General features: G+C 45.6%; 45 protein-coding genes (2 of these 45 running past the window's edge). 25 read left to right on the forward strand and 20 right to left on the reverse strand.

The window, feature by feature from the left end:
- From D9A03_RS10590 to D9A03_RS10605, 3 genes are all read left to right on the forward strand, one after another.
- A protein-coding gene (locus D9A03_RS10590) for an iron ABC transporter permease (RefSeq protein ID WP_120497149.1) crosses the window boundary here: on the forward strand, positions 1 to 795 show its 3' portion. It extends 315 nt beyond the left edge of the window; only the last 795 of its 1,110 coding nucleotides appear in the window; its start codon lies off the left edge, out of view; it ends in the stop codon at positions 793 to 795.
- The gene (locus tag D9A03_RS10595) at positions 792 to 1,565 is read left to right on the forward strand and encodes an ABC transporter ATP-binding protein (protein ID WP_120497150.1); all 774 of its coding nucleotides are present in this window, start codon (positions 792 to 794) and stop codon (positions 1,563 to 1,565) included. The genes D9A03_RS10590 and D9A03_RS10595 overlap by 4 nt, the downstream gene beginning before the upstream one ends.
- 635 nt (positions 1,566 to 2,200) lie before the next feature.
- On the forward strand, positions 2,201 to 3,706 hold the full coding sequence (locus tag D9A03_RS10605; RefSeq protein ID WP_120497152.1) for an aldehyde dehydrogenase family protein: 1,506 nt from the start codon (positions 2,201 to 2,203) through the stop codon (positions 3,704 to 3,706).
- A gap of 81 nt (positions 3,707 to 3,787) precedes the next feature.
- Here D9A03_RS10605 and D9A03_RS10610 read toward each other — a convergent pair whose 3' ends face one another.
- Positions 3,788 to 4,537: a TetR/AcrR family transcriptional regulator gene (locus D9A03_RS10610; RefSeq protein WP_162938083.1), complete on the reverse strand. Its 750-nt coding sequence runs from the start codon at positions 4,535 to 4,537 to the stop codon at positions 3,788 to 3,790.
- Positions 4,538 to 4,801: 264 nt separating this feature from the next.
- Here D9A03_RS10610 and D9A03_RS10615 point away from each other — a divergent pair, with 264 nt between their 5' ends.
- From D9A03_RS10615 to D9A03_RS10625, 3 genes are read left to right on the forward strand one after another with little or no spacing between them, the layout of a single operon-like run.
- Positions 4,802 to 7,144: an RND family transporter gene (locus D9A03_RS10615; protein ID WP_120497154.1), complete on the forward strand. Its 2,343-nt coding sequence runs from the start codon at positions 4,802 to 4,804 to the stop codon at positions 7,142 to 7,144.
- A gap of 20 nt (positions 7,145 to 7,164) precedes the next feature.
- Positions 7,165 to 7,986, forward strand: coding sequence for an outer membrane lipoprotein-sorting protein (locus D9A03_RS10620; protein WP_120497155.1), 822 nt, complete (start codon positions 7,165 to 7,167; stop codon positions 7,984 to 7,986).
- 12 nt (positions 7,987 to 7,998) lie between these two features.
- Positions 7,999 to 9,303, forward strand: a complete 1,305-nt coding sequence (locus tag D9A03_RS10625; RefSeq protein ID WP_120497156.1) for a hypothetical protein — start codon at positions 7,999 to 8,001, stop codon at positions 9,301 to 9,303.
- A gap of 181 nt (positions 9,304 to 9,484) precedes the next feature.
- On the opposite strand, the gene D9A03_RS10630 is transcribed toward D9A03_RS10625, so the two are convergent.
- Both D9A03_RS10630 and D9A03_RS10635 read right to left on the reverse strand, forming a co-directional pair.
- Complete coding sequence (locus tag D9A03_RS10630; RefSeq protein ID WP_174233647.1) at positions 9,485 to 9,916, reverse strand: VOC family protein; 432 nt, start codon at positions 9,914 to 9,916, stop codon at positions 9,485 to 9,487.
- Positions 9,917 to 9,986: 70 nt separating this feature from the next.
- Complete coding sequence (locus tag D9A03_RS10635; protein ID WP_162938084.1) at positions 9,987 to 10,913, reverse strand: class I SAM-dependent methyltransferase; 927 nt, start codon at positions 10,911 to 10,913, stop codon at positions 9,987 to 9,989.
- 163 nt (positions 10,914 to 11,076) lie between these two features.
- Here D9A03_RS10635 and D9A03_RS10640 point away from each other — a divergent pair, with 163 nt between their 5' ends.
- From D9A03_RS10640 to D9A03_RS10650, 3 genes are all read left to right on the forward strand, one after another.
- On the forward strand, positions 11,077 to 12,057 hold the full coding sequence (locus D9A03_RS10640; protein WP_120497158.1) for an ArgK/MeaB family GTPase: 981 nt from the start codon (positions 11,077 to 11,079) through the stop codon (positions 12,055 to 12,057).
- On the forward strand, positions 12,054 to 13,280 hold the full coding sequence (locus D9A03_RS10645; protein ID WP_120497159.1) for a Card1-like endonuclease domain-containing protein: 1,227 nt from the start codon (positions 12,054 to 12,056) through the stop codon (positions 13,278 to 13,280). The genes D9A03_RS10640 and D9A03_RS10645 overlap by 4 nt, the downstream gene beginning before the upstream one ends.
- A 77-nt stretch (positions 13,281 to 13,357) precedes the next feature.
- Positions 13,358 to 13,690 carry a multidrug efflux SMR transporter gene (locus D9A03_RS10650; RefSeq protein ID WP_120497160.1) on the forward strand — a complete coding sequence of 111 codons (333 nt, stop codon included), beginning with the start codon at positions 13,358 to 13,360 and terminating at the stop codon, positions 13,688 to 13,690.
- On the opposite strand, the gene D9A03_RS10655 is transcribed toward D9A03_RS10650, so the two are convergent.
- Both D9A03_RS10655 and D9A03_RS10660 read right to left on the reverse strand, forming a co-directional pair.
- Positions 13,679 to 14,221 (reverse strand): GNAT family N-acetyltransferase, encoded by a 543-nt coding sequence (locus tag D9A03_RS10655; RefSeq protein WP_120497161.1) that lies wholly within the window; start codon positions 14,219 to 14,221, stop codon positions 13,679 to 13,681. The genes D9A03_RS10650 and D9A03_RS10655 overlap by 12 nt on opposite strands.
- Positions 14,218 to 15,111 carry a folate-binding protein YgfZ gene (locus D9A03_RS10660; RefSeq protein WP_120497162.1) on the reverse strand — a complete coding sequence of 298 codons (894 nt, stop codon included), beginning with the start codon at positions 15,109 to 15,111 and terminating at the stop codon, positions 14,218 to 14,220. The genes D9A03_RS10655 and D9A03_RS10660 overlap by 4 nt, the downstream gene beginning before the upstream one ends.
- A 193-nt stretch (positions 15,112 to 15,304) precedes the next feature.
- On the opposite strand from D9A03_RS10660, the gene D9A03_RS10665 reads away from it, so the two are divergent.
- Together D9A03_RS10665 and D9A03_RS10670 are read left to right on the forward strand one after the other, a co-directional pair.
- A complete protein-coding gene (locus D9A03_RS10665; protein ID WP_120497163.1) occupies positions 15,305 to 16,270 on the forward strand; it encodes a glycosyltransferase family 9 protein in 966 nt (321 codons plus the stop codon).
- Between the two features lie 32 nt (positions 16,271 to 16,302).
- Complete coding sequence (locus tag D9A03_RS10670; protein ID WP_254055024.1) at positions 16,303 to 17,103, forward strand: glycosyltransferase family 2 protein; 801 nt, start codon at positions 16,303 to 16,305, stop codon at positions 17,101 to 17,103.
- Between the two features lie 22 nt (positions 17,104 to 17,125).
- On the opposite strand, the gene D9A03_RS10675 is transcribed toward D9A03_RS10670, so the two are convergent.
- Positions 17,126 to 18,154 (reverse strand): glycosyltransferase family 9 protein, encoded by a 1,029-nt coding sequence (locus tag D9A03_RS10675; RefSeq protein ID WP_120497164.1) that lies wholly within the window; start codon positions 18,152 to 18,154, stop codon positions 17,126 to 17,128.
- 458 nt (positions 18,155 to 18,612) lie between these two features.
- Between D9A03_RS10675 and D9A03_RS10680 the strand changes: the two genes are divergently transcribed.
- The 3 genes from D9A03_RS10680 to D9A03_RS10690 all read left to right on the forward strand — a co-directional run bounded on the left by D9A03_RS10680 (position 18,613) and on the right by D9A03_RS10690 (position 21,855).
- Positions 18,613 to 19,659 carry a glycosyltransferase gene (locus tag D9A03_RS10680; RefSeq protein ID WP_120497165.1) on the forward strand — a complete coding sequence of 349 codons (1,047 nt, stop codon included), beginning with the start codon at positions 18,613 to 18,615 and terminating at the stop codon, positions 19,657 to 19,659.
- Positions 19,656 to 21,002, forward strand: coding sequence for a dihydroorotase (locus D9A03_RS10685; protein WP_120497166.1), 1,347 nt, complete (start codon positions 19,656 to 19,658; stop codon positions 21,000 to 21,002). Before D9A03_RS10680 ends, D9A03_RS10685 begins: the two co-directional genes overlap by 4 nt.
- Positions 21,003 to 21,156: 154 nt before the next feature.
- The gene (locus D9A03_RS10690; protein WP_120497167.1) at positions 21,157 to 21,855 is read left to right on the forward strand and encodes an MOSC domain-containing protein; all 699 of its coding nucleotides are present in this window, start codon (positions 21,157 to 21,159) and stop codon (positions 21,853 to 21,855) included.
- A gap of 35 nt (positions 21,856 to 21,890) precedes the next feature.
- On the opposite strand, the gene D9A03_RS10695 is transcribed toward D9A03_RS10690, so the two are convergent.
- Positions 21,891 to 22,505, reverse strand: coding sequence for a 2-hydroxychromene-2-carboxylate isomerase (locus D9A03_RS10695; RefSeq protein ID WP_120497168.1), 615 nt, complete (start codon positions 22,503 to 22,505; stop codon positions 21,891 to 21,893).
- 367 nt (positions 22,506 to 22,872) lie between these two features.
- Between D9A03_RS10695 and D9A03_RS10700 the strand changes: the two genes are divergently transcribed.
- The gene (locus tag D9A03_RS10700) at positions 22,873 to 31,737 is read left to right on the forward strand and encodes a DUF5801 repeats-in-toxin domain-containing protein (protein WP_120497169.1); all 8,865 of its coding nucleotides are present in this window, start codon (positions 22,873 to 22,875) and stop codon (positions 31,735 to 31,737) included.
- Positions 31,738 to 32,017: 280 nt separating this feature from the next.
- Here the strand turns inward: D9A03_RS10700 and D9A03_RS10705 are convergent, their stop codons facing one another.
- The 7 genes from D9A03_RS10705 to D9A03_RS10735 all read right to left on the reverse strand — a co-directional run bounded on the left by D9A03_RS10705 (position 32,018) and on the right by D9A03_RS10735 (position 38,976).
- Positions 32,018 to 32,497, reverse strand: a complete 480-nt coding sequence (locus D9A03_RS10705; RefSeq protein WP_120497170.1) for an L-2-amino-thiazoline-4-carboxylic acid hydrolase — start codon at positions 32,495 to 32,497, stop codon at positions 32,018 to 32,020.
- Between the two features lie 59 nt (positions 32,498 to 32,556).
- The gene (locus D9A03_RS10710; RefSeq protein WP_120497171.1) at positions 32,557 to 34,026 is read right to left on the reverse strand and encodes a hypothetical protein; all 1,470 of its coding nucleotides are present in this window, start codon (positions 34,024 to 34,026) and stop codon (positions 32,557 to 32,559) included.
- Positions 34,027 to 34,149: 123 nt separating this feature from the next.
- Positions 34,150 to 35,787 carry a GMC oxidoreductase gene (locus D9A03_RS10715; protein WP_120497172.1) on the reverse strand — a complete coding sequence of 546 codons (1,638 nt, stop codon included), beginning with the start codon at positions 35,785 to 35,787 and terminating at the stop codon, positions 34,150 to 34,152.
- A complete protein-coding gene (locus D9A03_RS10720; protein ID WP_120497173.1) occupies positions 35,787 to 36,263 on the reverse strand; it encodes a hypothetical protein in 477 nt (158 codons plus the stop codon). The genes D9A03_RS10715 and D9A03_RS10720 overlap by 1 nt, the downstream gene beginning before the upstream one ends.
- A 69-nt stretch (positions 36,264 to 36,332) precedes the next feature.
- Positions 36,333 to 37,082, reverse strand: a complete 750-nt coding sequence (locus D9A03_RS10725; RefSeq protein WP_120497174.1) for a phytochelatin synthase family protein — start codon at positions 37,080 to 37,082, stop codon at positions 36,333 to 36,335.
- Positions 37,079 to 37,411, reverse strand: coding sequence for a c-type cytochrome (locus tag D9A03_RS10730; RefSeq protein WP_120497175.1), 333 nt, complete (start codon positions 37,409 to 37,411; stop codon positions 37,079 to 37,081). Before D9A03_RS10730 ends, D9A03_RS10725 begins: the two co-directional genes overlap by 4 nt.
- Positions 37,412 to 37,440: 29 nt before the next feature.
- Complete coding sequence (locus D9A03_RS10735; protein ID WP_120497176.1) at positions 37,441 to 38,976, reverse strand: multicopper oxidase family protein; 1,536 nt, start codon at positions 38,974 to 38,976, stop codon at positions 37,441 to 37,443.
- A 326-nt stretch (positions 38,977 to 39,302) separates the two neighbouring features.
- On the opposite strand from D9A03_RS10735, the gene D9A03_RS10740 reads away from it, so the two are divergent.
- From D9A03_RS10740 to D9A03_RS10780, 8 genes are all read left to right on the forward strand, one after another.
- A complete protein-coding gene (locus D9A03_RS10740; RefSeq protein ID WP_120497177.1) occupies positions 39,303 to 39,875 on the forward strand; it encodes a 2OG-Fe(II) oxygenase in 573 nt (190 codons plus the stop codon).
- Between the two features lie 592 nt (positions 39,876 to 40,467).
- On the forward strand, positions 40,468 to 41,523 hold the full coding sequence (locus tag D9A03_RS10750) for a TIGR04552 family protein (protein WP_120497179.1): 1,056 nt from the start codon (positions 40,468 to 40,470) through the stop codon (positions 41,521 to 41,523).
- A 212-nt stretch (positions 41,524 to 41,735) separates the two neighbouring features.
- Entirely contained in the window at positions 41,736 to 42,155 is a 420-nt protein-coding gene (locus D9A03_RS10755; protein WP_120497180.1) for an antitoxin Xre/MbcA/ParS toxin-binding domain-containing protein, read from the forward strand.
- A 1-nt stretch (position 42,156) separates the two neighbouring features.
- A complete protein-coding gene (locus D9A03_RS10760; RefSeq protein ID WP_120497181.1) occupies positions 42,157 to 42,618 on the forward strand; it encodes an RES family NAD+ phosphorylase in 462 nt (153 codons plus the stop codon).
- 180 nt (positions 42,619 to 42,798) lie between these two features.
- Positions 42,799 to 44,850: a methyl-accepting chemotaxis protein gene (locus D9A03_RS10765; RefSeq protein ID WP_120497182.1), complete on the forward strand. Its 2,052-nt coding sequence runs from the start codon at positions 42,799 to 42,801 to the stop codon at positions 44,848 to 44,850.
- 54 nt (positions 44,851 to 44,904) lie between these two features.
- Entirely contained in the window at positions 44,905 to 45,207 is a 303-nt protein-coding gene (locus D9A03_RS10770) for an STAS domain-containing protein (RefSeq protein ID WP_162938085.1), read from the forward strand.
- Between the two features lie 212 nt (positions 45,208 to 45,419).
- Positions 45,420 to 46,649 (forward strand): PP2C family protein-serine/threonine phosphatase, encoded by a 1,230-nt coding sequence (locus tag D9A03_RS10775; protein WP_120497184.1) that lies wholly within the window; start codon positions 45,420 to 45,422, stop codon positions 46,647 to 46,649.
- A 205-nt stretch (positions 46,650 to 46,854) separates the two neighbouring features.
- Positions 46,855 to 48,222: a tryptophanase gene (locus D9A03_RS10780; protein WP_120497185.1), complete on the forward strand. Its 1,368-nt coding sequence runs from the start codon at positions 46,855 to 46,857 to the stop codon at positions 48,220 to 48,222.
- A gap of 147 nt (positions 48,223 to 48,369) precedes the next feature.
- Here the strand turns inward: D9A03_RS10780 and D9A03_RS10785 are convergent, their stop codons facing one another.
- The 5 genes from D9A03_RS10785 to D9A03_RS10805 form a co-directional block, all read right to left on the reverse strand.
- Positions 48,370 to 49,743: a hypothetical protein gene (locus D9A03_RS10785; protein ID WP_162938086.1), complete on the reverse strand. Its 1,374-nt coding sequence runs from the start codon at positions 49,741 to 49,743 to the stop codon at positions 48,370 to 48,372.
- A gap of 133 nt (positions 49,744 to 49,876) precedes the next feature.
- Positions 49,877 to 51,865 carry a nitric oxide reductase activation protein NorD gene (locus D9A03_RS10790; RefSeq protein WP_120497187.1) on the reverse strand — a complete coding sequence of 663 codons (1,989 nt, stop codon included), beginning with the start codon at positions 51,863 to 51,865 and terminating at the stop codon, positions 49,877 to 49,879.
- A gap of 71 nt (positions 51,866 to 51,936) precedes the next feature.
- Complete coding sequence (locus tag D9A03_RS10795) at positions 51,937 to 52,719, reverse strand: CbbQ/NirQ/NorQ/GpvN family protein (protein WP_120497188.1); 783 nt, start codon at positions 52,717 to 52,719, stop codon at positions 51,937 to 51,939.
- 106 nt (positions 52,720 to 52,825) lie between these two features.
- Positions 52,826 to 54,172, reverse strand: a complete 1,347-nt coding sequence (locus D9A03_RS10800) for a cbb3-type cytochrome c oxidase subunit I (protein ID WP_120497189.1) — start codon at positions 54,170 to 54,172, stop codon at positions 52,826 to 52,828.
- A gap of 17 nt (positions 54,173 to 54,189) precedes the next feature.
- Complete coding sequence (locus tag D9A03_RS10805; protein WP_120497190.1) at positions 54,190 to 54,645, reverse strand: cytochrome c; 456 nt, start codon at positions 54,643 to 54,645, stop codon at positions 54,190 to 54,192.
- 464 nt (positions 54,646 to 55,109) lie between these two features.
- Between D9A03_RS10805 and nirK the strand changes: the two genes are divergently transcribed.
- Positions 55,110 to 56,315, forward strand: a complete 1,206-nt coding sequence (nirK, locus tag D9A03_RS10810; RefSeq protein WP_216825445.1) for a copper-containing nitrite reductase — start codon at positions 55,110 to 55,112, stop codon at positions 56,313 to 56,315.
- Between the two features lie 70 nt (positions 56,316 to 56,385).
- Complete coding sequence (locus tag D9A03_RS10815; protein WP_162938087.1) at positions 56,386 to 57,174, forward strand: SUMF1/EgtB/PvdO family nonheme iron enzyme; 789 nt, start codon at positions 56,386 to 56,388, stop codon at positions 57,172 to 57,174.
- Positions 57,175 to 57,195: 21 nt separating this feature from the next.
- On the opposite strand, the gene D9A03_RS10820 is transcribed toward D9A03_RS10815, so the two are convergent.
- A protein-coding gene (locus D9A03_RS10820) for a hypothetical protein (RefSeq protein WP_120497192.1) crosses the window boundary here: on the reverse strand, positions 57,196 to 57,671 show its 3' portion. Its footprint extends 94 nt past the window's final position; the window shows 476 of its 570 coding nt (coding positions 95-570); its start codon lies off the right edge, out of view — the gene reads right to left on this strand; it ends in the stop codon at positions 57,196 to 57,198.

Raw genomic sequence — 57,671 nt, forward strand, 5'->3', positions numbered from 1 at the left:
CTTGCCGGGGCACAGATGCAAACAGTGCTGAATAATCCCTTGGCCGAACCTTTCACATTAGGGGTGTCTTCTGCAGCTTCATTTGGTGCGGCTCTTGCCATTGTTGTTGGCTGGAGCATTGTACCCAATCTTGGGCCATTGTTGGTGACCTTTAATGCCTTCGTCTTTGCGTTGATGACGTGCGTTTTCATTTTGGTTGCAACCCGTATCAAAGGGGTTGGTACCGAGACGATGATCCTGTTCGGGATAGCTGTCTTCTTTGCTTTTAACGCGGCGCTTGCCATGATGCAGTATATGGCTTCCGAAGATGAATTGGCTCGTATCGTTTTTTGGATGATGGGATCTCTTTCCCGTGCAAGCTGGGAGAAGATATCTTTGGGGGCAATCCTCTTAAGTTTGGCACTTCCCTATAGCTTTTATCGAACCTGGCAGTTGACAGCCTTGCGAATGGGGGATGACACAGCGATCAGTCTGGGCATTGATGTCGCCCGGTTGCGGGTTGAGATGCTGATTGTCATTTCTTTGCTCGCTGCAACTGCGGTCGCCTTTGTCGGCACAGTCGGTTTTGTCGGTTTGGTCGGCCCTCATATTGCCCGGTTAATTGTCGGAGAGGATCAACGCTTCTTTGTTCCGCTTTCTGCTCTGGTCGGTGCACTGACTCTCTCGCTTACATCCATCATAAGTAAAATGATAACCCCGGGAATCATTTATCCGATTGGTATTATTACTGCCTTGATCGGTGTTCCTGTTTTCATTTCGCTTATCCTCAGTACCCGAAAGGAGCGGTTGTCATGACGTTTGAAATTTCCAAACTTTGTTCTGGCTATGGGAAAAAGCAAATCCTAAAAGGTGTTTCTGTTGCAAAAGTATCGGGGGGTGAATTTGTAGGGCTTATTGGCCCGAATGCATCAGGTAAATCAACTTTGTTCAAATCAATCGCCGGAGCTGTCAGGCCAACTGATGGGGTAATTACTCTTGATGGACAGGATCTTAGACGTGCAAGTCGCGGGCAACGATCCCGAGTTGTAGCCTATATGCCCCAATCTTATGGATGTAATGCGGTTTTGACTGTTTTCGAATGCGTGTTGCTAGCTTTAAAACAGATGACGGGATGGCGGGTAAAGCAAGATGATCTTCAACGCGTTTCTAATGTTCTGAATGCTTTGGGGTTATCGCATCTGGCTGATCGCGGTATTTCAAAGTTGAGTGGTGGTCAGGCGCAAATGGTCGCTGTGGCTCAAACGCTAGTGAGGGAACCCCGGCTGGTTTTACTGGATGAGCCGACTTCTGCGCTGGACTTGCATCATCAACTCTCAATTCTTTCGACGATCCGTGCCTTTATGCGGAACAAGAACATGATTGTGATAGCAGCACTTCACGATCTTAATCTTGCTGCTCAGTTTTGTGATCGTCTTGTGCTGATCAAGGAAGGGGAAATCCTTGCAGATGGGAAGCCCGAGAAGGTTTTGGCACTCAAGGAAATTGACGAAACTTATAGAGTCATGACTAATCTGGAAAGAACCAGCCGTGATACGCTCTACGTGGATGCTCGTCTGTCAGCTTGAACAAGATCTATTTTGATTGCTTGGGCCAATCTAGTCCCTCTTTTCCTGTTTTGAAAATTTGAAAAGCATGTTCGGGTATCAGGATTCTGCACTGCTTTAACAAGCAAGCTATATGCTATGGTCGGGAAATAAAGACTGTACATTTTTCGGGGTATAGCCTTCAAAGAGCAAATCCCATGTGCAAGCAAATCCCATGTGCAACGGGGGCCTTTTTGAAAGTATTGGGACTTTTTCCTGAGTTGTCCAAAATTGGATTTGTAATTCTTACGCAATACTATAGTGAGAAGTGCTATCAACGGGTGAGAATTTTACTGAAAGCGCAAGAGGGGGAGCTAACCGATAATAAGCTGAGTTTGCGCTCTATCCTGTCATGGTCCAGTGAAAAAATTAATTAAAAATGCTATTTATATTTTAGGAGAACTTCTGATAAGTCGGTCTGATAAGTAATATCATGCTAATCTGCTTTGTGTTCCTTTAATCACTTCCTGTGTGGTTAACTTCATGAGTTTATATTATGGGGTTGCAATAATTCCTTTATTGTGAATTTTTAGGATCTGATTAATTTAATATTTTAGAAAGTATACAATCAGCGCGTCAAGTTCGCCTTTTTGACAATTTTTATTGAGAGAACCGAAATGAGTTATACTGATATCCTTCAGCGCCTGGAATTGACAAAAGAAGAAACCTTGGGCGGTTCCCTTTGTGTTATATCACCTGTTGATGGTTCGGAGATCGCTAAAGTCCATGAGATTTCTGCTGACAAAGTTACTGATGTTATCCTTGCTTCGAAAAATGCATTTAAAGTATGGCAAAAGGTCCCGGCGCCTAGACGGGGGGAATTGGTCAGGCTTCTTGGCGAAGAACTGCGTGCATCCAAAGAAGACCTCGGCCGTCTTGTCACACTGGAATGCGGGAAAATTTATGAAGAGGGTCTGGGCGAAGTACAGGAAATGATTGATATCTGTGACTTTGCTGTCGGGCTTTCGCGTCAACTTTATGGATTGACAATTGCTTCTGAAAGACCTGGTCATCACATGCGGGAAACCTGGCATCCACAAGGTGTCTGTGGCGTTATTTCGGCCTTTAACTTCCCGGTTGCTGTCTGGTCCTGGAATACAGCGCTTGCCCTTGTTTGCGGGAATTCAGTTATCTGGAAACCGTCGGAAAAAGCACCGTTAACAGCCCTGGCTTGCCAAAAAATATTCAAACGGGCTGTTGCCCGCTTTGGTGATGATGCACCGGAAGATTTACATCAGGTAATTGTTGGTGGTCGCAATGTTGGTGATGTTTTGGTCAGTAGTGACGATGTTCCAATTGTTTCTGCTACAGGGAGTACTGCGATGGGACGCCTAGTCGGGCCGAAAGTCGCTGAACGTTTTGGTCGATCTATTCTGGAGTTGGGGGGCAACAATGCGATGATTGTCTCGCCGAGTGCGGATCTTGACATGGCTGTTCGTGCTATTCTGTTTTCAGCTGTCGGAACTGCGGGGCAACGTTGCACAACCTTGCGTCGGTTGATTGTACACAAAGATATCTATGATCAGCTAATGCCGCGTGTGATTTCTGCCTACCAGTCTGTCAAGGTTGGTGATCCCTTGGTTCAGGGGACACTTGTTGGACCGCTGATAGATCGAGGATCTTTTGATGCTATGCAAAGTGCGCTAGCTGCCGCCAGGAAATCAGGTGGTGTTGTTCACGGTGGGGACCGTGAGCTGGAAGATACCTTCCCGGGTGGATTTTATGTCCGTCCGGCTGTTGTTGAGATGCAGGAACAGAATGATGTCGTGAAGACAGAAACCTTTGCTCCCATACTCTATGCCATGAAGTATGATGATTTCGAGACGGCAATAGAAATACAGAACGATGTCCCGCAGGGGCTTTCGTCATGCATCTTCACCACGGATGTGCGCGAGGCCGAACAGTTCCTTTCCGATGTCGGGTCAGACTGCGGCATTGCAAATGTGAACATCGGTCCAAGCGGCGCAGAAATCGGTGGTGCCTTTGGCGGTGAAAAGGAAACAGGTGGTGGTCGAGAAAGTGGCTCTGATGCGTGGAAAGCCTATATGCGTCGTCAGACAAACACTGTGAACTATTCCCGAGAATTGCCGCTGGCTCAGGGTATTACCTTTGATATTGATTAGGGTGATATTGATTAAGTTAGACTGATACTATCCGGATAGACACAAACAACAAGTCGTTTTCGAGTGGCTTGTTGTTTTCGTTTATTTCTTTGTTTTAACTTTCAACCCATAAATAAAGCGTTCGACTGTGCTGTCCACAATCGCGTCAATCTCTTCGGGGGAGGGTGGTGGTGCACCTGTGACGAGGCAGTCGAGATATCGGGCACCGAAGAGCATGGAATAAAAACTTTGACCGGTTTCGATTGGGTCTGCGATGTCAATTTCACCGTCGGCCATCTTTTCTTCCAGATAGGCTGCAAGAATTTCGCGGGAAATTTTAGGCCCTTGTTTCATAAATTCGATGCCGTGAGATGGGTCAGTTTCTGCCTGTGAAATCAGGATGCGAAAAAGCGAAACGCTGCCGTGATAATGCAACATATGAAGAAACTTTGTGCCCAATTCTACAAGGCACTCTTTCAACGGCAGGTTATGGTTTGGTTTGACATCAAGCTCTTCACGCTTGAGATCGCAAAAATTGGTAATCGTGTGTGCAAAAAGTTCTTCTTTAGAACCAAAGTGACTGTAAACGGTACGCTTTGACACGCCGGCAAGTGCTGCAATTTTATCCATACTTGCAGCTTCGAAGCCCTGTGTAATAAAAATTTCACTGGCAGCGTTTCGAATGTCGTTTCTTTTTTGTTCCGAACGACTTAATTTTTGACCAAGTGATGCAAAAAGACACCTGTCCTGGTCCCAGCTTGATGGATTTTGAACCGAGTCTTGATCAGCATTTATTTCTTTTTTTGAGGCCCTATGCCCCAGTGTACCTAGGATACAATTATCTTTTGTCAAATTCGACTCCAAATAAACTACACCGTGTAGTTTACATTGAATTAGAAATAAGTAAACTACACCGACTAGTTTACTTCATTAGTGATCATGTTTCAAGTTAAGGTAATACCGGAAAACGTTTGATTTCCAAAACAAAAGCGATCTTTGGTGCGTATAAAACTGAATTTGTTTTAGTCTTGTCGTGCTTCAGAGGTCATAGTTTCGGTAAAAGCTAAAGAATTATGATTGCTTGGAAGAAAGCGATATCTATTCGGAGCTTGGCAAATGAGCAATTTTATGGACCGCCTGTCAGTCAGTTATGCAAAAGGCATAATTCGCTGGCGCTGGCTCGTCCTCCTGGTCACAATTTTGGCGACGCTTGGTGTCGCATCAGGCGGACGTTTTCTTTCCTTTACAAGTGATTATCGTGTCTTTTTTGGCGACGACAATCCGCAATTGAATGCATTCGAAAGTTTGCAGGATATCTATACTAAAACTGATAATATTCTGTTTGTCCTCAAGCCAAATAATGGCAAGGTCTTCACGACACAGTGGTTGGAAGTTGTAAAGGATCTTACAGAAGAGTCCTGGCAAATCCCCTATTCTATTCGTGTGGATTCCATTACCAATTTTCAGCATACGGAAGCTATTGAAGACGATTTGACTGTTGCTGATCTGGTCGAAGAAACCGGCGGTTTAAGTCAGACCGGATTGGACCGGATAGAGCAAATTGCGTTGAGTGAGCCTGCGCTGGCAAAGCGGATTATTTCCGAAGACAGTACCACAACAGGGGTACAGATTACCCTTCAACTGCCGCCAGATGATGCGGTTGCTCTTGATCAGGCTGTAAAGTATGCGGAAAACATGGCTGCAGTCATTGAGGCTGCTAACCCGGAACTTGAAGTGGCGATCACAGGCCTTGCGCCATTAAGTAATGCCTTCCCGGCTGCTTCCATGGCAGATATGGGCACACTGACACCTTTGATGTTCCTTGTGATCATCATCTTTCTCGTGGCTTTCCTGCGTTCCTTTACCGGGACTTTGGGCACGTTGCTGGTGACCATCTTTTCGACGATGGTGGCAATGGGGGCTGCGGGTTTTGCGGGTATCAAAATGACACCACCATCCGCAATGGCCCCAACAATTATCCTGACAATTGCTATTGCTGACTGTGTGCATATTCTGGTGACAATGTTCCATGAAATGCGTCACGGTACTGCAAAGCGGGATGCTATTGTGGAAAGTTTACGCGTTAATATGCAGCCAGTATTTCTGACATCATTAACAACTGTTATTGGTTTCCTTAGCCTGAATTTCTCCGAAGCGCCACCGTTCCACGACCTTGGCAATATTGCGGCTGTTGGGGTTATTGCAGCCTGGATTATTTCTATTGCTTTCTTGCCTGCCTTTATTGCAGTGATGCCTGTTCGGGTTAAGCCTGTTGTGACGGGGAAATCATCTGTCATGGAGCGTCTTGGCGAGTTTGTAATTGGCCACAGAACAAAGCTTTTGCTGGGCATGGGGCTGATCGTTGTTGGGACATCGTCTTTCATCTCAAAAATTGAGCTTGATGACCGTTTTATAGAATACTTCGATACCACTGTTCCTTTCCGTGTTGATAGCGACTTTACACGGGATAACCTGACCGGGGTTTATCAGGTTGAATTTTCGATCAATGCTGAAGAATCAGGTGGTGTTTCCAGCCCAGTATATCTGGCACATCTGGAAAATTTTGCGAACTGGTTGCGTGACAAGCCAGAGGTTGTTCATGTGAATTCGATCACTGACATTCTCAAACGCCTGAACAAATCAATGCATGGGGATGACGAAAGCTGGTACAGATTGCCAGAGGAACGTGATCTCGCAGCACAGTATCTGCTGTTGTATGAAATGTCTTTGCCTTATGGTCTTGATCTTAACAGTCAGATTAATATCGATAAATCAGCATCCCGGATGACGGTCACACTGGATAATGTTTCTTCCAACGATATGCGGGAAATTGCGTTGGAATCAACACAGTGGCTGCAGGATAATGTCCCCGGGTATATGGTGGCTGATGGTTCCGGCGCCGCAGTAATGTTTGCACACCTTGCTGATCGTAACATCAAATCCATGTTGAGTGGTACAGCGTTGGCCTTTGTCTTGATTTCCCTTTCATTGGTATTTGCCTTGCGCAGCCTCAAGCTTGGTCTCATTAGTCTGATCCCGAACATGGTTCCTGCGATTATGGCCTTTGGCGTCTGGGGATTATTTGTTGGTCAGGTTGGTCTTGCGGTTTCCGTGATCGCGGCGACGTCACTTGGCTTGATCGTGGATGCAACAGTTCACTTCCTGAGCAAGTATAACCGTGCCCGGAAAGAGCGCGGTGAGTCATCTGCGGATGCTGTCCGCTATGGTTTCAGGACTGTGGGTAGTGCGCTGTGGATTACAACGGCTGTATTGGTTGCCGGTTTTGCGATCCTGTCCCTGTCAACCTTTGCAGTGAATGCAGATATGGGGTTGTTGACGGCTATAACAATTGCCATCGCCCTGTTCATTGATTTTCTGTTACTGCCGCCACTGTTGATGTTGTTCGATAGAGAAAAGGCAACAGCCACTAGCACAGCGCCAGCTGCGCCAGCTGAATAAAGAAGTTGGAGTTTTTAAAAATGAGTAAAAAACTATTATCGACCGTTTTCTCTCTCTCCCTTGTGGCATTCACTTCCGGTACGGCGCTTTCTAGCGCCGCACTGGCTGATGAAGCTGCGGATATTGCAAAGGGAACTCAGATTGCCGAGGAGTGGGATCGCCGTGATTGGGGATTTGGTGATACTGAATCCTATATGGAAATGCAGTTGGAAAACCGTCATGGTGATAAATCTGTTCGTGAGATGCGTCAAAAGACTCTGGAAGTTCCAGGCCATGACGTAGGTGATAAAAGTCTCACGATTTTTGACAAGCCAAGGGATGTCAAAGGAACTGCTTTCTTGAGCTTTGCAAAGATCTTTGATCCTGATGATCAATGGATGTATTTGCCAGCTGTGAAACGTGTAAAGCGTATTTCATCCAAGAATAAATCCGGGCCATTTTTAGGGTCAGAGTTTGCGTATGAGGATCTGTCTGCGCAGGAGTTGAAAAAATATACCTACAAATGGTTACGAGACGAACCCTGTGGTGAATTGCAGTGTGCGGTTGTCGAGCAAACGCCGACCTATGAAAATTCTGGCTATACCAAGATGATCACTTGGTATGATCTGGCTGAATATCGTCAGCAGAAAATCGACTATTATGACCGTAAGGGCAAGTTGCTGAAAACACTGACATCTTCAGACTTTAAGCAACACCTCGATAAATACTGGCGTCCGTATAACATGTACATGGAAAATCACCAGACAGGTAAGAAAACACGACTGGTCTTTTCCAAAATTGAGTTCCAGAAGGGCTTGAAGGATAGCGAGCTTACCAAAAATACGCTCAAGCGTGTGAGATAAGAGAGTGAGTAGATGAGATCGCGTTTCATCCTTTTTAGAAAAATGAAGCTGATCAAGTTGGCCGCCCTGATTATTGTAACCGGGGCCGTCTCATTGGGGGCGTCTATTCTTTCTGCTGTATCTGCGAGTCAGGCGTATGCTCAAGAACAGGCAGATGAAGTCGAAAGCGATATTTATTGGGAATACTCTGGTTCTGCGAGTTTTGACTTACGAGTTTTTCCTGATTCAGCCCTGCACAGCGGACAACGGGATCAACACTTGAATCCATCAATCGTTCTTGAACCGGAATTTCTGATGGAATGGAATGCTGGCGATGACCGTATTGATTTTAAGCCCTTCCTCAGACTGGATGCGCAGGATGATGAACGGCGTCATGGAGATATCCGTGAACTGAAATACCAACATATTGATGATGGTTGGGATTTGAAAGTCGGGGCTGATAAGGTCTTTTGGGGGGTCACAGAATCTCGACACCTTGTCGACATTATCAATCAGACTGATGGTGTTGAAGATGTCGATGGTGAAGATAAGCTTGGTCAACCCATGGTCAACCTGGGTATTCAGAATAGCTGGGGTGATATTAACATCTTCGCCATGCCCTATTTCCGCGAACGTACTTTTCCGGGACGGAAGGGGCGCTTGAGGTCTGCATTACCGGTGGATACGGATAGTGCAGAATATGAGTCGGATCTGGAAGAGTTCCATCCTGATTTTGCTCTGCGCTATTCAACGGTTCTCGGAGATTGGGATCTGGGACTTGCTCATTTCTATGGGACAAGTAGAGAGCCACGGTTTGTCGTCAAGCCAGATGGTAATGGTCAACCAAGACTGATTCCCTTCTATGATATTATTAATCAAAGCTCCATTGATGTTCAGGCCACTTTTGATGAGTGGCTCTGGAAAGGGGAAGGTATATATCGCCGGGGGCAGGGGGATGATTTCATCGCCTTTTCGGGCGGCGTTGAATATACTTTTTTTGGCATTATTGGTGATTCTGGTGACCTGGGGTTACTGGCAGAATATCATTATGATGGTCGTGATCAGGATGAAGCGCCGGGCGCAGTGCTGGATGATGATATCTTTGTTGGGGCACGCATCACGCTGAACGATGTTGAAGATACAGATTTTCTCGCAGGTGTTATTGTTGATCGTTTAAGCCATGCCCGGAGTTTTTCTATCGAGGCAGATCGACGCCTGAATGACAGGTGGACAATCGAGGCCGAGTTACGGATTACAGATGGTCTAACAGCAAAAGAGCTCCAATACGATGTTCGCCGGGATGATCATCTTCAGGTTCGCCTCAGCTACTATTTCTAATGAGTGATACTAATTCTTCTTTTGGGGCGTAAAACCAATTCTGGGCTTTCGGGTTTTCTATTCCCCGATAGATTCCATCCGAAAGCAAAGAAGAGAAAGGGTCGCATTTTGCGGCCCTTTTTGGTGTTCATTTCCAACACTTACAAGTCGGGAGATGCAAAATTTTCCAAATATTTACCACTCAGGTTGCGAAAAGCTCTTTTTCAATATCTTTGAAGCCTTTGAATTCCAGTGCGTTTCCAGAGGGATCAGTGAAAAACATGGTACCCTGTTCTCCTGCTTCTCCTTCAAAGCGAATGTAAGGTTCTATAATAAAGTCATCAATAATATTGCGCATGCGTTCAGCGAGGTTTTGCCAATCTTTCATTTGCAAGACAACTCCGCAATGGGGAACGGGTACACCATGCCCATCAACGGCATTTCGAATTTGTCCAACACTACCATCTTTCCCCAATGTTTCATCCAGGTGAACCACGAATTGATGCCCGAACATATTATAGTCAATCCATTTATCGCTGCTTCGACCTTCGGAGAACCCCATTTTTGTGCCATAAAACTCTCTGGCTTCATTAATATCCCGAACCGGGACCGCGATATGGAAAGGTGTTAGCATTGTGATGGCTTTCTCTTGAATGTTACTTGCGAAAGAGGAAATATTTTCTTGGCGGAATATCGCCGAGCACCTAACATTTTCTGAAAACACCCTGAATGACGGATGTTTTGTTTAATGCCAGATTTTTTTTCAAATTTTTGGCGCGTTCGGGGAAGTCTTTGCCGATGAAAAGTGCTGGATTAAGCTCTTTTGATAGTTTGTGGTCATCATTATCCGTTGCACTGTAGTTGTGAAACCACAGATGTGTTTCTGCTGTTACATCAGTCCAGATTTCCCTATGAAATCCAAGGTCTTTCAATATATCTCGAGTGGCTTCCCCAGTGATCAGGTGATTGTGTTCCGGTTGGCTTGCCCAGGGAACGGGGAGCTGGATTTGTCGTTCTTCGCTTGTTTTAAGGGTGTCGTTGGAAAATATATCGTGAAATAAAAAGGTACCACCGGGTTTGAGAACTCGTTTGATTTCTGAATAAAAAGTTTTTTTATCAGCTATATTCATGGATGTATGCTGGGTCCAGACGATATCAAAATGACCATCGTCATAGGGCATGTCACAGGCATTACCATGTGTAATGTCAATACGTTTATCCAGCCCACAAAGGCGGTTTAATAGAATGGCTGTTTCACAAAAATCTTTAGTCAGATCAATGCCATAAACCTTGCAGACAAACCTTTCAGCGATAAAACGGGCTGGCCCACCAATGCCACAGCCAATATCCAGAAGTTTGGATCCGGGATGTGCGGAAAGATATTCACTGAGTTCCTGTGTAGAGGCGCGTCCTCTGGAATGGAGGTGGTCAAAAACGGAAAAATCCTTTGCACTGAAGAGGGGCTTCTGCGGACTGTTTTTATCATTCTGATCGTTTGCATGATTATTCAGGTTTGCAATATCTACCTCCAACAAGCTTGCAACTCTCTTAGCAAGATTGCCATCGCCACCATATTTAATACTTGATTTTTCCATAGCTCGTTCTTCTTTCGCCCCCTGTTCTCTTCTCATACCAAATTTTCTTCTGGGCTTAGGCCGTTTTTTATGTGGATGCATTTTTTATTATTATCCAAGGAATTTATAATGAAATAAAGCGATAGTTATTTAATGCTGAAACAGATTGCTTTTGTTAGCATTGTGTTATGCAGAGTTTGATTAAAGGGCATAGTGGAATATGGTTGAATGTGTAACACCGGGTTTGGCATCGCTTCGGCAAGGCCGGAAACTGGATTTTTCACGTGCACTTTCCGGGTTGGAGCAATCCTATGAAAAAATGCTACCTCTTTTGAGTGAATGTTATGCGCAACCTTGTGCGCAGGTCATTGGTATTACGGGGCCGCCTGGCGTTGGCAAATCGACTTTGCTATCCGAAATGATTTCAATCTATCGCGAGCAAGGACGAACGGTTGGTGTCATTGCAATTGACCCTTCATCAAAACAATCTGGTGGGGCCTTTCTAGGGGATCGTGTTCGTTTCTCTACGGAGCCGGAAGACCAAGGTGTTTTTGTTCGATCAATGGCAGCGCGACAGCGATTGGGCGGGTTGGCTGATCATACAACAGCTGCAATGGTTTTAATGCGTGCCGTATTTGATATTGTCTTAATTGAAACAGTTGGCGTAGGGCAGTCAGAAACAGATGTGTCCAGTGTTGCGGATAGCATTGTGTTTTGTGTTCAACCGGGATCGGGTGATTCTTTGCAGTTTATGAAGGCCGGGATTGCTGAAATTCCTGATATCGCCTTGGTAACCAAGGCTGATTTGGGGGAAGCGGCGGAACGCGCAAAAGCAGATTTACGGGGGGCATTGTCCCTGGCTTCCACGCATTCGGATGAATGGGGTGTCAAAGTTTTATCTGTTTCAGCCAGCAGTCAGGCAACAAACAATCAAACCAATAATAATCAGGATAGCGTGCAAGATTTTATTTCTACTCTTGGTGAACACTATCAGTGGATGCAGGGAAAGGGGGTGCTTGCTGACAAGCGTCAAAAACAGGCTCAACATTGGTTGTTTGAGGGATTGAAAGACAATTTTGGCCGTAAAGGCCTTGATTTTATCCAGCAGAGAAAGCTTTTGCCGGATAATTTGGATTTATGTTCTCCCTTTGAAGTGTTAGGGACGATAAATAGCCAACTTGGGTTTTCGACAACGGGATGACAGAGACTAGATCCGGTCCTGTCCATATTTGTCTGGTGTCTGATACCAGCTTGCCAAATCTTAACCCGGCACTGGCGACGATAGCGGAAAGTCGTTTTTTTCCTCCTAAACGAGTGTTGCTCCTTTGTGATAATCGTCATTTGGAACAGGCCCGTTATCTCAAAGAAGCGCTTGTCGATCATAAGATTATCGTTGATATCCACACCATAGATGAAGGACTTGACCCCGTGGAGATTTCTTCCCTGATTGGTCAAATTTCTGCTGTGTTCGAAACTCTTTCTCCTGATGAAAAACAGTTGGCTGTTCTTAATGCTTCTGGTGGAGGTAAAGCACTTAGCCTGGCAGCTGTATCAGTTTTTATGCGCAATCACCTGCCTGTATTCTTGGTTGATTCAAAAAATGATCGGATTGTGTGGCTAAGTGGTGCGGCAAAATCAGCCTTTGATATCCCTGATAACGCGTCTCTCGAAGATGTTTTGTCGGGAAACGGATTTAAAATTATTCCACCGAACCCCGTTCGCCACATGCTCAGCGAAAAGCAGGTGCGACTTGGGGAAAACATGGCCAAAAATGCGAAGAAGTTTTCGCAGGTTATTGGTGCTTTCAACGGGTATATGAGCAGAGCAAAAGAAATGAAGGGCTATTACCAAGCAGGCCCTGTTTCACATAAATTGCGTAAAAATAATAGCTTTATGCATATGGTCGATTGTTTTTGTGAAACTGGATTTCTTGAATGGAAAAAGCAACATTTGGTTTTCAGAGGGCAGGAGACAGCCAGGTTTTTGAGAGGTGGCTGGTTTGAGCTTTATGGCTATGGGGTTATTAATCAGCTTAAACGTCAATGGGCAGAACAAAATTATCCGGTGCAGATTGGGGATATTGTCAGCGGTGTTAATATTGAGGCACCAACAGGATCGCGGAACGAAATTGATATTGCGTTCCTTTGTAATAATCGTCTCTATCTTATTGAGTGCAAGACCGGATATTTTAGCCCCAATTCTCATCCCTCGGGGCCGTCGAGTACAATGCTCTACAAACTGGATTGGCTAAAAGATTTAGGCGCACCAGCGAGTAAAACGGCTATATTCAGCTATCGTTCCTTACCTGATCATGATCGGGAACGCGCTCGACAGATGCATATTGAAGTAGTGGCCGGGTGGCCGGATATTTCTGGTTTAAAAACTTTCCTTGAAAACTGGATTGAAGTGCCGCAAACAAACTAGCTCTGTAGATCTCTTTATGATCTAAATAGAGGATGAGTTCATATTCTGACCTATCTTTCACCTAAAGGCTAAAATCCATGTCCGTTTATTTTATTTTGGCAATTGCAATCGTGAGCGAAGTCGTTGCCACGCTTTCGTTAAAAGCAGCGGACGGCTTTACAAAACCTTTGCCGACGACGGTCTCGATTGTTGGTTATTTGATAGCGGTTTATCTGTTGTCTATCGTGACAAGGCAGTTGTCCATCGGTGTGACCTATGCTGTATGGTCAGGTGCCGGCATCGTCCTGACCGCCGGATTTGGCATTATCATTTACGGTGAGAAAATGGATCTGGCCGGTATTATCGGGATCGGGATGATTATAGGTGGTGTTTTGATCCTTAATCTGATTTCCAATGCGTCAGGTCATTGAGACTTTCGTCGATTTTATATGTAAACAATAACAGAACTCTTCTGAATTGCTCTTATCTGATAATTTCCGTGTTTTATTCTGCTTGATGAAACCTAGCTTTTTGTAGAGTTGATGTGCTTTGGTAAAGCGTGAATCCGTCCAAAGAAATAGTTCCGCAATATTTCTATGGCGGGCTTCTTTTATGACTTCATTCACCAGATATTGTGCAAGGCCATGTCCCCGGTAATCGTGTGAAACATAGAGCTTTTTAAACTCCATTTTCCTAGTGCCCGATAAGCGAGGTTCTGATTGTGTAAAACCACAAACTGCGACTAAGCTTTCTGGATCGAATGATGACCGGATACCTAATAACTTGCCATTGTGAGCAGCAAAATGAGATGCAGGTTTCAGAAGTTCTGTTTCTTCCTGTATATCGAAGATAACACCTTGATTTTTATACTCCTCATAGCAAAATTTTATCAACTTGATTAATGAGGAGGCATCGGTGTCGGTTACCGGGTTTTGCTTGAATTTTTGATCAAGCTTTTTCATGAAGTGATTTCTATCCAGTCAGGAAGTTGGGGGGTTACAATTGCTTCATTGCAAAGCAATTGATCAGAACCGAGTGCGTCAATTTTTAATGTCGCTAGTCCCTGATTTCCATAAAGTGATCTTAAGACACCGACATTTTTCCCCGCATTTGTAATGTCTGAGCCTATTAGAGGTAATGGGCCTGTTAAGGTTACAGGCACAAGACGTTTTTTGATGAGAGCACGATATTTGGTGCGGGCTGTAAGTTCCTGACCGATATAACAGCCTTTGTCCCAATCAATCGCCCCGAGTTCATTGAAACCATTTTCAAGCAATATTGACTTTTCAACCTCAAGATCACGGCTGCCATCGGGAATACCAAGTGCAACCCTTGTTTGATCATAGCCCGCAAGAGTACCTTCTGTAAGATCGTACTCTTTCATGAATACAGCAAGGTTCTCTGTGGGAATAATAGCTCTTGCGCCGATGGCCTGATGACGAGGGTCTATATAAACACAACCGCCAAAAGTTTCTTTGCTCGAACCTTTCTTGAGCGAAAGTTCAAATTTTTTATCTAAATCATGACCTTGTAATGCAAGGACCGTGTAGTGATTGTCTGTTAGTTCTAATGTTGCTTTAGAGCGCATTTTATAGAGCTTAAGACGTCGTAAAAGATCTGGAGCTCGCTCTTTTTCACAATCGAGGAAAAGACCACCATTGAGGGATGATGTCACAAAAAAATCGTGAAGAAATTTACCTTGCGGCGTTAACAAGGCAGACCAGACAGACTTGGTGGGCGTTACCTGACTGATATCCTGCGTAACGACAGCTTGCAAAAAGGGAATGAGTTCGTCGCCAGCCAGCTTTAGGACAGTTCGATGTTCAAGTTTTATTGCAACAATATCATTCATTTTCTTTTCAATCTCTATGGTCGATTATTTTTTGAACACAATAAATGGTATTTTTAGGGAATTGTTATGGGTGAATAACTATCCGATCTGAAATATTTAGTGTGATATATAAGCTGTTAGAAGTGTTGATGAAAGAGTAAGCTTACTATAAATCATCTGAAACTTATTTAGGTACATTGCTGGAATAGCTGCATTGAGAATACTTTTTATTACCTCTAACAGAATTGGTGATGCTGTTTTATCAAATGGCGTCTTGCACTCTATGTTAGATCAATACCCTGGTGCAAAAGTCACTGTCGCAACCGGGAATGTTGTAGCTTCTTTGTACGAGGCGGTACCCGGTCTGGAAGAAATCATTCCTGTCTCAAAGTTAAAATACCATGCTCATTGGTTTAAATTGTGGGGGCGGTGTGTCAAAAAACGTTGGGATGTTGTTGTTGATATGCGCGGGACAGGTATCAGTTATTTTCTTGCAGCAAAACGTCGATTGATTCACTCATCGAAAGATGGACAAGTTCATCGTGTTGTTGAGCTGTCAAGAGTACTCAATAGTGTGGAACCTCCTTCTCCGGTTATTTGGACTGATGATAGTCACGAAAAAAAAGCTGTGGAATTTATCCCTGATGGCGCTAAAGTTTTGGCCGTAGGACCTGCTGCAAATTGGAGCGGTAAACAATGGCCAGTAGAGAACTTTTCCCAATTAATACAAACTTTGATCCGGCCCGATGGTCTTCTTCCTGACGCGCGTCTTGTGATACTTGCTGCGCCACATGAAAGAGAGCAAATTGCATCCTTGTTAACTTCTTTGCCGGAAAGTCGTGTGGTTGATCTTATCGGGCATGATTTGGTTACAGCAGCAGCTTGTTTGAAGCGTTGTGATCTTTTTGTGGGCAATGATTCTGGTTTGATGCATCTTGCTGCCGCTGCTGGAGTAAAAACGCTGGGATTATTCGGCCCCAGCCCTGAATGGCGTTATCATCCTTGGGGGGGGGACTGTGCTTGTGTGCGTACACCAGAAAGCTATCGAGAAATTATTAATCATCCAGATTATGACTATAGGCATGGTGCCGAGAGTTATATGAAATCCCTTTCCGTGGATACAGTTGTTACTGCGGCAGAGGAGCTCTATAACCGTGGGCATAACATTGCCCCCGTTTGATAAAAGCTTCCGCCTGTATATAGGACATATATATGTTGATTGAAAATGATATGCCTCTAGATGATATTCAACTATCAGCACTGCTTGTTATTCATAACGAGGAAGCGCGTATTCGTGACTGTCTTGAGCGTGTTAAATTCTGTGATGAGATTGTTGTTGTTCTCGATCGTTGCACGGACGGATCAAAAGATATTGTATTGGAATACACAGATCGTGTTGTTGAAGGTGGCTGGCCGATAGAGGGCGATCGGCGCAATACGGGCAATAATATGTGTCGTGGGCAATGGGTTCTGGAAATTGACGCTGATGAACATATTACCCCTGAATTGGCTCAAGAAATCAGGTCAACTATTCAACGGGATGATGCTGATTACTATTTAATTCCTGTTGATAATTATATCGGCGGTAATCTGGTTCGATATGGATGGGGTGCCCAGTTTGGAAAAGCGTCTGCTTCTTGTTTGTGCAGAAAAGGTGTTAAGCGTTGGGGGAATGACCGGGTACACCCTAAGCTGCACTGGAAAGAAGGAACGCGTAGAGGCGTGAAACTGGAAAACAGACTCGTCCATTATGTGGATAACAATATTTCCGATATGATCAGGCGTTTTGACTCTTATACGACAGCCAGAGCAAAAGATTTGATTGATAGTGGCGAGATTGGAACCATGCCGCATAATGCCCGGCGTATTTTAAGCCGTTTTTGGCGTTGCTTTGTTCGCCGGAAAGGATACCGGGAAGGGGGATATGGTTTTCTCATCGCAACTTTTGCAGCACTTTATCCTATGGTTTCTCATATAAAGGCGCGTTACGAAGCAGAGCAGTTGAAGTCCTGACCACTTGTTTTGTTCTTCGATGTTATGTGCGTGATGTTTCCATTGGCAAGGCCGTGGTGACTCTTGCGAGTTCAAGATTCTGTAAATCGTCAACCTGGATTATTTCTACATCAGGGCCAATAGGTGAGATTTTATTTGGGTCTGAGGCATTCGAGAAAAGAGTAACAACGGGGCAACCTGCGGCTGAAATCAGATGCATCGGTCCGGTATCATTTCCCACAGAGAATTGGGCTTTTCTCGCGATAACGGCGATTTGCTCCAGACTGGTTTTCCCGCAGAGATTAACAGCGGCAGAGCATGAATTTTTGATCCGCTCACATTCTGTGCGCTCTGCTTTTGTGCCTATAATAACCGGCGTAATTCCCAAGTGGGTCATATGATCAGCGAGTTCGGAATAACGGGCAACAGGCCAACGTTTTTCAGGGCGATGAGGAGCCCCACCCGGTACAAGAAGTGCGTAGGATCTTGGTAGAGCCAGATCCTCGACATCTGCTTTGATAAACGACAAATCCGGAAGTTTTATATTTGTAATCCCGGCGATCGCAAGTTGCGCTTTTTCTCTGACAGAAATGTGGAAAATGCCTTCGGTTGGCTTTTCATAATAATGTGAGCATCCTCGAACATTTCCAACCCATTCCGGTTTTGTTGCTGGAAATAGTTTGTAGTAAAAACCTGTGCGTTCATTGCGTTGTAGATCGTACACTCGATCGAATTTGTGCGAACGCAGCGTTTTCCGAAGCTTTAAGATAGATGGTATTTCATAGATCTTTGGCTTCTTGTCTGTAAGGACAGAGTTGAAACAGCCGCTGGCTTTGGCGAGTGCCACATAGGGTTTAGTGGTCAATAAAGTGATATCTGCGTTTGGGTGATACGCCCGAATGGCTTGAAATGACCGTATGGAGAGAATGAAATCGCCAAAGGCTGACAGTTTGATAACTAAAACACGTTTGGGGTTCCCTGGTGTTGGCTCAGAGTTTCCAACATTTGCCGCATTTTCAAAGGCGACAAGGTCAGGGTCTTCGGTTGTTATGTCAGGGCGCTCAACTGTCATGCTTTTGCCATGTTAGTTTGTATGTTCGAACACACTGTTAGTTTTTGACCAGATTAACTGGGTGCACAGATATCTATGAAAGCAGTGAGCTTTCTAAAAATCGCAAAACGGCCAGCATTCTAAACAGCAAGAATAGCACACTTTCGGGGTGAATCGTGTTGCTAAGGATGTAATCTGAAAATAGCCTTGTGAAAACCTTATAGTGTAATAGTTTAGCGGAAATATTTTTTTAAGAATATGTTTTTGTGCTCTGGTCGCAATTTGGTCACAAGGATCATTTTTTATATTAAACCATATTATTTTTTTACCATTTCCATTTAATTATCGGGTCGCAGTTTGTTTTTATAAATATTTCCGGTAAAGAGGATACTTTAATTCCGGGGCTTTTATCCTGGATTTGAGCTCATGAGTGATTTGGTGAATTATATGGCTGGGTTTAACCGGGGAGAACCAACAAGGTGAAGGTCCTATTGGTATTGGGAGCAGGGGGAGAAGGTGGAGCTGAAACCTTCTATACACATATAACGCTCGCTCTCCATCGTGCTGGTATTGAAACCCAGGCCGCTCTTCGGCAAAATGACAACCGTGTGAATTTGTTCAAGTCTGCAGGTATTGAAACACTGGTTCTTCCTTTTGGTAAGCTTTTTGATTTTAAAACCAAAAAAAGGTTAAAGCAGAAAATCAAAGAGTTCAAACCTGATGTGGTTATGACCTTTATGAACAGAGCCACGTCCCTGTGCCCCAAAGGTGATTTCTTGCACATTGCCCGTTTAGGTGGGTATTACAAGCTCAAGAACTATAAAAATTGCGATCATCTTATTGGAAATACCAAAGATATTGTGGATTATTTGACATCTGTTGGATGGCCAGCGGAAAAATCACACCATGTTCCGAATTTTGCTTCTGTTGAGGCGGATGCTCTTCCTGTTTCCAGATTTGATCTGAACACACCCGATGATGCGACTGTCCTGCTGTCTTTGGGACGACTACACGAAAATAAAGCCTTTGATACCTTGTTGCGTGCGGTGGAAATAGAAACCCGACCTTATGTCTGGATTGCGGGTGAGGGACCTTTACGGGAAGAACTGGAGACCTTGGCAAAAGATCTGGGTGTGCTGGATCGCGTTCGGTTTTTAGGCTGGCGCAATGATCGTGGTGCTTTATTGGCGGCGGCGGATATTTGCGTTTTCCCCTCGCGGTTTGAACCCTTTGGCTCGGTTATGATTGAGGCGTGGGCGACAAAAACGCCGTTGGTGACAACGCGGACAGCGGGACCGGAAGAGATGGCCACTGACAATCATGATGCACTTATGGTACCTGTTGATGATCATAAGAGGATGGCTGTGGCAATTTCCCGGGTTATGGACGAGAAGGACTTGGTTGAACGCCTGACGGCAGCTGGCTTTGAGACCTATCAAAAAGACTATACCGAAGAGGCATGTGTGCATAATTACATCGACCTCTTTGATAAACTTTTAGCGCAAGAAAAAAGGATTGCTTCATGAGCGAAAGCTACGACCTGATCATTAAGGGCGGCGATGTTGTTACGCCGAATGGGACCGAGAAAATTGATGTCGGTGTGAAGGGCGGGCGTATTGTCGCTCTTGGTGACCTCAAAGGCGCAACGTCTATGGAAGAATATGACGCGACAGGGCAACATGTTTTGCCGGGGGCTATTGATACCCAAGTCCATTTTCGTGAACCCGGACTTGAACACAAGGAAGATCTGGCCTGTGGTACCGCTGCGGCGGCGTTGGGTGGTATTGTGGCTATCTTTGAAATGCCGAATACAAATCCTAATACCCTTGGTCCTGTGGAGCTTGCTGACAAGCTGGCCCGTTGTGAAAACAGGGCCTGGACGGACCATGCTTTCTTTATCGGTGCTGCCGAAGAGAATGTGGATGAGCTGGGGGAGTTGGAAAAACTTCCAGGCTGTGCCGGGATTAAAATCTTCATGGGGTCTTCTACCGGAAGTCTTTTAGTTGAAGAAGAGGGGTTATTGGTCGAAGTTCTGAAAAACGGGACACGTCGCTGCCCGGTACATGCCGAAGATGAAAACCGTCTGAGAGAGCGTTTTGCACTCGTGCGTGATGGCGCAGAACCAACAATGCATCCGGTGTGGAGAGATCCGGAAGCGGCCGTTCTGGCAACAACCCGGATCTGTCGACTTGCGCGCCAAACAGGCCGTCGGGTGCATGTGCTGCATGTGACCAGCAAGGATGAAATGCCAATCCTTGCGGCAAACAAAGATCTTGTGACGGTTGAAACGACACCACAGCATCTGACACTCAGTGCGCCGGGGTGTTATGAAGAACTTGGTACTTTCGCTCAGATGAACCCGCCAATTCGTGATGAAGAGCACCGCCTTGGTCTGTGGGAAGGTATTCGTACAGGTATTGTTGATGTACTTGGATCAGATCATGCGCCTCATACTCTGGAAGAAAAGCAAAAGCCTTATCCTGCGTCTCCATCTGGTATGCCGGGCGTGCAAACCCTTATGCCTTTGATGTTGGATCATGTAAATAAAGGGAACTTATCGCTTGAGCGTTTGGTTGATCTGACGGCTTCAGGCCCTGCGCGGATCTATAATATTGCGGGTAAGGGGCGTATCGCTTGTGGATTTGATGCTGATTTCACGATTGTTGATATGAACAAAGAAGAAACAATCAGCAAAGATTGGCTTGCCTATAAATGTGGGTGGTCTCCATTCGAAGGCGTGACGGTTAAGGGCTGGCCAATGGCAACAATCATCCGTGGATCTGTTGTTATGAAAGACGGCGAGTTGATTGGTGATCCACAAGGAAAACCCGTTCGTTTTACAGACACTGAACCTGCTAAAAACTCCTGATCTGGGCACCCTAGAGACAATACTTAAATATTATATGTGAAACAAAGGCTTGGAAATGAATTTCAAGCCTTTGTTATATCTTGATTCAATTAAAGCCTTCTGACTAAATTCTCGCTTCTGCTGTATCTTAATATCTGAAATTGAGGCTCCACTCATGGCTAATCAAAGCTATATTCTTGAGACTATTCTTACGGGAAAATCCGTTCCCTTTGGGCCTAAGGGACAGCCAAGTGCAATAGCGAAGAAGCCTGTTTCAGGCTCTTTGAAAGTGACAAATCTGGGCTTTGTTGATGACGAGCAGGCTGACCCAAGACATCACGGTGGTCCGGAAAAAGCGTTGCATCACTATGCACGTGATCATTATAGTGCTTGGATGCATGAGTTTCCTCAAATTGATCCTGCTGTGCTGCAAGTCGGGGCCTTTGGCGAAAATATCTCGACAACCGGATTACAGGAAAAAGATGTTTGCATCGGGGATGTCTTTCGTTTTGGGTCTGCGACTGTTCAGGTTGCGCAAGGACGACAACCCTGTTGGAAACTTAATGTTCGGTTTGCTTTCCCCAAGATGGCCGCGACGGTTCAAAAATCTGGACGTACAGGCTGGTATTACCGTGTTTTGGAAGAGGGAAGTGTCAAACAGGGGGATGAGTTAACTTTGATTGATCAGCCTAATCCCGATTGGAGTTTGTTGCGAATTCAAAATGTTCTCTATGTTGATATGCTCAATCTGGAAAACTTGCAGGCGCTGGCATCCTTGAAGGAATTGGCGAGTAACTGGCAAGAGTTGGCGCGGAAGCGTTTGTCGCGTCTGGAGGTCGAAGACTGGAATCCGCGTTTGCAAACGCCAGTCTGAACCATTACTTCGTTTTGTTTTTCTATAAGCCTTTTCTATAGAGCTTCGAGGGCGCGTTCGACAAAGTCCAGTCGATCCTGTCCGTAAAAATTCTCACCATCGACAAAGTATGTTGGGGCACCAATCACACCGCGCATAATGGCTTCCCGGCAGTTGCGTTCCAGTTCAGCCTGAACAGCTGGTGAAAGAGCTTCTTCGATCAGGTTTGGCAGGTTTTCAAAGCTTGCACTTTCACAAAGTTCAGTGATGACCTTTTCATTGGCAATATCGCGATCATCCCGCCAAAGTGCTTCCACGACCTTGAGGCTGAGTAAATTAAGATCTCCCGCTTCTCCACGATCTTTTGCACGTTGAGCGGCGATGACAATGCCGGAAGGTAGCTCTATGGGGCCATCATGGTGGATTGGCTCTCTTTGTAATGAAATGCCAAGATACTCTGCCCAACGGAGCGCATCGTTCATGGCATAATTTCGCAACATCGTCGGACGATCATCAAAGGGCAAGCCGCCAATAGCAGGCATTGTGACTGACAATATGATGGGGCGATGAACAATTTTGCGGCTATACTTTTCCGCCAGAGCATTCAAACGCGCGGCACCAAGATAGGTGAAATTAGAGCGTGTAGAGTAATAATAGTCGATGGTTTCCATGTCGTTCCAAGCCTTGGATTTCGTGTAGCCTGTTCCTGGTGGGTATGTGCATTTTCTACTTGAAGATAGTTGTATTGTCACTTTGAGGAAACGATGAATTTAAGGAATTTGTTTCAGGAAGGACCAAAGGAATATCTAATTTTGGTAAGTACATAAAATTTAAGGTAAATAAATTGTGATTTAAATGATAAAATCATACATATTAGTGTAGTTTTTTTGTACATCCTGGTTGTGATTTTTCCCGGTATATGTATATTTGTCGGCAATATTATTACATTATTAATGAATTTTTCCTTTTGGCGAGCAACTCTGGTTAATCCACAATAACTCGTTCTGACAAATATTTGGGATAGGGGTCCTAATTGACATGACTGATGGTTTTACGAAAACAGATAATGAAACTGTTTCTGGAGAAGAAGTAAATGATCTTTTGGTCGGGCAGGCTTCTTCTGCTCTGGAGATTACAGCTCCGGCAGCTGGCGAAACCAGGACGATCTCTCTAGAAAAAGGCCAGACAGTAACCCTGAGCTTTGATGCAACGTCAGCAACCCCGGTATTGGAAGGTAATGACTTTGTTCTGACCTTTGACAGTAATGGCGACGGTAGTGCCGATAGTCGTATCGTATTCCAGAATCTGGTTGAAAATGCTCAAGGGGCTGATGCTCCTGTTCTTGTTATTGGTGGTGTCGAACTTTCCTCTGGTCTTTTGATTGGTCAGGCGCAGGCCCTGGCCGAAGGCGAGACGCTGGAAACCGCAGCTGGGGCAGGCGCTGGCCCACAAGGTGGTGGCGGTAGTGTTTACAATGATAACCTGGGTGATCTGATTGATTTGCTACAGGCGCAAGAGGGACTTGATGGAACCGGCTTGGAAAGCAGCTTACTTGCTGATGGCGGTGATATACTGGATCCGGCCGAGGGCATTTTAAACATTTCATTTGAGACAGAAATTTTCGGTACAGAAATTGATGGTCAGGTCTTTGGTGGCGGTTTTGAGGACTGGGATCATCGTCAGGATGATTGTGATGACGGTCATTCTCCCATGCAGATTCTTGTCGAATTTGTCCCAGCTGATAACGAAGATCTTGTTGATCTCACCATTTCCGGTATTCCCGAAGGAGCACTGTTCTTTATTGGAAATCCAGTTGATGCCAATGGTGATTTCGATCCGTCAGCAGCTGAAGCACTTGTAGGGGGAAGCATCACCTTGACCTCTGCGCAGTTGGCAGAGGGTATCTTCCTGTTACCGCCGGAGAACAGCGATGCAGATATCCCACTGGAATTTGCGGCGACAATCTTTGATAAAGATTCTGGCAATAGTGCAACCATCACAGCTGGCGCGACAGCAACAATTGATGCTGTTGTTGATAAAGCAGTGTTGAATATTGACGATTCTGATGAAGGTCCGCAGAGTGAAGTTGGTGACTTTGTGACGATTTGGGGTGCTCGGTATCGTGGTCATCTGGTTGCCGCTGAATTTGATGCAGATGATGCTGATAATGTTTTGATTGATAATCGTGCTCCCTACATGGCTGATCCGTCAATAGAGACATTGGCAAACGGTGGATTTGTGGCTGTTTGGCACGATTATTCAAGTGGCGGAGGTGCCGCATACCAGATTAAAGCTCAGGTTTTTGGCGTTGATGGCGATCCAAAAGGAGAGACATTTATCGTCGATAATGTGGACATTTTTGGTGATGCTTATCCAGATGTCGCTGCCCTTTCAGATGGCGGATTTGCTACTGTGTGGGTGGATCGGAATAGTTTTCATGACGTTAAACACAGCAGCCGAGATGAAGAGCTGAATGATAACCAGTCAACGTCACTAAATGACAGTCTGATTGTCAAAATCTATCAATATAATAACGCAGAAGAAATTAAGATAAATATAGCGCAGCCGGATGGATATGAAGCTATTGGGGAACCAAGTATTACGGGGCTTTCCGGTGGTGGATTTGTTGTCGCCTGGACTGGGGAAACTGGTGGTTCCTACGACGACCTGAATGCTACTGATTCTGATGTGTATCTGCAGCGCTTTGATGCCAGCGGGAATCCTGTCAGCGATAGCGGTCCTGTCCGTATTGAGACCCCTGAAAATGCTGACAGTAAGCCGGATGTTACAGCTACGGCAGATGGGGGGTTCATTCTTGCTTGGTCGAAAACAGATGGAGACGGTAATTCTGTTGAAATACGCCGTTTTTCAGCTGATTCAGATGGTTCTTCTCCTGCGCCTGTTTCAATCAACATTGATGAACCAGATGTTAATTACTCGAATGTCGAAGTAACAAGTTTGGGTAATGGTGGGTTTGCTGTTGTCTATGGCGTGTCAACTGATTCTGATGATGTGCCGAGAGATCCTGAAGATAAAAGAGATAGAGATCCTGAAGCCGAAAAAGATCATGACATTCAAGTGAAAGTGTATGATCAGAATAACGATCTGGTTGAAACGGTCACAATAGATCTAGGTGTTTTCGCGGGCAGTGTTGGTGATCCGCATGTTAGTAGCCTGGATAATGGTGGTTTCGTTGTTGTTTGGCAGGCCCAGGGCAAAGAGGCTGGTATTGTTGCTCAACGATTTAACGTAAACGGCAAACCAATTGATAGTGATGGTAATGTTCTTGATGAAATTAATCCATCGCTTGTCAGTGAGGGAATGTCTAGTGGCCGTGCAAATGACCCGCATGTGACCGAGGCACCTTGTGATGATATCGGTGCGACAGTTACATTTGCCGAAGATAATGCAACGCCTGTGAAGGATTCTGGTTCTGATAATTCAAACGATAATGAAGAGCGGAAATCAGATTCTATTGATAATGAAGTATGTTATGTGGATGGAGAGCCTATCTATCCAATTGGATTTAATGCTTCTATTGGTGAAGATCGTGATGGTTCCGAAGAGTTAACTGTTATTAATATCGGTCTTGTTGACCAGTTGCTTGGTGAAGAAGATCCCCGTGCACTTGGCCTTGAGGCAGATGGATCTAGTCTTGAACGTGGTGATGCTCAGCTTTGGATTAATCAGCCTGTTAGTGAACCGGATAATGACACGCCAACTGATGATATCCCGACTGCCAAAGCTGTAGTGGCTGATAAAACCGAATCGGTTATGCTTGTTGACGGCGCAATCATCAAGATTATGGGAACCTGGGTCGATCTGGATGCTGATGGCAATGTTGTTGTTGATGGTGCTGGTAAGCCAATTGTTCACAGTGGATTTGTGAATGCGCAGGTTCTCTTTGGTGAAGATGGTACGTTATCCCTAAACTTTGATTTTGACAGTGAAGGTGAGATCGTTGGTAATGAAGGTATCCGTGTTTGGTCAGTTGACCTGAGCGCAGACAGCGAAACAGCACTTTCTGTTCGTGTTTCTCAACACAGTGATCATGATTTTGATATAAATTATGGTGTAACAACACGTGATAATGCCCAAGATGAAGAGTTGTTGACAACAAACAACGAAACTACAGCCAAAGGTACATTACACGTAAATATTGAAGCTGTGGCTGATGGTGCCGAGTTGTCAAATGGCTATATTTCAGGGCCAGATGAACTTGTTGATGACGAAGGTCTGAAATCGGTTGAATTTAACAAAGACGGAAATGTTGTCTTAACATACAGTGAAGACGCCGAATCAGCTATATCAGATCATGGTGCTGGTGCGACAAATGAAACGCCGTTGACTGTTCAGGTCCGGGTTGATGCAGACTTGACTGATGATGACGGTTCAGAAGCCGTAACCCGGATTGTTATCAATAAAGGTGTCAGTGATGGTGTCTGGGTAAACACCTCTGTTGATCCTGCAGTAAATATTGCTGATGCGATTGCTGCTGAATCTGGTAACTATATTGTTAAAATTGATGGTTTTGATGCAGTTGCCACAATTGACGAGGACGGAAATCTTGTTCTTTCTTTCTCTGAAGAAGCTGATGCCGCACACGTTGGCAAAGATATCTCAATAACAGATGAAATTGGTATCCAATTACCAATTGATGATAGTACTGATTTCCAAATTTCGATTGACGTTACAACGTCCGAAGTCAACCCTGAAGGTGAAGTCAGGCATGAAGACTGCACCCATGAAATCAAAATTGATGTTGTCGTTGAAGGCGTTGTCGGAACTGCAAGAATTGAACACGAAGCGTTTGACGGTGATGAATATTGCGGTCTTTCCAACCTTGGCTTTGTTGCAGATAGCTTAGAGACTATTGTTGAAAAACGTGACATTGGCTATGGAAACAATGCTATGCCGATTGACCGTGAGCGTTTCTTCTTTAACAAAAGCGAAAATGCTGGTGAGTTAAACCTTAAGGTTAAAGTCCTTGATTATGATCGTAATGCGAAATTCCGCGATGATGTGAAAATTGAACTGCAAGAAGGTGAAACTATTACCGTTAAAGTCAGTGGCAATGGCACACCCATGGCAGCGATTGTTGATGCTTATGGTAATCCAGTTACAGGCAGCGTCTTTAACGAAGCAGATGGTACCCTGACCTTTACTGCGGAAAGTAGTGGTCCGGTTCTGTTGAGCCTGTATAACACTGGTGCATCACCTGATACCAATGATGGCGGTACTTATTCTGTAAATTCACAGATTTCCATCGCACCTGGTATCCCAACATATGTCTTTGCGGAAGATGGTGACCCGGATACCGCAGACCAGGGCGCAGAAACTGGCCCATTGGTTATTGGCGCTAACTTCAACCTTCATACTGAAGATGGTAAGGGGCAGGATACAAACGATCCAACGCCATCTAACGATGACGACAACTCTGAAGCGATCACGGCGGTTAAACTGACGCTGACGGGGGCGCCTGATGGAACCGAGTTTGTTGTTGCAACGGATACTCCTGATGGGTCAACAGTCACCATTGATGGGTCGGTTTATACCGTTGCTATTGTCGGATCAGAGCTAACACTCACGCTTTCCTCTGGGACAGGTGCACAGAATATTGCTTTGGGTGATGTTGTATCTGTGAAGCTTCCGCAACATACGGATGATGATTTCCGCATGGATGTTGTGGTTGAAACCACTGAATATGATGATGACGGTGGAGCCAGCCAGACAACAACAGCAACTGATGCAATGAAGATTGTCATCGATGCTGTGGCGGATACACCTTCGGCGATTAATGAAGAGATCACACCGACTGTTAGCCTTGATGAGGAAGCAACTGTAACCATTCCTGTTGAAGTCAGCTTTGCCGATAATGATGGTTCAGAAACGCATACAATTGTTCTCAACGATATTCCGTCTGACTGGATACCTGATTTTAATCTACCGGATGGTGCGACATATAAGGTTGAGGAGGGAATAACTCCGGGTGATTCTTCACTGAAAACAACCTATAGCATCACAATCGACGTGACGTCCCTTGGTGCTGATGTTGATCTGGATCTTTCGTTTAATCCACAGGACTGGACATCTTCACGCTGGGATGACGGTACAGCGCATGATGGTGGTGATGCATCAATCGGTATTGTGGCGAACGCCTATGAAACCGGCACACCTGATTCAGGCGTTGAGCCGAAAGATGCCAATAATCATGCGGAAAGCTCAACAGCTTATACTGTCAGTATTGCCGAAGATATCCCAACTGTTAAAAATACATTCATTCATTTGGATGAAACTGAAGGGCTTCAGACCAACGCTGAAAAACGTGTTGAAAATAGTAAATACGAAGCACGTGTAACTGAGGGACAGGATAAAGTTTCTGCTGCTCTTATTGCCGCGGGCCTCAAAGTTGGAGATGTTGTTAGTTCCGGTTATCGTAAAGATAAAAATCGCATTGATATGGAAAGCGATGGTACAACAGATGCAAATCCAGCGGATCAGGATGGCCAGGAAAGCATTCAATTCTTTGCTTACGATGGAACACAAGATTCTGGATTAAACACAACTGCTGGCGAAGATATCTATCTCTTCACTTCCAGTGCTGATTCATCAGTCGTATTTGGCGTTATTAACCCTGTGATTGGTGAAGATGGAGAGCTGACTGGTGGGACTGTGGTTCTATCAGCAACGATCTCTTCCGACTTGGTTAATGAGAACAATGCAATCCACATGTATGTGGAACAGTATGAGAGCCTCGAGCATCCAAATGAAAACAGTCACAATGAATCTATCAATCTAGATCTGAAATATTTCGTAACTGATGACGAAGGTGATCAAAGTGATACTGCGCGCCTACGTATCCAGTTCCGCGACGATGGTCCGACAATTGATGCTGAGAATGCCAAGATCGTTATTGATGATGACGATGTTCCGGGTGTTGATGGTAATCCGGGTGGTGTTGATGATGATGCTCCAGCGAATACGACTGGTACATTAAGCCACAATTACGGTGCCGACGAAGAAGGCGCAACAACACTTCTGCTTGATACAGGCGTAGCACCGGCTGGCTTTATCTATGAAGTCAATAGCGATGGCACTGTTCTGACTGTTAAGCAGGGTGATGTTGCTGTGATGAGCATCACACTGGATGACACAACATCTGGTAACTATACCGTCACTCAGCTTAATCCGATCAAGCATCCAGAAGGCTCTGACGAAAACAACGTTGAATTTGTCTTTAACTATCGTGTGACCGATGGTGACAAAGATACTGTGGATGGAACACTTTCTGTATCTGTTGATGATGACACACCTGTTGTCACCGATGAATACGCTGGTCTTATCAAAGAAAAGCGTCTGGATGACAATAATCCGAATAACAGCACGGTAAGTGATACACTGGACATTGATTTTGGTGCTGACGGTGGATCTGTTACCGGTATTGAATTCAAAGGTTGGACTGATACAGAAGATAATGATCCTTCTGGTTCTATTCTTTATTCCGGGAAAGTAGCTGTTGTCTTTGCTTCCGAGGTTGTTGGCGATGAACTGATCTATACTGGATCTGCAAATGGTCAGGATGTGATCAAGGTGGTCATCAATCAGAAGACTGGTGAATACTCGGTGACACAGCTTGGTCCTGTTGACCATCCTGATATTTCTTATGATAGAGAACATGACGCCATTCCTGATGGTCAGTCACACAGCAATGACTATGATCCAATCACATTGCGGTTCGAATATACTGTAACTGATGGCGATGGGGATATTGCCTCTGCTGATCTGAATGTCGTTATTGAAGATGATGAAGTTGATTCGAAAAGCGTTTTTGCTGATCGAAATGTCTTTATTGATGAAGCAACCTTAGTTGATAGCATTGATAATAACTCGTTTATCACTGGTAAATTGGTGCTTGGTCTGGGTGCTGATGGTGGATCCGTTACTGATATCTGGTTTGATTCCTGGGAAGACTCGGAAGATGGTCGTCCAGATGGGCAAACCCTCACCTCAGGTGGTGTTCCTGTTGTTTTTGGGGACGCGGCAGATGATGGCGTCAACATAGTTCTTGTTGGTAAAGTTGGTGAACAGGAAATCGTTACTGTTACGATTAACAAAACGACTGGTGATTATAGAATTGAGCTTCAAGGGGCAATTGATCATCCTGATACTGGTGGTGGTCAATTTGATCCTGTGACACTAAGTTTCCGTTATGAAACGATTGATGGTGATGGTGATCAGGATATCAGCGCACTTGAGATCATCATCGAAGATGATCAATCAATTGCGGTCGCAGATAATAACGATGCTGACGCTGTACAGGAAGATAGTGATCTAGTTGCTATTGGTAATGTCTTGGATAATGATACTATCGGTGCGGATGGTGCTGTCGTTACAACAACTTCAGAACTGGTTGGTATTTATGGGTCTGTTACCATTGGTGCTGATGGTCAATACACATACAACCTGAATAATGCGGCAGATAATGTTCAGGCGCTTGCCGAAGGTGAAGTCGTTTATGATACCTTTAGCTATGAGATTGAAGATGGTGATGGCGATACTTCTACTGCAGAATTGAAAATCAAGATTACTGGCACAAATGATGCGCCCGTTGCTGTTGATGATATCGTCCTGACAAATGTTGCTGGTCCGGTTGATATTCCGGATTGGGCATTGACGCAGAATGATACTGATATTGATGGTGATGCATTGATTGTCGATGATGTCAGCAACCCGGTTCATGCGACTGTTTCGCACGAGAGTAGCGCGAAGACGGTTACGTTTGAGCAGGATGTTGATTTCCTTGGCTTTGACCAAGCAGGAGCTGATGGAAAAGCGATAGAAATAGCCAGTGGTATAGATGGACATACCTATTGGAGATTTGGTCCGTTTGACGGTATCGTTAAATTTGAGTTGAATAGTGATCATGACTTAAATCCGGATAACCTCAACATTGCAACCGATCTTGATCGGGGAGACTGGATACGAGATCTTAGCCAGCCTGCTGATAAGGTGGTGCATAAAATTGATGTGTCTGGCGAAATACGAGATGCTGCTGACTTTGATAAAAGACGTAATGGCAGCATTAGAGAAAGGCAGGCTTTAGATAAAGATGCTTACGTTGTCCATCTGATGGCTGGGGAAATCCTATCTCTTGCAAGCTTTACTGATGCTAGTGGAATGCTCACAGTTAAACTGTTTGCGGAAAATGGTACCGAGATTTCTTTTGATGCAAGCTCACCATTTACCTCTGTAAATGGTGGAACGTACTATATCGATGTTGCTTCTAGTGATGATCTTGATAGTGAAGGTAATCGTTCCCGCGATTATGATATTGAACTAAATATTGACAGCACTGCACTTGTTGATTCGAGCTTTGATTACACAGTAAGTGACAACATTGATACAGATGTTGCGACTGTTTCTGTTGATGTACAGGGCGGCGATACTGTTGAAGGTGCTGCTGGCGATGTGGATGAAATCCTTATCGGTGGTGCTGGAGCAGATACTTTGATTGGTAATGCTGGTGACGATACTCTTATTGGTAACGGCGGGGATGATATTCTCATCGGTGGTGCTGGTAGTGATATTTTGGTTGGTGGATCAGGTAAAGATATCTTTGACTTTGCTGGCCATGTCGTTGGAACCGATGTTGACGTTATTAAAGACTATATGTCAGGAGAGGGTGATGTGCTGGATGTTAGTGATCTTGTTTCATTCACCGATGGTGCTGACGATATTGCAGACTTTATCCAGACAAGTATTGGGACGGATGGTCATACACATGTCAGCGTTAGTACTGATGGTGGTACTTCCTATAAAGAAATCGCTATTCTTGAGAACGTCTCCCTAGGAGACACGATCAAAGTTGTATTGGATGATACTGAAATCGATTTCACTGTATAATAAGAAACTTAAGACTTTGATTTATATAAAGGGCGCCCATGAGGGCGTCCTTTTTTATGGGTGTTGTCTTGTATTGATTGAAGCGTTTAATTTTATCGCGGTTTTACTTAATTCTTTTTTGTTGACGTCTTATGGATTGCTTCATTGCTTGTGCGTGGATAGCGCCAGATAACAAGTTCAAGATATTCGATGATAAATGATTAAGCTTTGAATTTTGGTTTGAGGCCTAGTTGTATGTTGGTAAGCTCTTGGGTCCAAACCTAATTTTCTGGTGCAGGGCTTAATCTTTTTTGGAACTGTAATGATAGCGAAAATCACAATGACTTGCGCCTTCCATAATGGTTTGGCTGCGATTTAGCTTTATTTGCGGATCATAGCCTGTACAAAAAGTTCCGTCGCGGCTACAGGATAAAATGTGACCGATTTCACCTAAGCCCATTTCAGTGTACATTTCAGCAAAGCGACAGCGAGTCACGTTATAATCGACGTTATTTTCATTTTCCTGAAGAATATCAACCTCAAGCGCACCATTTGCCATCCACTGTGGCAATAGAGCATGAAAACTTAATAGTGATGTGGGTTTTTCTTTGGCCTCTGCATAGGCTTTACCGTGTGAAATCGCATTCTTAACAATTGCATTCTTCAAAATTGACTTTGCCCGCTTAGAACCAATTTCGGCAACCATCTCATCATAGATTGGCTTGATTATATTTGCCTCTATTCGACGCTGCTCTAGTATTGGTGAATCAGTTTTGCTCATGTGCTATTCTGTTTTTCTATCTGGCACGTTTTTTTATGGATGATTATGGTATCGTGTTTTCAAATTACAGCGATGGTTTTCTGTGATTTATGTCTTAAATAAAGCCCCTCAATACAAGGAATCAGGGCGATGAGGATAGCAATGACCTGTGCGTAGAAGATAACGCGGTAGGCTTCGACTTCCTGCAGGCCATAAAGCTTGGCGCCCTGGTACACGATCTCGAGGATTTCGAGACCAAATTCAGTCCCAAACATAATCACCAGTGCGGGTAACAAAGCCATCACAGGATTACCGCGACATTCAGCCATAACAACGCCGACGATGACGGTGGTGACCAGTCCCATGCCTGCCTGAGCAACCATTTTTGAAGTGTAGAAAAAAGATGCATCAACGGGCAGGTCTGGATAGCGAATAAAACCGAGTGAACCGATGAGCAAGAGTAGAATGCCTGATAGTAATAACACGGGCATCAGACGGGGCCAACGAACAAAGAGGGCTCCACCAAGGGCAACAGCCGCAATCTGGGATGCAGCCCCCAAAGAGGCCCGATCTTCGATCAGGGTTGGGGCGCAGAGGTGCCTGATAAGATAGGCACCATCAAAGAAACCTGTCGAAGGAACTTCCAGGATAAAGAGGCCGATAAGTAAAAAGGTTGCTGTGGGGGGCAGGCCTTTTCGTTGTTTTTCATCCCCGATATTATTGAGGACATTTTGCTGTCTTTTCTTTTTGAGTTGCAATCCGGCAATTAACGCGATGACAAAGAATGCCCCCATAAAAGACAGGCTTATGGCCGAAATCACGCCAGCAAGAGAATTGGACAGGGTCCAGGCCTCAAAGGCAGCAATAGTAACAATGATAAAACCAATGGTTTGCCAATCAATCTTCTCGCTCGACAGGGTTTCCCTGTTGGTTGTCGAAGCGTTCGTTGTTTGAGTAGGGGATGATTTCAGGACAGTCTTGGTCAAGAAGAGGTAAATGACTGGAAAGATCGCAAAAATCAGAAAGTAATTCCCTGTACCAATATCCAGAGCCACATACTTTACAAGCTGTGGTGTAATGAGAAAGGCAACAGGTTGTGCCGATGTCCAGATCGTGGTCAGGAAAACCCGTTCATGTTCATTATCCACATCGTTAATGGCAAGTTGTGCGATGGGGGCAAAGAAAGAGATAAAGAACCCGCCCAGTGCGAAGGTAATGATTACCATTAACTCGCGAACGAAGAGTGCAGGCCCTAATGTCATGGTCAGGCCTAGGGCCGCGTAACACCCTGCGGCCACCAAGGCCGAGACAGATGCTATCTTGTGTGCCCGTTGACGGGTTAGCAAAAAAGGGGCGACTGCCAGTGCCATAACGGAACTACCAATCAGCAGTTCGACGAGGATCTGGGTTTTGTCGACAGAGATATTCAGGAAACTGGCAAATTCGCCCTCGGAAACAAAAACTGTTGAGGTGACAACAGATTTCAATGCATTTCCGAGGAAGACAAAAGAGAGAATTGCCAGGCTGACAACACTAAACAACCTGTTCATGAAGTTAACACCTTTTCACTAAGCACATGTCCGAAAATACATGCCCCGGAACATATACCCCGGAACATATGCTCGGCTTGTCTTCCTGTTTATCACCGAAAACTCTTTTCCCGATGGGGTTCGTTATGGGGTTTGGGCCAGTTTCTTTTCCATGTGTCCTGCCGCACGTATGGCGAGCGCCGCGATCGTCAGCGATGGCGCATTCACCGGTGTGGTGACATGACTGCTGGAACCAATGATATAAAGGTTGTCGTGATCGTGCGCAACCAGATCAGCATTGACCACAGAGGTTTTAACGTCGGTTCCCATGCGCGTTGTGCCGCCAATGATGGCATTGGACAGATAAGGATCGTTGTGTTTGACCTCTGTCGCCCCCATGTTCTTGAAGACTTCCAGATTGATGTCCAGACCGACCTTGAGGCCTTCTTTGGTATAGTCATCCATCTTGAAGGTAATCTTGGGCTTGGGGATACCTGCGGTGTCCATTTGATCAGAAAGCTCAAGCCGGTTATTTCGATCCGGCAAGACCTCTGCTGAAGAATTCAGGCGCAAGTGGCGGGAAACTTTTTCATTGATCTGTTTTGAAAGCTCTGCACCGACAATGCCTTGATCAATAAGATCATGGGCCATGTTGATGGCATCACTGTTCCCTGACCAACCGTTATTCATAAAGGATGTACCAATGGCGGCCATCTTGCTTCTGAATTCACCATCTCGTCGCTCGACTAGACCAGATGTCTGTTGTGGGCCGCGATAGGGGAAGACAGGGTCCGGGGTGAATCCGGTGGTATCCTGATTGGCTTGGGTCAGTAGATAGCGCCCGACAGAGTCAGAAGAATTTGCAACACCTTTGCTTGCGGTTTCTTGCTTTGAGTTGAGTAGAAGTCTCGGGTTTTCGATGGCGTGACCACAAAGAGCAAAAGCCTTGCCGCCAACCCAGAAGGTTGATCCGTCCGGTTTTTGAACCTTGACGCGTGTGATTTTCTGATTTTTATCAACTTCCATAAAGGTCACAAGGGCATTGACCTCGACACGAGCGCCTTCTTCTTCTGCCTTCTGTGCATCCACAGATGCATCGTATTTAGCCCCAATAGGGCAGATTGGTACACAGGTATTGTTACCACAGCAAACAGGACGGTTATCATAAATCACAGAGTTACGGGCATGAGAGAAGATCGCCGAATGCAAACCCATTTTGGTAAGGGCCTTGGTGACTTGCTTATCCAGATAGGTTTCGGGAATAGGCGGCATCTGGTAAGGCGTTTTTCTAGGTGCGCCCCAGACGTGATTTGGATCACCGGCAACGCCCCAGCGCTTTTCTGCGATTTCGTAATAGGGTTCCAGAAGTTCATAGTCAATGGGCCAGTCTTCGGCCACGCCATAGAGGCTCTTCATGCGAAAATCTGCCGGACGAAGACGATCTGCGAAACCTGTCCAATGCCATGTTGTACCGCCAAAGATACGTAAGTAAGCCCCGATGAAGAGGTTTTCTTTCAATGTATCTTTGTCCTGCACATAAAAATCTGCGTACTTGTTGTCTTCGGGATGTGGTGCGGAAGGAATACTTGGGTAAGGGGCTTGAGGACCCTTGACCGGGTTTTCATAGAAAACTTTGAGGAAGTCATCACGCGGACGCCTGTCTCCAGCCTCCAGGATCAGGACGTCAATGCCTTTTTCGCGCAGAGAACGGGCAAGGTGTGCTCCGGCCATACCGGCACCGATAATGACCACATCGGCGTTCATTTTATTTTCTTTTGCCATTACATCACGCCTCCCTTAAGCGGACCATGTGTCCAGTGCCCAAATTTAGGCCCGCCGCAAATGCCGGGTGCTTTTGCAAAAGCAAGAGATGACCAGGCCAGTGACCAAGGATAGTACGGGACAGTTGTTGTACTGTTACCCTTATCATCTGTTCGGGTGACCTCGCCGGTATAGAGAACCCGGGCAATCAGCTTTGTTTGTTCCTTGAATTCATCGCTGGCGTTGATCAGGGCCTCGGTAATCGAGCGCCCGTCAACCATCTGGATAAAGGTATTCATGGCGTCTTGTCCATAGACGGCGAGGAATTCTGTCTCGACAGCACGGACCATGTGATCGGCGATATCAACGACACCGCCAATCTGACGAACTGCTTCGCCAAATACCCGCGAACCCGACCCCAAGCTCAATGCCTGTGCCTGTCCTGCCAAGGGGATCAGCGCTGCAGAGGCCAGTAAAGAGCGTCTGCTTAGTTTCATGTGACTTCTCCTGACGACCTCTATAGAGGTCTTTCTTTTTTTATGTAGGCCCTTGATGATCTGGTGGATCTATTGACTGACGATGACGGCACCACGCGCTCTGTTCGATGTGGAATCCTTGTCCATCATCGCGCCATATAGTTCGGCGATTGTTAGCCACACTGGTGGGTATTTATAGCGGGCTACATCCATAACAAGCACGCGATCTGTATCGGCATCATAGGCCGCAACAGGTGATATATGTCCGCCACCAACTTGACCAATTGGTTTGCGCGAATAGTTGGCGACAAAACGCTTGTTTGGATCGGCAAGTGTTTTGGTAATGGTTTCACGCAGCCAGTTTTCGTCAAAGTCATCAGCGTGTTTAAACTCTGCTTTTGCCCCCAGATTAATGAAGAATTGGGCCAGTTGCGGCAATTCCAGTCCTTCGTGTTCAACCATAGCATAGGATTTTACCTTCTGGTTCTCCGGGGTGAAGATTGAGACCTGGGTAAAGAGAGGCCAAGGGTAAAGTTCCGGTGGTTGCGGGCGCTCGATATCCAGCGAATTCATGACGCCGGCAATTGATGCTGGCCCACAGAAAGTCAGGATATGCTCACTTTCCAGATAGCTCGCCAGTTTTAGGTAATCAGTCAGAATTTCTGCATCGCGGAACAGCTGCTCACCCTCTGGGGAGGTCAGATAGATGTTGTTATCTACCCTGGCGGTGCTATCAGCCTGTACGGTGCTGGTAAGAGATCCGGCAAGAGACAGAGTAACAAGAGTGGCCAGGACAATTGTATTCAGAGTGGCAACTGTATTTAGTAGGAACTTTCTCATTTCTGTTCTCCAAACCATTTTGCGAGTTCTTCAATATCTTTATCGGTGAGGTCTTTGACCATTTCCTGCATGACAAGCGCTTGTCCACCTGTGCGCTGTCCGTTTTTATAATGTCGCAATGCATTTGCCAGATAGATCGGCTGTTGCCCGGCGATGATCGGCACATCAGCCAGCGCCGGACGGCCATCTTCACCGTGACAGGAAAGGCATTGTGAGCCTGATGCAGGGATAGGCGTAGGAGCGGGAGTATCTGCCACCACTGTGTTTCCAAGGAATATACCACCAACCAAAAGGGCACTGGTGGCGTAAATTGTATGTAATTTCGTCATGTTTCAGTAATCCAGTTCGTTGCGCGGGTCTAAGCTTCGATATTCACATTAATCATCATGCCGGTGTCTTCGTGGGGAAGAATGTGGCAGTGCATGACATAGCGACCAGAGAAATCCAGAAAACGGGTCCGGAAGGTCACAGAGCCTGCGGCAGGAACCCCAATAGTATCCATCCACGGTTTGTCCGGATCAGGGACACCATTGATTGATCTCACCTGAAAAGGGTTTACGTGGATATGGATCGGGTGTGGAAAAGGCGTTGTGTTGATTAACGTCCATTCTTCGACAGCGCCAACCTTGGAGACCACATCGTCGCGCTTGGGGTCAAATGGCTCTCCATTAATGGTAAAGAGCGTATCGTGGAAGAAACCCTTCACATCTTCGACGCCTAGAACAATCTTGCGATGACCTGTCAATTCGTCGTCTGTGATATCGGTCAATATCTGGTTTTTGGGCAGATCACCTTGCGGAATGGCCCGTCCAAAGGGAGTGCCCGCCGGAATCCGAGGATCATCTTTGGGAATGACAAAGACATTGGCGAGATGTACTGGTGGTAAAGATGCTTTGCCCTGATCAAACATCGGGCGGCGGAGGACGTAGGCACCGGGCTTAACAGCTTTGACCAATACATCAACGCGATTGCCAGGGGCGAGATGAATTTCTTCTCGACGCTGGGCCTTGGGCAACGGGTTACCATCGCGACCAATTTCGTAAATTTCCAATTCGTCCATTTTGAAGGGGAAGAACTGAGCGTCACCAGCATGCAGAATACGCCAACGCTGAACTTCGCCCTCGCGGATATAAATTCGGGGCTGGTATTCGCCATTGACCAGAAAGTTGCGTTCCGCATCAAGTGGCCAGATTGGATCTTCGGCATCAAGTATGCCATCGACACCGGGGATCGGGGCCTGAATGACAAGAACCCGTTCCACGGCCTCTTTGATTTCAGGGACATCATCCAGTGTACCTGTGATCACTGCCATGCCCGCAGCACCTGAGGCTACCTGTGCTGAAACAGAACCGTGGCGGTGTGGGTGATACCAGTAACTCCCCGCGGGGTGATCATCAGGGATTTCAACAACATAGTTAAACTTCTGATCCGGTTCGATATTCAGATAGACGTTGTCGCTGTTGCCTTTGGGACTGACGTGAAACCCGTGATAGTGCATGTTTGTGGTGTTGAAGTGATTTGGAATGTTCACTTCGGTTGGTTGATCCGGTGAATTTTCCGGCATGCGATTTTCAAACGCGAGTTCGAGTGTATCGCCGGGATCAATGCGCAATGTCGGACCGGGCAGGCTATTGTTGAAGTTTCGTAACAGCGCAGTACCACTGGGCAGCTCAACCTTGTTATAGCTCATATATATCTGGGCCCGAAGTTGACCATCCACAGATCGTAATTCGGGCGGATTGCGCAGGTCGTCAGAAATCCCCAGCGGCGATGTGCTGGCCTGGACTTCCTGTGCGTAACTGAAACCGCTGTCTGTGATACCTTTGAGCGCGATACCGCCAGCTGAAAGGGCGGCAGCCCCTTTCAAAAACGTTCGCCGTTCTATTTTTTTCATTTAATTTAATTCCCCTGACGACTTAATATTGAGGCGAAAAATACTAATGTGTCGTTAACGTGAGCAGCATATCATAAGTTAGCTGGCCACCGTTGATCTTTGTTATTATTTTTATGTTCTTATGTTTGAAATGATGTTTTGATTTGTAATCATAAGTTGTTGCGATTTGTTCTTATCTCTCTGAAATAGATCATTCTTTCCCAGAAGAGGATGCACAAATCCGTAAAATTATAGAATTTCTTTTTAAATTTTTTCTCTTGTATTTTATGACTGATATACCCACAACAGAATTGTGCATTTGTTAAATTTTGTGAGCTATCGTTACCATGAAAATGACTCGTCCCTGTGTGAGGGAAAAAGTACTATCCCCCAGGGAGTGTCAGCAGTTAATTGATTTGTTTGAAGCTTCATCAGATGTGGCCGATGCCAAGCTGGCTGGCGGGGTTAAAAGCGCACTTCGTGAGTGCAGCTATTTATGGTTGGATGATACGGACGAAACGTCCTGGGTTTTCAAAAAACTTGCCGGACTGGTGTCGAGGGTTAATCAGGACTGGTTTCAGTTTGATTTGAAAGACTTTAAAGAAGGCCTGCAACTGATCAGATACGATGCACCGGAAGATCCGAAAGCACCAGCTGGTCACTATGGCGCACATATGGATATCGGTGCGTCTGGTTCCACGGTTAGCCGAAAATTATCCATCTCAATCCAGTTAAGCCACGGCGCAAGTTACAATGGTGGTGAATTGAGCGTGGATAACGAAGGCAAAGATTGGACTGCCCCAAAAGATCAGGGAACTGCCATGATCTTCTCTAGCTTTTTACAGCATCAGGTGCATCCAGTGACAAAAGGCACACGCTATGCTTTGGTGGCGTGGGTACACGGACCAGCCTTTAGATGAATTTCTTTTAATTTCACATATTGGTTAAATCCTCCGACTTCAGTCGGATAGAGATGTAATCTTGCGCCAAAGGCGCTCACTACACTGAACCCTTCGACTTTAGTCGGAGGAGGTTCAGTTTAGATACTTGGTAGATATCAGGTTGTTATGATCAGTTAGTTGTGCCTGTCGCGGGACATTAGCAGCGTTTGTGATTAGATTTTAAGGTTACTCCTTTTATCGTACCTTCTTTGGTGGTTCTTATTTTTGTCTTGGAATAAAATGGAAATTCTGAGCTTCTAGCTTGATTATTCACAAGCTTTTGATCTGTTACCAGCTTGATAAAATTATCTCCGAAATCAGATATAATATGCCTCTTAATTTGGATGGCTTTTTAAAAACAAGGCGTATTCTATTGGTTGGAAATAATGGTCTCATCACCTTGGGCAGTTTTAATAGACGGCTTTTATTCTGTCTGGCGAATTTAATCTTTATTTAGCTTTCATTTGTCAGAGTGTCCGCTTGCTTGCGAAGTCAGTTTGTTTTTACCCCACCAATCGTTTGCCTGAGCGCGCTATTCAGGTGAACGAGCCATTTGGGAAATTCTGATTTAATGAACGAAGAACTCAAACTCTGGGCTGGCGCATCGTTGAAGACGGTGCTTAATGGTCAATCCATTATAGATTCCCCGCGATTACAGGTTTCCTCGCTTGAAGAAGCAGAAGCTTTTCTGGACTGTTATGGCTATGATTACGATCAGTTAGAGGATCGACAGGAAATTGAAGCTATACGTCAGGAATCTATTGATTTTATCGAAGATGTCTTATTGGAAGACGGTGAGGAAATTCCATCACTGGTTCGTAATCAGGAAAACATCCTGCACTTGTTAATGTGGGTATCAGAGCCAGAAGCAACAGAACGTTCGCGGTGGAGCTGTGCCTTATTACGTGTCATGCACACCTATGCGCACTGTGGGTCTTTTTTTAACGAGCATTATCACGGGCAGGTTCAGGATCAGATTTTTAGTCGGTTTGAGCAGCATATTCGCTATACGTCCAACGGTATTTTTATTGGTGACATTGAGCTTGTTTCCTATGAAAGCCGGGCGTCAAAATCACGAAAATCTGCTGTGCTCAAGCTGTTGCACAAAGCTGAAAATGTTGCTGCTGATATCTTTGACTGGATCGGTATCCGCATGGTGACGCGCTATCCGCTGGATGCGCTGCGGGTTCTTTGTTACCTGCGGAACCATAATGTTGTGATGTTCGCCAATATCAAACCATCACGGTCTCGAAATAGTCTGATTGATGTTGATTGGGTCGAAGAACGCTGGAAAGGGGTTGATGATCTGGCACAGGTCAGTGCGGATCTACAGGAAATGGAATACCCCAAGGAAGTCGGGCGGATGAGTGATAATGTCTTTAGTGGTGATAGCTATCGTGCTTTGCAGTTTACCTGTCGCCAGCGGATTAAGCTAAGGGACACAGACGGTCGGCCGCGCCGTTTTTACTTTCCCTACGAAATCCAGATACAGGATGAAGAAAGTTATCAGACCAACCGAAATGGCGAAGCATCACACGAACAATATAAACAGCGTCAAGTGAGATCCGCCAGATACCGTGTTCTGGGCACCCTCTGTCGTAAAATTAATCGAGACGTGGCGTCTTGAAATCACTTTGAGTGTTTTCCAGCGTAACGTGCTCTGAATTATAGTTGTATGTAGAGGTACCATTCAGTGGGTGTATTTCATTAATTATCAGGGCTAAGTATCGGGCATTTCCTCAAGTATATTTCATATAAATATGACATATGTCCATTGACATAACGTCATTTGTCGCTATTTATTGTAGATAAGATATTACTATCCTTTGAGAGGTGACCATGTACGCGACGGAATATGCCTTGCTTGGGGGCAATGCCAAGGCAATGAATACCACGGAAAATGCATTGAATGTAATCCGGCAGGGGTTGCCGGTGGATATGATTGATCATGCCGGGGATGTTTTACGTGTGGCCAAAGGTGATCTCGTGCCGCTGATCGGGGCAAACCTGCGCAGTATTCAACGTAAAAAAGGTGATGGATACCTTACCCCACAACAGAGCGAGCATACCTTGGCGATTATGGGGGTTCTTACTTCTGCAACTGACTATTTCAATGACCGCGAGACTGCATTAGAATGGATGAAAACGCCGCAAATCGCATTAGGGAACAAAAGTGCCTTTTCCTATCTGGATACAATGGCTGGTATCAATTTTGTAAATGACATCATCAATCGCATGAAGTACGGGATGACAGCCTAAAGTGGAACTCTATCGGCTTACCCATAAAAACTATGCTGATTTGTCGGGGCAGGGCGGGCTATATGGCTCCGGGCGCTGGCATCACAAAGGTCTGCCCGTTCTCTATACGGCATCATCCCGTTCACTTGCCGCGCTGGAACGCTTCGTACATGAAACAGCTTCGACACTACCACAGTTAGTCATGCTTACTATCTGGATACCAGATAATCTCTCTCTTAAGCGAGTTACGGAAAAACAATTGCCTAAAGGGTGGGATCAATTGCCTGATACCTTTGTTTCCCGCAACTTTGGCGCGAAATGGTTGCAAGAGGGTAAAGAAGCAGCTTTGGAAATCCCCTCAGCCATCGTGAGGGATGAATACAACATTCTGATTAATCCCAGTCACCCGGAAACGGCAGACCTAAAAATACTGGAAAAGACTAATTTTTACTATGATCCTCGCCTCCAAAAGATGATCAGATAAAGGGAAGATACAATCCCTCGAATAATTTTCCCTCTTTTATTCGTGGAATTAGAGAGGAAAACCTAATGATTTACTCGGATATTACAATTAAGTGTTACATTCTGTTTTTTAATTAACTAAAAATTTACAAGGTAAGGTTTCAAATAAGCCTGAATATAATATTATTTAGGGCGCAACTTCATGGCCGATAACACACCCACGCTTTCTCCAAAGAATATTAGTGCGTTAAAACTTCTTTCAAATCTGAAAATAAACACCAAGCTTTTAAGCAGCTTTGGTGTTGTCATCCTCATATTTTTCTCTGTTATGGGATTGGCCTATTGGAACTTCGTGAAAGTTGGTCATGAAGTCGAGGAAATGGAGTTCGCAGCCAAAGAATTGGAATTGGCGACAAATATTGAACTCAAATTCTTGAAGATGAGCCGGGCGGCGCGCGCCTTTGTTCAAAAAGGTGATGATGCGTCAGAAGCCGCGACACATAAATACGAAAAAGAAACTGCCGAGGCAATTAAACTCGCCGAAGAAGGCATTCCGATCGAAGAGCATCAAAAGCTGATTTCTGATATCAAGGTGGCGTTTGAATCTTATTCCAAGGATTTCCTGATCGTTGCGAAGAAAAAGCATGAGTTTTTGACATTGGTTGATGAGGAACTGGAACCTGCTGCTGATCTTATGATCAAGGATCTGGATGGCTTGATTGCTGATGCGCGGGAAGAAAACAACGCAAAGTTAATGGATCTGGCTTTTGAAGCCCGGGAGCATGCTTTCCTTATTCAGGTTGATACAGGGCGATTGCTGTTCGAAGGCAAGAAAGAATACGCAAAAAAGGTTTCAGATGAATTTGCGTTATTTGATAAGACTTTGAAGGCGGCAGAACCAGAACTTCATACGGATCACGAGCGCGAGCTTTATAAAGAGTTACAGGACCTTAGAGCAAAGTACGAAGAAACGTACGATATTGTTTTGAAAGATCAGATTGAATTGACCGAAATGATGGACGTTGAAATGCCGAATTTTTCAGCGATCATATTAAATACATCAGAAGAATTGGCCCATGTTGCCGCTGAACATGAGCACGAAATTGCGGTTCAGGCGCAGGGGGAAATTGCCTTGGCGGAGCTGGAGCTGGTTGTCGTTGGTGCTGTTGGATTGGTTGTCGCAATTGGAATAGCTCTGGCTTTGGGACAGGTTATTGGTGGTCCTGTGAGGGGCATGACCGTAGCAATGCAGCAACTGGCAGAAGGCGATAAAACAGTTACTATACCTGCACAGGATCGCCGTGATGAAATTGGCGAAATGGCGGTAACTGTAGAAGTCTTTAAAAACAATATGCTTGAAAGCGAGCGTCTGGCGAAAGAGAAATTGGAAGAGGAAGCTGCCAAGTTACAGCGGGCCGGGGAAGTGGCCGCGGCAATCAAAGATTTCGAAACTCAGGCCGCAGATTTAATTGCACAGGTCATGGATGTGGCTGAACGTATAGATGGTGCGGCGGCATCATCAGGTACGGAAACAACGAAAACAGGTAATCGATCCTTTGAGGTCGCCATGGCTGCGGAACGTACATCATCCAACGTTGATTCGACCGCTGCAGCAGCAGAAGAATTGTCAGCTTCCATTTCTGAAATATCGCAACAGGTAACCCAGTCTTCTACAATCGCAGAAACAGCGGTTACAGAGGTTGATCAAGCGACGAATATGGTTCGTGGGCTGGAAAAAGAAAGCCAGAAGGTCGGCGAGGTCTCAGAAATGATTTCTGCGATTGCGGAACAAACCAATCTCTTGGCACTTAACGCAACGATTGAAGCCGCCCGTGCCGGGGACGCCGGAAAGGGATTTGCTGTTGTCGCATCAGAGGTTAAAAACCTTGCAACCCAGACAGCAAAAGCAACTGAGCAGATTTCTTCAATCATTAATACAATCCAAAGTTCTACGGGCGAGTCTGTAACGGCGATTGAACGTATTGGCAGTGTTATGGATGAAGTTAATACGGCAACAACAATCATTGCTAGTGCGATCGAAGAGCAAAATGCCGTTACACAAGAAATTGCACGGACAGCAAGTAGTGTTAGTTCGGACGCAAACATGGTGCTGGATAGTGTGGGTAACTTGACAATGTCAGCAGCACGTTCTTCAAGAAAATCTGTTCAAATGTTATGGGAAGCCAAATCTCTTGATGAAACGATGACGACTTTCCGGATAGAAATTCAAAGTTTCTTAAAGTCTGTTAGCTAAGATTTTAAAAGCTTTACGGTATTACTGATTATTATATTAGAGGATTCTAGGACATTGGATTATTCAACAACACAAAATGGTAATACGGTCTCCATTTCTTTTCGCGGGGAATTCGGATTTTCTGATAATCCCAAAACACAGCAAATTATCAAAGACGTGAAAGAAAGTAGCTGCTCAGGCTATTCCATTGATTTGAGCGGGCTGGAATCAATTGATTCTGCAGGTCTTGGTATGCTTTTGCTGATCAATGATGCGGCTGAGGAAGGCGGGAAAAACCTGGAACTGTGTAGTCCGACAGGACAGGTTCGGAAGATGCTCGAAATTTCCAAGTTTTCAGAAATCATTTCGATCAAGTGATAAATACGGTGAAGGGATGATCGTATAAAAAGGTGGGTTTTATATATTTGTTATTAACCGTTTCAGGAAAGATAATCGTACCTGAAAAGTCGTCGCCGAAGGAAAGAAAACAACCTGGCTCTTGCCTGATAATTAAAGGGTTGTGAATTTAACTGGTTTGACAGAGGAGAATTGAGGGCTGCTTCTGTTTATGTGTGGTATTAGGCTTGTGTATGGAAATCATTACTAATGCTGGATCTTCTCATGGTTCAGTCGGCGAAAATCAGGATGACGTATCGGTAAAACTGGTTGATGTAAAAACCTGCCATATCCTGGTCGTTGATGATGAGATGCTAATCCGTGAGTTGATCAAGGCTCAATTAAGTTCAGCCGGGTTTGTTTCTATTGATGTTGCCGAAGACGGACTTGCCGGGATTCAGCGGATTAAGGACACCAGGCCCGATCTTGTTATTCTTGATATTCAGATGCCGGGTATGACCGGTATAGAGGTTCTGAAACAAATAAGAGCAGACCCCGTTTTTGATGACATGCCGATCATCGTGGAAACAGGGCACGACGATAAAGCGTTCCGAAATGAAGTTTTGCATGCCGGGGCCACGGATATTATTTCAAAGCCAATTGATTTTAAACTTCTGCGGTTGCGTGTTCGGACCCATTTGGAACACCGCCTTCTCTTCACAAACCTGAAGTCCTATCAGCAAAGAGTTGAGCATGAATTAGAAGCAGCCCGGTCCATGCAGCTACAGCTGCTGCCCCGCGAACATGATATTCTGGCCGTTGAGGAAAAATATGGAATCAAGCTCGACTGGCATTATAAACCGTCATCTGAGCTCAGTGGCGATTGTTGGGGCGTACATCCAATCAGTGATACAAGCTTCGGAATTTTTATCGTCGATTTCACCGGACATGGCGTTGGTGCTGCGGTAAATACATTTCGTTTTCACACCGTCGTAAAAGATCTGGAACCAGATGCCGAGAATCCGGCACGGTATCTGGAAAAGTTGAATGATCAGTTGATCGATCTCATACCACGTGGTCAGTTCGCGACAGTGAATTATTCAATAATCAATGTTGAAAAAAATACACTAACCTATGCTTCGGCCGGACATACAGCGCCTGTTATGGGGGCTGCTTCAATAAATGAAGTCTTCCTAGGCATCCCGGATGGATTGCCAATTGGTATCAAGAAGTCAATTGAATTCCAGGATCACGAGATTGCTCTGAACCCCGACGGATTTTTGCTTTTGTACTCGGATGCTCTGATTGAAACGCCAGATGATAACGCCACGCCACTAGAGGATGATGGACTTGTGAAACTGGTACATAAAACTCTATCCCAATCAAGCGAGAAAAGACCACTGGAAGACCTGTTAAACAGTTTTTATGCACGTTCTGAAATCCCCCCAAATGATGATGTAACTGCTATCTGGATTCAGCGTTAAACGGTTTTACAGGTTTTGATCATCGATTTGGCGCTTGAAACATCCTTCCTGAGAAGTTATTTTTACGGGGTATGAATTTGGGCGCTGAGCGCGGCAGGCTGATGAGCAGCAGGCAACCGCGGCGCTTTGCCCCGATTGGAATACGGTCTTTATCTTCTTTGCGGAGTGAAGCATCTAAAAGGGGCGAAAGCGGAGAACCCTTTTGATGAAGACCATAATTGAACCCTTTCGTATAAAATCTGTAGAACCTATTCGCATGACAACGCTGCAAGAGCGTCGTGATTTGTTGAAGAAGGCCGAATATAACCTTTTTAAACTGCATTCTGATGATGTGTTGATTGACCTGTTAACCGACAGTGGAACATCGGCCATGTCATCGCGGCAATGGTCTGCGCTGATGGCGGGGGATGAATGCTATGCAGGATCGCCGTCATTCTATCGTTTTGAAGCTGCTGTGCGGGATTTGATGGATTTCAAGCATATTATCCCGACGCATCAAGGACGCGCGGCTGAGGCAATCCTTTTCTCTATTCTGGGGGGCGAGGGGAAGCACATTCCATCCAACACACACTTTGATACCACACGGGGGAATATTGAAAATAGCGGGGCGGAAGCCACGGACCTCGTAATCGAAGAAGGCAAAGACCCGGCAGTGATCCATCCCTTTAAGGGCAATATGGATTTGGGCAAGTTGGAAAGCTATCTGGGGGAGTATGGTGATAAAGTGCCCTGTGTCATGCTGACCATCACCAATAATGCCGGGGGAGGGCAACCTGTGTCATTGGAAAATATCCGTGGCACAGCGGCACTGGCGAAACGTTTTGGGAAACCCTTTATCATTGATGGCTGTCGCTTTGCGGAAAATGCATGGTTTATTCAACAGCGCGAAGCCGGGCAGGGTGACCGGACAATCAAGGAAATCGTGCGTGATTGTTTTTCCCTTGCAGATGGCATGACGATGTCGGCGAAAAAGGACGCCTTTGCCAACATTGGTGGCTGGCTTGCGCTCAATGATGATGAGTTGGCAGAAAATTGTCGTGCACGTCTGATCATGACAGAGGGTTTTCCCACCTATGGCGGTCTTGCTGGACGGGATCTGGACGCGATCGCACAGGGATTGACAGAGATTGTTGACGAGAACTATTTGCGGTATCGCATTCGCACCAACGAATATATTGGTGAACGGCTGGATGCATTGGGCGTGCCTGTGGTCAAACCTGCGGGGGGACATGCGGTCTTTATCGATTCCCGGAGCTGGTTGTCACATATCGCACCGTTGCAATACCCTGGACAGGCGGTTGCCTGTGCACTTTACGAACTCGGTGGTATCAGGGGGTGCGAAATTGGCACGGTTATGTTTGGACGTGCCCCAGACGGATCTGAAAAGCCTGCGGCTATGGATCTGGTACGTTTGGCCATCCCACGCCGGGTTTATACGCAATCCCATGCAGACTATATGGTTGAGGTCTTTGAAGAGCTTTCTGCCATAAAAGATACCTTGCCGGGATATCGTATTACCGAAGAACCCAAAATGCTGCGCCACTTCACGGCAAGTTTTGAGCCTCTTCTTTGATGCGGTGATAAGAGATTAAAAGATAGTCTTTATCGAAGAAACTCAAGCTCGAGAGAGGGAAGGTTTATGACCTCTTTCGAGCTGTGAGAGAGTGATTCTATTCAAGAGAAGAAAGGTTTTTTAGCGAACGATATAGTGGCGTGATCGTTAGACGATATTCCATTTTTTCTTGAGGGCAATCTGGACCTGTTGCATACGCAGGAAGAAAGTGCCTTCTTCTGCGCCTTCATTTTCCAGCCATTTGACCAAGGGGTGCAGACTTTTAGAGGCAAGCATCATACTGGCACAGGTTTTGATTTCTGGCTCAAATCTTTTCTGATTCAGACGGCTGATCATTTCACGGAAATTTTCGAACATTTCTTCGATTTTCTGGATGTTACCGATTTTTTTCTGCGCTTCAAAGATAATCTGTTTTGCCATGTGAATAGGCTGACGGCCCAGTTCTGCGGCAATCAACGGGCGTGCTTCGAGCATTGCATCGCGGGTTCGGCCTGATCCAATACAGATGTCCTGTAATGCTTTATAAGTTAACAGACTGCGTTCCTCACCAACGGCATGGGCGGAAAGGGCAATGATGTCAAACTCCAGCTCTTCGGTTTCATTGACGATCTGATCGATTTGCAAGACAATCTGGCTATGATCATTGCCGTATTTGGTCGCGTTCTGAATTTCCTTGATGGAATGAAGAAAGCGCCCTTTGTTGAGGGTGTAAAAATGCTTGATCAGTACAAAGCCGGCTGTTTGCGGCAGGAAGTATTCATTAATTTCGGAATGAAGTTTTAGCTTGTCGCGCAATTCCTGGACAAGAAGTTCTTCAGCGGTAAATTCTTCTGAAATTTCAGATTGATCGGAAGATTTTTTTGCGGTGATACTATGTTCTATGGATATGGCCCAATCCAGGAGTTTTGTGACTTGTTCGTCAATATGGATCACATTATCTTCGAAGAAAGAGGCATGATTTTTTCCAACCCCGATGACATCACGGGTCAGAGGTTCATAAATTGTGGTCTGGATCTTTTTATTGCGAAAGCGTTGGGTAATAAGCTTGGTTATAAGATCCCGAATGCCAGACGCGTAGAGCGTGGCATAGATACACAGGGGATGAACAGCAAATTCGCGGCGACCTTTTCTAAAGCCGGGATGGGCGGAAACTTCCCCCCTCATCAATGATAGATTGTTGGCAATTTTGCTGCAGATGTGATTGACCAGTAAATATTCCGCACGCAGATATTGATAGTCGTCATATTCGCTTGGTTCATCCTTTTGATAAAGCTCTGGAATAATCTTTTGCGATATGGATTGTGCCAGTTCCACGCGACCTGGATGAACGGTAGATTTCAGGCTGTTCAAAAAATCCAAGAGGTCAGCAATAGATCGCCGGGCTGTTGCTGGATCTATGGTATTCTTAACCGTTATGCGCAGGTCTTCGATGACCGCGGCGACAACTTCGCTGACTTCGGTTTTATCAGAATTACTATTAAGCCGTGCAAAGCGTTGTAAGGATGGCAATGAGGCAGCCATGAGATCTTCCATATCCAAGAAACCGTCGTAAATGTAGCACCTGAATGATGAAATAAAGTTAACAAGCTGTCTTTTCTAGCTTTTTTTTAATTTTTTGTTTCGAATTTACCAGAAATTCTCGGAATATTTGATGTTAATTTGTCGCGTTAACCAATTGCCTGTAAATTTTTGGCAGGGCCTGAGAGAGGCGGGCAGCATTCCCAACGATGTGATAGGCTCCACGTCCAAAGATTGTAGGGAAATAGTCTTTTGCCTCCTGATCTATGGTGACACCAAAGACTGTTATGCCTTTGCGACGACATTCCTGTACTGCCTTTCTGGCGTCTTCAATACCGTAACGGCCTTCGTAATGATCCACGTCATTGGGTTTGCCGTCTGTCAGGATCAATAAGAGTTTCTGCTTGTTGGGTCTGATATCCAGTTCCTCGGCCATGACCCTGATCGCGGCACCGATACGGGTGTAATATCCGGGCTTTAGCGCGCCAACGCGTTGCATAACCTTATCATTTAATGGTTCTTCAAAACCCTTTACCCGATCCAGACGGATATAATGACGCTTGCGGGATGTGAAGGTATGTATGGACAGATCGTCACCTGCGGCATCCAGACCATTGGCCAGAATAGCAAGAGACTCTTTTTCCACATCGATCACCCGACGATCATCCAGCCAACTATCTGTTGAGAGGGAAACATCCATCAGGATAGAGACAGCAATGTCACGATCAATCTTGCGGGTATTGACATATATGCGGTCTGAACAAATCCCGCTTGCCTTTAAATCGCCCTGTGCCCGAACCAGTGCTTCGATATCAAGGTCATTGCCTTCGGGCTGTGCGCGTAAAAGCTTGCGATCATTTTTGAAGGCCTCAAACTGTCGACGGACCAGACGAATACGTTTGCCAGCTTCCTGACCTAATTCCCATCCCGTATCTTCGTCAGATGCTTCCCGCATGGTGATTGCGCAGTAGTTGGGCAAAAAAGCATTTTTGCGATAGTGCCATTCATGGACAGTTCGTTTTGCTTCTATTCGACTTTCATCCAGCTCATTTGCCGGTAGGTCCAAATCCATCTTGATTTGGGTAGCAACCTTTTCTTTGTGATTGCTTAGGGTGATGCGGTCAATATCATCGGCTGTTTCCAGGGCGTCCTCTTCTTCGTCTTCTTTGATGTTTCTGTCCAGATTGATTACATCAGATACGGCCATGAGTTTGTCGTAAACGCTGACGAAAAACCCATCCCCCTTTTGTGTCTGATCCAGTTCCTGCCGTTCTGCCCGGCGTTTTTTTTTATCCCGAGAATGCTTGTTGGTACCGCTGCCGCTCTCTGTCTCGGAAGAGCTATTGGTAGAGGCAGTCGGGATGACCTCACCCCACAAAGGAACAGGCAAGAAAGGACGATAGCTCTGTTTGGCTTGCTCAAATCCACTGAGATCTAGATTTGTTGATGCCAGATCGGCCAAGGAGGGGCATTGAATGATCGCGAGGTACAGCTTGGCGCGATCAGAAAAAGCTGAGGACTGTTTTTTTGTATTGTGATCAAGCAAATAAAGGATGGCATCTTCAAGAGCTTTTTCCTGATCGGGCAAGTAGTCCCGTTTGGGGCGTAATTCCAGCAAGTTCTGGCAAAGCGATCTATAAACTTTCCGAAGGCCGGGGAGTTCATCCAAAATGAATAGAGAGACCTGATATGCCTGACGAATGAAAAGGATATCGGCTAACAAAGGATTACTTATATCAATAGGTTTTTCGTTTTGATGTTGAGAAAAGAAAGCTGCAAGCCAGAGATAGAGATCTCGATTGAGGGATCTTTGTGGAAAGAGAGCAATTTGATCGGGCAGCATCATGGTACGACCGTCAAGGGTCGGGCGAGAGAGCTTTTCGATGTCGATGCCCAGCTTTTGGCGAAAGGAAAGGCGGTGATTGGACTTTTCACTGCCACTGGCGGCAATCTCAACGGCGTTTTCCCCACCCAAAGCTCGAAAGAATACGCTGAGCAAAACCTTAACGTCATCCAGTACCACAGCCTGATCAGCAAAAGCAGGATAGCTTTCTGCATTGGCAATAAGTTTGTGCCATTGTCGGCCCACAAACTCTTCTACCTCTATCAGTTCCATTATACCCATGACGCGACTTTCTTCTTTTATTTTTAACTTTAGCTTAGTGTTTGAGATGGAGTTCTGGGATGAAAATGGGTTTATCCGAAGCTGACCCGAACCACTTCTTCCAGTCCCTGTTTCACATCATACTCATCGGTCAAAGGTTCGATCATGGCGTGACGAATGGCTTCGTCATACCCTAGTCCCGCCTGAATAAGTGTTGCGCAATAGACCAGAAGGCGGGTCGAAACACCTTCTTCCAGATCATGCCCTTTCATGTCCCTTAGCTTGCGGGCCAGTCTGACAAGACCCATTGTGCGATCCTGATCCAGGCCACTTTCCGTTGAAACAATGCGTGTTTCGGTCTGGGCATCGGGAAAGTCAAATTCGGCGGCGATAAAGCGTTGCCTTGTGCTGGGCTTGAGGCTTTTCATCATGTTCTGGTAACCGGGGTTATAGGAAACAACCAACATGAAATCATCTGGTGCTTCCAGCAATTCGCCCGTACGCTCCAGCGGCAGTAGCCGTCGATCATCAGTTAAGGGGTGAAGGACAACAGCAACATCCTTGCGTGCTTCGACAACTTCATCAAGATAACAGATCCCGCCTTCCCGGACGGCTTTGGTCAAGGGACCATCCGTCCAGACTGTATCTCCGCCTTTGAGAAGATAACGCCCCGTCAAGTCAGAGGCTGAAAGATCGTCATGACAGGAAACGGTGTGAAGGGGAACGCCGATCTGGTGCGCCATATGACTGACAAAACGTGTTTTCCCGCATCCTGTTGGTCCTTTTAGCAACAGGGGAAGTTTGTTTTTGAATGCCTGTTCGAAAAGGAGGCACTCGTTTGCTGTTGGTTCGTAATAAGGTTGTGGCTGTGCCATAACAAACACCTGTTTTAATAAATGAAATGACGAATAAATTTTCTAGTTTAAAAGTGGGCTGATTGGGGTTTGAAACGCCAAACCCCAATCGCCATAACAACAGCCTCTATTCCGCGGGTTGTTGTGCCGATGCATTCACAGGCTGTGTTTCTTTTCTTGGAACAAGAAGGGCGTACACAATGATGAAAGCGCCTATTACAACGACCAGACCGGAACCAAGACGCAATTGGTAGAAAAACATCATCTGATCCTGAACATCCATATAGGACTCACCCAGAAAGCGCTGAACGTGAGACTGGATGACCCCGGCAAATGTCAGGGTAAAGGTCATAAAGGCAACCCCGGATGAGCAAACCCAGAAACCCCACATGTTAAGAGTCTGGTTGTAAGGTTCGCGTCCCAAAATTTTAGGCAGGGCATAGGTGATGATTGCCAGATTGACCATGACATAGGCACCATAGAAGGCAAGGTGGCCATGAGCGGCTGTAACCTGGGTTCCGTGTGTGTAGTAGTTCACGTTGGCCAAGGTGTGAAGGAAGCCCCAGACACCGGCACCGAAGAAGGCGAACACAGAACAGCCAAGTGCCCAGAGAATAGCGGCGTGGTTTGGATGTTTCCGACCACCTTTCCAGACCATGTAGAAGGTAAAGAGAACCATGGCAAAGAACGGAGCGACTTCCAGTGTTGAGAAGACTGAACCAATCCACTGCCAGTAACCGGGCGCACCGATCCAGTAGTAATGGTGTCCTGTTCCCAGCAATCCGGTGAAGAGTGCGAGGCTGACGATAAGATAAAGCCATTTTTCGACAATCTCGCGGTCAACACCGGTCATCTTGATCATCAGAAAGGCGAGGATAGAGGCCATAATCAATTCCCAGACACCTTCAACCCACAGGTGGACAACGAACCACCAGAATACCTTGTCCAGGACGAGGTTGACCGGATTGTAGAAGGCAAAAAGGAAGAGAAGGGCAACCATCCACAGGCCGATCACAAGGATCATGGAAACAGCTGTTTTCCGACCTTTGAGGACTGTCATGCTGAGATTGAATAGGAAAATCAGCATCACACCGACAATGGCGAGCTTGATCCAGAGCGGTTGTTCCAGGAACTCACGACCACCGTGAACACCGAAGATGTAGCCTACGATTGCGGCGGCACCCCCACCAAGGAACAGCCAGAATTGCAATTTTGCCAAAAAGGGACTGTAGATCTCGGTTTCAGCTTCTTCGGGAACCAGATAATAGGCAGCTCCCATAAAGCCCATCAGCAGCCAGACAATAAGGCTGTTGGTGTGGATCATACGAATGATGTTAAAGGGAAGTGTTTCTGCCAAAAGATTTGGCCACACATAAACGGCTCCGGCCAAGGCCCCGAAGGTTACCTGGGAAAGAAATAAGACGAGCGCTCCGACGAAGTAATAGAGTGCTACTTTTTGAGTTTGATATTTCATGTGATAGTTCCCCTGGCTCACCCTTCTTCGTTTGGTGGCCAATTCTGGGTATTGATCCCATTGGTCCACTTGAAGAACTCGACAAGAGCATCCAATTCTTCTTCACTAAGGTCAAAATTCGGCATTTGACGGCGACCTTCGATACCAGTTGGCTGCGATTTCATCCATTCTTTGATGTAATCGGCCGCGCCCTCTGCATCTTCTTCACCTCCGCGACGTGCCCAGACGTTTCCGAGTTCTGGCGCAAAATAGGCGCCTTCGCCAAGAAGGGTGTGACAGTTAATACAGGAATGCCGTTCCCATACTTCTTTACCAAGGGCGACTTGCTCGTTGAGTTCTTCCGCATTTGATGTTTCAGGATCAGTTGCGTAGTAAACAGAATCAATGACGAGACCAATAAAGATCACGGCAAAGAAGATAGTCCCTCCGTAGAAGATATTCCGGGCGGCGCTGATTGATAAGCGCTCATTCATAATGGATCTCCTAAACTTGCTAAACGGATGCGAAAGACCACGACTGAATGTCACCAGTCCCTCCACCTGTCTGTATAGATACATTGGTGCCGCATCTTTAGATTTGACGATGGTCAATTTGTAGGCTGAGCAGGCTTTATTTATACGGCTTTCTTGTTTGGTAATTTTAATGCTGAAATGTCAGAGATTTGCTTGTGAATAAAGGTATCTGAATAGTGCGACAAAATGTACCAAATCAAATTAATTTATTTAAAAACAATTAGTTAGTTAGGATTCTCTTTGAGAAGTTTAAGTGCTCTTAGCCTTCTTGCTCAAAGTCAAATCACTGATCGGAAATTTGGATTACCTCTTAGGCGTGAGTTGATATTAGGACGGCTCGCGATCAGAGGCCTATCCCTTCCTGTAAACCTAAGGGGTCACAAGAGTTCCGACAGAGATTGGAACCTTATCTAGGAGCAAAGATTATGGAAAACAACAACGACAAAACAATGGATCGTCGCAGCTTCTTGCGAGGAACGACACTGGCATCAACAGGGGCTGCCTTGGGTGCTATCACAATGGCCGGTACTGCCGGAGCAGCGGGTACAGGCACTCCAAGCAATACAAAGCTGGGGTATGATCAAATTGCAAGTGCCGAGATAAAGGTAAAACCATCCCTTAGTGAAGAAGAAATCGCCAAGCTGCCCCGTGTTAAGCAAGAGTTGGTTGCACCGCCTTTTGCACCTGAACACGACCATGTGGCCAAAGGTGGCCCGAAGGTTGTCGAAGTGATTATGACGATTGAAGAGAAGCCATGGCAGATTGATGATGAGGCTGAAACGATTGCCTTAACCTTCAATGGAAGTGTTCCCGGACCATTGATTGTGGTTCACGAAGGGGATTATGTGGAAGTCACATTGGAAAACCCGGAAACCAACGCGATGGAACACAACGTTGATTTTCATGCTGCAACAGGCGCTCTTGGTGGTGGAGGACTTACCCACGTCCTTCCTGGTGAAACAGCTGTCATGCGCTGGAAAGCGACTAAACCGGGTGCTTTTGTGTACCACTGTGCACCGGGCGGATCTATGATCCCTTATCATGTGATCAAAGGTATGAATGGCGCGGTTGTTGTTCTGCCGCGTGATGGGCTGACCGATGGTCGGGGTAAAGCGATTACCTATGACAAAATGTACTACATCGGAGAACAGGACTTTTATGTACCAAAAGGTGAAGACGGCGAGTACATGAAATTCACCGAAGCGGGCGAAGATTTCTCTGAAGTTATGGAACTTGCGCGTGGCTTAATTCCAACGCACGAAGTTTTCAACGGTAAGGTTGGTGCCCTGACGGGTGACAGTGCGATGAAAGCCAAAGTTGGCGAAAAAGTTCTCTTTATTCATTCTCAAGCTAACAGAGATTGTCGTCCGCACCTTATTGGCGGGCACTGGAACTATTCCTGGGAGGCCGGATCTTTTGATGACATCGCAGGACGTGGACACGAAACAGCTATCATCCGCGGTGGATCAGCCGGGGTCTTCCACTATGAATTCCTGCAACCGGGCGTCTATGCCTATGTAAATCATAATTTGATTGAAGCAACTGAGTTGGGTGCCGTTGGCCATATGGTTGTCGAAGGCGAATGGGACGACGATCTCATGAAGCAAGTTAAGAAAGGTGGCACGAGCTAAGAGCGGATTTAGTGACGTAGGTAAAGGTTGTTTGGCTCTGGTTTTTCCAGATTGATCAAGGGATCAGATGATGAATATTAGATATATTGTTCTGGGCTTGTTTCTTAGTCTTGCTGTCGCAAGCGGTGTTCTTTTGTTCGGCAAAGTTGTTGAGGAAAAGGATAAGCTGGATGCTGTGATGGCAGAGACCCCGGAGTATCATCCAAGGTTGGTTCGTATAGAACTGGAGCCAAACGAAACGTCAAGTTTTACTGATCGCAAAACGATTTTTGTGAGCTATTCAGAGGTGACAATCGGGCATTGGCAAGCATGTTATGATGATGGGGGGTGTAGTTATCAGCCCAAGATGCGGGATAACGAAACTCTTCGGCATCCTGTGACCAAAGTCAGTTATTTTGATACGGAAGAGTTTATTCGCTGGATTTCTCTCAAAACAGGGCAAACTTTCCGTTTGCCTTTGGAATCAGAGTGGAACTATTTTTCTCGTGATGTGATTAGTCCGCCTGAAAAATTGTTTGATGATCCCCGCCTTGCCTGGGCTGCTGATTATGTCACCTTTAGCAATCGCCCGAAAACAAGTAAGACCAAGGTTACTGGTGGATACGGTACAAACCAATATGGGTTGGTTGATCTGGAAGGTAATGTCTGGGAATGGACGCAAACCTGTTGGAGTACAGACTATAGTGATCTTACAACTTCAAAGGAAAGAAGTGAGGCCTGTGGTGGTGTGCGTATTATGCAGGGAGAACATAGATCATATCAGTCCGAGCTTATTAGAGATCCCAAAATTGGTGGTTGTTCAGTTGGTTCTCCACCAAATAATGTAGGTTTTCGCTTGGTAATGGAACAAGGAGTGTGACGAAAAATATTCTTGATTGTATCACTCTTTTTCAAGAACCAGAACGCGATAATCATCAATGTTATCGTTGGTATCATCTCTAGAATTATGGTGGGCTTTTGTGTTCGAGATACATATCCATCCACGCTCGGATAGTATGTCTCTGAATTTATCCGAAAAACGATTTATCTCTATACCGAAACAGTCAGCATCTAGTGATGTATCCATAAATCGTAACACTTCAAGGAAATCATTCGGATAGCTGAAGGAGCGAACATTAATGGTGATAATATCATCGTCGAAATGAAATACAGCCTTAGCTGTATCGGTTGTTTTTTGCTTTTTCTCTACCAACGCTTGATCACGATAAATATGAAAAAGCCAACCTTCTGAACTTTCTTTATGATCAATAATACACCCCATCTTGCTTAGTTTTAAGCGTAAAGGGATCGGGTCAAAATTTGATTGCAGCATCACCTGAGTCTCTTCATCGGATGCAAAGAGAGCATTTGTGACGA

Source organism: Kiloniella sp. EL199, assembly GCF_900313065.1.
Taxonomy (GTDB): Bacteria; Pseudomonadota; Alphaproteobacteria; order Kiloniellales; family Kiloniellaceae; genus Kiloniella.

What these genes read in the sequence shown, in the direction of transcription:
- D9A03_RS10740 (WP_120497177.1), top strand. Translation starts at nt 39,303, where the DNA reads ATGAAAATGACTCGTCCCTGTGTGAGGGAAAAAGTACTATCCCCCAGG.
- D9A03_RS10670 (WP_254055024.1), top strand. Translation starts at nt 16,303, where the DNA reads ATGTTGATTGAAAATGATATGCCTCTAGATGATATTCAACTATCAGCA.
- D9A03_RS10700 (WP_120497169.1), top strand. Translation starts at nt 22,873, where the DNA reads ATGACTGATGGTTTTACGAAAACAGATAATGAAACTGTTTCTGGAGAA.
- D9A03_RS10780 (WP_120497185.1), top strand. Translation starts at nt 46,855, where the DNA reads ATGAAGACCATAATTGAACCCTTTCGTATAAAATCTGTAGAACCTATT.
- D9A03_RS10690 (WP_120497167.1), top strand. Translation starts at nt 21,157, where the DNA reads ATGGCTAATCAAAGCTATATTCTTGAGACTATTCTTACGGGAAAATCC.
- D9A03_RS10655 (WP_120497161.1), bottom strand. Translation starts at nt 14,221, where the DNA reads ATGAAAAAGCTTGATCAAAAATTCAAGCAAAACCCGGTAACCGACACC.
- D9A03_RS10790 (WP_120497187.1), bottom strand. Translation starts at nt 51,865, where the DNA reads ATGGGTATAATGGAACTGATAGAGGTAGAAGAGTTTGTGGGCCGACAA.
- D9A03_RS10640 (WP_120497158.1), top strand. Translation starts at nt 11,077, where the DNA reads ATGGTTGAATGTGTAACACCGGGTTTGGCATCGCTTCGGCAAGGCCGG.
- D9A03_RS10660 (WP_120497162.1), bottom strand. Translation starts at nt 15,111, where the DNA reads ATGAATGATATTGTTGCAATAAAACTTGAACATCGAACTGTCCTAAAG.
- D9A03_RS10705 (WP_120497170.1), bottom strand. Translation starts at nt 32,497, where the DNA reads ATGAGCAAAACTGATTCACCAATACTAGAGCAGCGTCGAATAGAGGCA.
- D9A03_RS10685 (WP_120497166.1), top strand. Translation starts at nt 19,656, where the DNA reads ATGAGCGAAAGCTACGACCTGATCATTAAGGGCGGCGATGTTGTTACG.
- D9A03_RS10785 (WP_162938086.1), bottom strand. Translation starts at nt 49,743, where the DNA reads ATGGCTGCCTCATTGCCATCCTTACAACGCTTTGCACGGCTTAATAGT.
- D9A03_RS10750 (WP_120497179.1), top strand. Translation starts at nt 40,468, where the DNA reads ATGAACGAAGAACTCAAACTCTGGGCTGGCGCATCGTTGAAGACGGTG.
- D9A03_RS10805 (WP_120497190.1), bottom strand. Translation starts at nt 54,645, where the DNA reads ATGAATGAGCGCTTATCAATCAGCGCCGCCCGGAATATCTTCTACGGA.
- D9A03_RS10605 (WP_120497152.1), top strand. Translation starts at nt 2,201, where the DNA reads ATGAGTTATACTGATATCCTTCAGCGCCTGGAATTGACAAAAGAAGAA.
- D9A03_RS10650 (WP_120497160.1), top strand. Translation starts at nt 13,358, where the DNA reads ATGTCCGTTTATTTTATTTTGGCAATTGCAATCGTGAGCGAAGTCGTT.
- D9A03_RS10800 (WP_120497189.1), bottom strand. Translation starts at nt 54,172, where the DNA reads ATGAAATATCAAACTCAAAAAGTAGCACTCTATTACTTCGTCGGAGCG.
- D9A03_RS10815 (WP_162938087.1), top strand. Translation starts at nt 56,386, where the DNA reads ATGAATATTAGATATATTGTTCTGGGCTTGTTTCTTAGTCTTGCTGTC.
- D9A03_RS10630 (WP_174233647.1), bottom strand. Translation starts at nt 9,916, where the DNA reads ATGCTAACACCTTTCCATATCGCGGTCCCGGTTCGGGATATTAATGAA.
- D9A03_RS10730 (WP_120497175.1), bottom strand. Translation starts at nt 37,411, where the DNA reads ATGACGAAATTACATACAATTTACGCCACCAGTGCCCTTTTGGTTGGT.
- D9A03_RS10645 (WP_120497159.1), top strand. Translation starts at nt 12,054, where the DNA reads ATGACAGAGACTAGATCCGGTCCTGTCCATATTTGTCTGGTGTCTGAT.
- D9A03_RS10695 (WP_120497168.1), bottom strand. Translation starts at nt 22,505, where the DNA reads ATGGAAACCATCGACTATTATTACTCTACACGCTCTAATTTCACCTAT.
- D9A03_RS10755 (WP_120497180.1), top strand. Translation starts at nt 41,736, where the DNA reads ATGTACGCGACGGAATATGCCTTGCTTGGGGGCAATGCCAAGGCAATG.
- D9A03_RS10625 (WP_120497156.1), top strand. Translation starts at nt 7,999, where the DNA reads ATGAGATCGCGTTTCATCCTTTTTAGAAAAATGAAGCTGATCAAGTTG.
- D9A03_RS10725 (WP_120497174.1), bottom strand. Translation starts at nt 37,082, where the DNA reads ATGAGAAAGTTCCTACTAAATACAGTTGCCACTCTGAATACAATTGTC.
- D9A03_RS10615 (WP_120497154.1), top strand. Translation starts at nt 4,802, where the DNA reads ATGAGCAATTTTATGGACCGCCTGTCAGTCAGTTATGCAAAAGGCATA.
- D9A03_RS10620 (WP_120497155.1), top strand. Translation starts at nt 7,165, where the DNA reads ATGAGTAAAAAACTATTATCGACCGTTTTCTCTCTCTCCCTTGTGGCA.
- D9A03_RS10715 (WP_120497172.1), bottom strand. Translation starts at nt 35,787, where the DNA reads ATGGCAAAAGAAAATAAAATGAACGCCGATGTGGTCATTATCGGTGCC.
- D9A03_RS10675 (WP_120497164.1), bottom strand. Translation starts at nt 18,154, where the DNA reads ATGACAGTTGAGCGCCCTGACATAACAACCGAAGACCCTGACCTTGTC.
- D9A03_RS10765 (WP_120497182.1), top strand. Translation starts at nt 42,799, where the DNA reads ATGGCCGATAACACACCCACGCTTTCTCCAAAGAATATTAGTGCGTTA.
- D9A03_RS10735 (WP_120497176.1), bottom strand. Translation starts at nt 38,976, where the DNA reads ATGAAAAAAATAGAACGGCGAACGTTTTTGAAAGGGGCTGCCGCCCTT.
- nirK (WP_216825445.1), top strand. Translation starts at nt 55,110, where the DNA reads ATGGAAAACAACAACGACAAAACAATGGATCGTCGCAGCTTCTTGCGA.
- D9A03_RS10720 (WP_120497173.1), bottom strand. Translation starts at nt 36,263, where the DNA reads ATGAAACTAAGCAGACGCTCTTTACTGGCCTCTGCAGCGCTGATCCCC.
- D9A03_RS10595 (WP_120497150.1), top strand. Translation starts at nt 792, where the DNA reads ATGACGTTTGAAATTTCCAAACTTTGTTCTGGCTATGGGAAAAAGCAA.
- D9A03_RS10710 (WP_120497171.1), bottom strand. Translation starts at nt 34,026, where the DNA reads ATGAACAGGTTGTTTAGTGTTGTCAGCCTGGCAATTCTCTCTTTTGTC.
- D9A03_RS10775 (WP_120497184.1), top strand. Translation starts at nt 45,420, where the DNA reads ATGGAAATCATTACTAATGCTGGATCTTCTCATGGTTCAGTCGGCGAA.
- D9A03_RS10795 (WP_120497188.1), bottom strand. Translation starts at nt 52,719, where the DNA reads ATGGCACAGCCACAACCTTATTACGAACCAACAGCAAACGAGTGCCTC.
- D9A03_RS10635 (WP_162938084.1), bottom strand. Translation starts at nt 10,913, where the DNA reads ATGAGAAGAGAACAGGGGGCGAAAGAAGAACGAGCTATGGAAAAATCA.